Origin of the sequence: Bacillus sp. JJ1122, assembly GCF_036964885.1 — a bacterium.
GTDB lineage: Bacteria > Bacillota > Bacilli > Bacillales > Cytobacillaceae > Mesobacillus.
In genome coordinates this window covers 158,621-215,587 of sequence record NZ_JBALQL010000029.1, presented here as the reverse complement: position 1 = coordinate 215,587, position 56,967 = coordinate 158,621, and the positions used below count along the sequence as shown (strand labels likewise).

The 56,967-nt window shown below is 42.8% G+C and carries 58 protein-coding genes and 1 pseudogene (1 of these 59 running past the window's edge); 37 read left to right on the top strand and 22 right to left on the bottom strand.

Going from position 1 to position 56,967, the window contains the following annotated elements; genetic code table 11:
* Both V7201_RS18050 and V7201_RS18045 read left to right on the top strand, forming a co-directional pair.
* Positions 1-346: the 3' portion of a hypothetical protein gene (locus tag V7201_RS18050; RefSeq protein WP_335378145.1), read on the top strand. The gene continues 14 nt to the left of window position 1, outside the view; only the last 346 of its 360 coding nucleotides appear in the window; its start codon lies off the left edge, out of view; its stop codon occupies positions 344-346.
* A gap of 245 nt (positions 347-591) precedes the next feature.
* Positions 592-1,326, top strand: a complete 735-nt coding sequence (locus tag V7201_RS18045; RefSeq protein WP_335378144.1) for a sulfite exporter TauE/SafE family protein — start codon at positions 592-594, stop codon at positions 1,324-1,326.
* A 151-nt stretch (positions 1,327-1,477) separates the two neighbouring features.
* On the opposite strand, the gene V7201_RS18040 is transcribed toward V7201_RS18045, so the two are convergent.
* Entirely contained in the window at positions 1,478-2,698 is a 1,221-nt protein-coding gene (locus tag V7201_RS18040; RefSeq protein WP_335378143.1) for an MFS transporter, read from the bottom strand.
* A gap of 210 nt (positions 2,699-2,908) precedes the next feature.
* On the opposite strand from V7201_RS18040, the gene V7201_RS18035 reads away from it, so the two are divergent.
* Together V7201_RS18035 and V7201_RS18030 are read left to right on the top strand one after the other, a co-directional pair.
* On the top strand, positions 2,909-4,645 hold the full coding sequence (locus tag V7201_RS18035; RefSeq protein WP_335378142.1) for an ABC transporter substrate-binding protein: 1,737 nt from the start codon (positions 2,909-2,911) through the stop codon (positions 4,643-4,645).
* Positions 4,646-4,684: 39 nt separating this feature from the next.
* Positions 4,685-5,209: an HXXEE domain-containing protein gene (locus tag V7201_RS18030; RefSeq protein ID WP_335378141.1), complete on the top strand. Its 525-nt coding sequence runs from the start codon at positions 4,685-4,687 to the stop codon at positions 5,207-5,209.
* A gap of 52 nt (positions 5,210-5,261) precedes the next feature.
* Here the strand turns inward: V7201_RS18030 and V7201_RS18025 are convergent, their stop codons facing one another.
* Positions 5,262-5,630, bottom strand: a complete 369-nt coding sequence (locus V7201_RS18025; RefSeq protein WP_335378140.1) for a PH domain-containing protein — start codon at positions 5,628-5,630, stop codon at positions 5,262-5,264.
* Positions 5,631-5,913: 283 nt separating this feature from the next.
* On the opposite strand from V7201_RS18025, the gene V7201_RS18020 reads away from it, so the two are divergent.
* Positions 5,914-6,642, top strand: a complete 729-nt coding sequence (locus tag V7201_RS18020) for a YwaF family protein (protein WP_335378139.1) — start codon at positions 5,914-5,916, stop codon at positions 6,640-6,642.
* A 141-nt stretch (positions 6,643-6,783) separates the two neighbouring features.
* Positions 6,784-7,671, top strand: coding sequence for an NAD(P)-dependent oxidoreductase (locus V7201_RS18015; protein WP_335378138.1), 888 nt, complete (start codon positions 6,784-6,786; stop codon positions 7,669-7,671).
* A gap of 98 nt (positions 7,672-7,769) precedes the next feature.
* Here the strand turns inward: V7201_RS18015 and V7201_RS18010 are convergent, their stop codons facing one another.
* Both V7201_RS18010 and V7201_RS18005 read right to left on the bottom strand, forming a co-directional pair.
* Entirely contained in the window at positions 7,770-8,078 is a 309-nt protein-coding gene (locus tag V7201_RS18010; RefSeq protein ID WP_335378137.1) for a hypothetical protein, read from the bottom strand.
* A 504-nt stretch (positions 8,079-8,582) separates the two neighbouring features.
* On the bottom strand, positions 8,583-9,467 hold the full coding sequence (locus V7201_RS18005; RefSeq protein WP_335378136.1) for a hypothetical protein: 885 nt from the start codon (positions 9,465-9,467) through the stop codon (positions 8,583-8,585).
* Positions 9,468-9,690: 223 nt separating this feature from the next.
* Between V7201_RS18005 and V7201_RS18000 the strand changes: the two genes are divergently transcribed.
* The 4 genes from V7201_RS18000 (at position 9,691) to V7201_RS17985 (ending at position 13,637) form a co-directional block, all read left to right on the top strand.
* Positions 9,691-11,208: an ATP-binding protein gene (locus tag V7201_RS18000; RefSeq protein WP_335378135.1), complete on the top strand. Its 1,518-nt coding sequence runs from the start codon at positions 9,691-9,693 to the stop codon at positions 11,206-11,208.
* Between the two features lie 138 nt (positions 11,209-11,346).
* The gene (locus V7201_RS17995) at positions 11,347-11,946 is read left to right on the top strand and encodes a TetR/AcrR family transcriptional regulator (protein ID WP_335378134.1); all 600 of its coding nucleotides are present in this window, start codon (positions 11,347-11,349) and stop codon (positions 11,944-11,946) included.
* Positions 11,939-12,862: an ABC transporter ATP-binding protein gene (locus V7201_RS17990; protein WP_335378133.1), complete on the top strand. Its 924-nt coding sequence runs from the start codon at positions 11,939-11,941 to the stop codon at positions 12,860-12,862. Before V7201_RS17995 ends, V7201_RS17990 begins: the two co-directional genes overlap by 8 nt.
* The gene (locus V7201_RS17985; RefSeq protein ID WP_335378132.1) at positions 12,855-13,637 is read left to right on the top strand and encodes an ABC transporter permease; all 783 of its coding nucleotides are present in this window, start codon (positions 12,855-12,857) and stop codon (positions 13,635-13,637) included. Before V7201_RS17990 ends, V7201_RS17985 begins: the two co-directional genes overlap by 8 nt.
* A gap of 197 nt (positions 13,638-13,834) precedes the next feature.
* Here V7201_RS17985 and V7201_RS17980 read toward each other — a convergent pair whose 3' ends face one another.
* From V7201_RS17980 to V7201_RS17970, 3 genes are all read right to left on the bottom strand, one after another.
* Positions 13,835-13,978: a YvrJ family protein gene (locus tag V7201_RS17980; protein ID WP_335378131.1), complete on the bottom strand. Its 144-nt coding sequence runs from the start codon at positions 13,976-13,978 to the stop codon at positions 13,835-13,837.
* Positions 13,979-14,047: 69 nt separating this feature from the next.
* On the bottom strand, positions 14,048-14,266 hold the full coding sequence (locus tag V7201_RS17975) for a DUF2922 domain-containing protein (RefSeq protein WP_335378130.1): 219 nt from the start codon (positions 14,264-14,266) through the stop codon (positions 14,048-14,050).
* Positions 14,267-14,302: 36 nt separating this feature from the next.
* Positions 14,303-14,518 (bottom strand): DUF1659 domain-containing protein, encoded by a 216-nt coding sequence (locus V7201_RS17970; RefSeq protein ID WP_335378129.1) that lies wholly within the window; start codon positions 14,516-14,518, stop codon positions 14,303-14,305.
* Between the two features lie 182 nt (positions 14,519-14,700).
* On the opposite strand from V7201_RS17970, the gene V7201_RS17965 reads away from it, so the two are divergent.
* From V7201_RS17965 to V7201_RS17940, 6 genes are all read left to right on the top strand, one after another.
* Positions 14,701-15,321 (top strand): DUF3298 and DUF4163 domain-containing protein, encoded by a 621-nt coding sequence (locus V7201_RS17965; protein ID WP_335378128.1) that lies wholly within the window; start codon positions 14,701-14,703, stop codon positions 15,319-15,321.
* Positions 15,322-15,469: 148 nt separating this feature from the next.
* On the top strand, positions 15,470-15,664 hold the full coding sequence (locus V7201_RS17960; RefSeq protein WP_335378127.1) for a hypothetical protein: 195 nt from the start codon (positions 15,470-15,472) through the stop codon (positions 15,662-15,664).
* A 115-nt stretch (positions 15,665-15,779) separates the two neighbouring features.
* Positions 15,780-17,213 carry a PLP-dependent aminotransferase family protein gene (locus tag V7201_RS17955; RefSeq protein ID WP_335378126.1) on the top strand — a complete coding sequence of 478 codons (1,434 nt, stop codon included), beginning with the start codon at positions 15,780-15,782 and terminating at the stop codon, positions 17,211-17,213.
* A gap of 278 nt (positions 17,214-17,491) precedes the next feature.
* Entirely contained in the window at positions 17,492-17,932 is a 441-nt protein-coding gene (locus V7201_RS17950; protein ID WP_335378125.1) for a YfmQ family protein, read from the top strand.
* A gap of 296 nt (positions 17,933-18,228) precedes the next feature.
* Complete coding sequence (locus tag V7201_RS17945; protein WP_335378124.1) at positions 18,229-18,591, top strand: hypothetical protein; 363 nt, start codon at positions 18,229-18,231, stop codon at positions 18,589-18,591.
* Between the two features lie 240 nt (positions 18,592-18,831).
* Positions 18,832-19,359: a YhcN/YlaJ family sporulation lipoprotein gene (locus V7201_RS17940; protein ID WP_335378123.1), complete on the top strand. Its 528-nt coding sequence runs from the start codon at positions 18,832-18,834 to the stop codon at positions 19,357-19,359.
* Positions 19,360-19,659: 300 nt separating this feature from the next.
* Here V7201_RS17940 and V7201_RS17935 read toward each other — a convergent pair whose 3' ends face one another.
* Positions 19,660-21,399 carry an ABC transporter ATP-binding protein gene (locus tag V7201_RS17935; RefSeq protein ID WP_335378122.1) on the bottom strand — a complete coding sequence of 580 codons (1,740 nt, stop codon included), beginning with the start codon at positions 21,397-21,399 and terminating at the stop codon, positions 19,660-19,662.
* A gap of 275 nt (positions 21,400-21,674) precedes the next feature.
* Between V7201_RS17935 and V7201_RS17930 the strand changes: the two genes are divergently transcribed.
* The 7 genes from V7201_RS17930 to V7201_RS17900 all read left to right on the top strand — a co-directional run bounded on the left by V7201_RS17930 (position 21,675) and on the right by V7201_RS17900 (position 25,426).
* A complete protein-coding gene (locus V7201_RS17930; RefSeq protein ID WP_335378121.1) occupies positions 21,675-21,884 on the top strand; it encodes a hypothetical protein in 210 nt (69 codons plus the stop codon).
* Positions 21,885-22,027: 143 nt separating this feature from the next.
* Positions 22,028-22,543: a GreA/GreB family elongation factor gene (locus tag V7201_RS17925; RefSeq protein WP_335378120.1), complete on the top strand. Its 516-nt coding sequence runs from the start codon at positions 22,028-22,030 to the stop codon at positions 22,541-22,543.
* 326 nt (positions 22,544-22,869) lie between these two features.
* A complete protein-coding gene (locus V7201_RS17920) occupies positions 22,870-23,349 on the top strand; it encodes a DUF2975 domain-containing protein (RefSeq protein WP_335378119.1) in 480 nt (159 codons plus the stop codon).
* 10 nt (positions 23,350-23,359) lie between these two features.
* Positions 23,360-23,569, top strand: coding sequence for a helix-turn-helix domain-containing protein (locus V7201_RS17915; RefSeq protein WP_335378118.1), 210 nt, complete (start codon positions 23,360-23,362; stop codon positions 23,567-23,569).
* Between the two features lie 58 nt (positions 23,570-23,627).
* Positions 23,628-24,428, top strand: a complete 801-nt coding sequence (locus V7201_RS17910) for a DUF817 domain-containing protein (protein WP_335378173.1) — start codon at positions 23,628-23,630, stop codon at positions 24,426-24,428.
* A gap of 211 nt (positions 24,429-24,639) precedes the next feature.
* Positions 24,640-25,110, top strand: coding sequence for an inner membrane protein YiaA (yiaA, locus tag V7201_RS17905; protein ID WP_335378117.1), 471 nt, complete (start codon positions 24,640-24,642; stop codon positions 25,108-25,110).
* 136 nt (positions 25,111-25,246) lie between these two features.
* The gene (locus V7201_RS17900; protein WP_335378116.1) at positions 25,247-25,426 is read left to right on the top strand and encodes a hypothetical protein; all 180 of its coding nucleotides are present in this window, start codon (positions 25,247-25,249) and stop codon (positions 25,424-25,426) included.
* Positions 25,427-25,584: 158 nt separating this feature from the next.
* On the opposite strand, the gene V7201_RS17895 is transcribed toward V7201_RS17900, so the two are convergent.
* Positions 25,585-26,220: a LysE family translocator gene (locus tag V7201_RS17895; RefSeq protein WP_335378115.1), complete on the bottom strand. Its 636-nt coding sequence runs from the start codon at positions 26,218-26,220 to the stop codon at positions 25,585-25,587.
* Positions 26,221-26,359: 139 nt separating this feature from the next.
* Here V7201_RS17895 and V7201_RS17890 point away from each other — a divergent pair, with 139 nt between their 5' ends.
* Positions 26,360-26,893, top strand: a complete 534-nt coding sequence (locus V7201_RS17890; protein ID WP_438825074.1) for a helicase — start codon at positions 26,360-26,362, stop codon at positions 26,891-26,893.
* 117 nt (positions 26,894-27,010) lie between these two features.
* Here the strand turns inward: V7201_RS17890 and V7201_RS23265 are convergent, their stop codons facing one another.
* Positions 27,011-27,511 carry a CBO0543 family protein gene (locus V7201_RS23265; protein WP_438825079.1) on the bottom strand — a complete coding sequence of 167 codons (501 nt, stop codon included), beginning with the start codon at positions 27,509-27,511 and terminating at the stop codon, positions 27,011-27,013.
* 159 nt (positions 27,512-27,670) lie between these two features.
* Complete coding sequence (locus V7201_RS17885; RefSeq protein ID WP_335378113.1) at positions 27,671-28,678, bottom strand: DUF3231 family protein; 1,008 nt, start codon at positions 28,676-28,678, stop codon at positions 27,671-27,673.
* Between the two features lie 386 nt (positions 28,679-29,064).
* Here V7201_RS17885 and V7201_RS17880 point away from each other — a divergent pair, with 386 nt between their 5' ends.
* Positions 29,065-31,887: an ATP-binding protein gene (locus tag V7201_RS17880; RefSeq protein ID WP_335378112.1), complete on the top strand. Its 2,823-nt coding sequence runs from the start codon at positions 29,065-29,067 to the stop codon at positions 31,885-31,887.
* A gap of 24 nt (positions 31,888-31,911) precedes the next feature.
* Positions 31,912-32,742, top strand: coding sequence for a CheR family methyltransferase (locus tag V7201_RS17875; RefSeq protein WP_335378111.1), 831 nt, complete (start codon positions 31,912-31,914; stop codon positions 32,740-32,742).
* 48 nt (positions 32,743-32,790) lie between these two features.
* On the opposite strand, the gene V7201_RS17870 is transcribed toward V7201_RS17875, so the two are convergent.
* Positions 32,791-33,933: a PP2C family protein-serine/threonine phosphatase gene (locus tag V7201_RS17870; RefSeq protein ID WP_335378110.1), complete on the bottom strand. Its 1,143-nt coding sequence runs from the start codon at positions 33,931-33,933 to the stop codon at positions 32,791-32,793.
* 233 nt (positions 33,934-34,166) lie between these two features.
* Here V7201_RS17870 and V7201_RS17865 point away from each other — a divergent pair, with 233 nt between their 5' ends.
* The 3 genes and pseudogenes from V7201_RS17865 to V7201_RS17855 all read left to right on the top strand — a co-directional run bounded on the left by V7201_RS17865 (position 34,167) and on the right by V7201_RS17855 (position 40,286).
* Positions 34,167-36,338: an EAL domain-containing protein gene (locus V7201_RS17865; RefSeq protein WP_335378109.1), complete on the top strand. Its 2,172-nt coding sequence runs from the start codon at positions 34,167-34,169 to the stop codon at positions 36,336-36,338.
* 334 nt (positions 36,339-36,672) lie between these two features.
* Positions 36,673-37,923 (top strand): MFS transporter, encoded by a 1,251-nt coding sequence (locus V7201_RS17860; RefSeq protein WP_335378108.1) that lies wholly within the window; start codon positions 36,673-36,675, stop codon positions 37,921-37,923.
* A gap of 167 nt (positions 37,924-38,090) precedes the next feature.
* Positions 38,091-40,286: pseudogene (locus tag V7201_RS17855) on the top strand (beta-propeller domain-containing protein).
* A gap of 350 nt (positions 40,287-40,636) precedes the next feature.
* Here the strand turns inward: V7201_RS17855 and V7201_RS17850 are convergent.
* The 3 genes from V7201_RS17850 to V7201_RS17840 form a co-directional block, all read right to left on the bottom strand.
* Positions 40,637-41,983 carry a GntP family permease gene (locus V7201_RS17850; RefSeq protein WP_335378107.1) on the bottom strand — a complete coding sequence of 449 codons (1,347 nt, stop codon included), beginning with the start codon at positions 41,981-41,983 and terminating at the stop codon, positions 40,637-40,639.
* Between the two features lie 121 nt (positions 41,984-42,104).
* Complete coding sequence (gntK, locus tag V7201_RS17845) at positions 42,105-43,640, bottom strand: gluconokinase (protein WP_335378106.1); 1,536 nt, start codon at positions 43,638-43,640, stop codon at positions 42,105-42,107.
* The gene (locus V7201_RS17840; protein WP_335378105.1) at positions 43,633-44,361 is read right to left on the bottom strand and encodes a GntR family transcriptional regulator; all 729 of its coding nucleotides are present in this window, start codon (positions 44,359-44,361) and stop codon (positions 43,633-43,635) included. Before V7201_RS17840 ends, gntK begins: the two co-directional genes overlap by 8 nt.
* 202 nt (positions 44,362-44,563) lie before the next feature.
* On the opposite strand from V7201_RS17840, the gene V7201_RS17835 reads away from it, so the two are divergent.
* The 3 genes from V7201_RS17835 to V7201_RS17825 all read left to right on the top strand — a co-directional run bounded on the left by V7201_RS17835 (position 44,564) and on the right by V7201_RS17825 (position 46,980).
* Positions 44,564-45,349, top strand: coding sequence for an arylamine N-acetyltransferase family protein (locus V7201_RS17835; protein WP_335378104.1), 786 nt, complete (start codon positions 44,564-44,566; stop codon positions 45,347-45,349).
* Between the two features lie 97 nt (positions 45,350-45,446).
* Positions 45,447-46,217 (top strand): serine hydrolase, encoded by a 771-nt coding sequence (locus V7201_RS17830; protein ID WP_335378103.1) that lies wholly within the window; start codon positions 45,447-45,449, stop codon positions 46,215-46,217.
* Positions 46,218-46,248: 31 nt separating this feature from the next.
* Positions 46,249-46,980: a hypothetical protein gene (locus V7201_RS17825; protein ID WP_335378102.1), complete on the top strand. Its 732-nt coding sequence runs from the start codon at positions 46,249-46,251 to the stop codon at positions 46,978-46,980.
* Positions 46,981-47,069: 89 nt separating this feature from the next.
* On the opposite strand, the gene V7201_RS17820 is transcribed toward V7201_RS17825, so the two are convergent.
* Positions 47,070-47,819, bottom strand: a complete 750-nt coding sequence (locus tag V7201_RS17820) for a L,D-transpeptidase family protein (RefSeq protein WP_335378101.1) — start codon at positions 47,817-47,819, stop codon at positions 47,070-47,072.
* Between the two features lie 327 nt (positions 47,820-48,146).
* Between V7201_RS17820 and V7201_RS17815 the strand changes: the two genes are divergently transcribed.
* The gene (locus V7201_RS17815; RefSeq protein WP_335378100.1) at positions 48,147-48,953 is read left to right on the top strand and encodes an EcsC family protein; all 807 of its coding nucleotides are present in this window, start codon (positions 48,147-48,149) and stop codon (positions 48,951-48,953) included.
* Positions 48,953-49,120: a hypothetical protein gene (locus V7201_RS17810; protein WP_335378099.1), complete on the top strand. Its 168-nt coding sequence runs from the start codon at positions 48,953-48,955 to the stop codon at positions 49,118-49,120. Before V7201_RS17815 ends, V7201_RS17810 begins: the two co-directional genes overlap by 1 nt.
* 499 nt (positions 49,121-49,619) lie before the next feature.
* Here V7201_RS17810 and V7201_RS17805 read toward each other — a convergent pair whose 3' ends face one another.
* The 6 genes from V7201_RS17805 to V7201_RS17780 form a co-directional block, all read right to left on the bottom strand.
* Positions 49,620-50,036, bottom strand: coding sequence for a VOC family protein (locus V7201_RS17805; protein WP_335378098.1), 417 nt, complete (start codon positions 50,034-50,036; stop codon positions 49,620-49,622).
* Positions 50,037-50,247: 211 nt separating this feature from the next.
* Positions 50,248-50,544 carry a putative quinol monooxygenase gene (locus tag V7201_RS17800; RefSeq protein ID WP_335378097.1) on the bottom strand — a complete coding sequence of 99 codons (297 nt, stop codon included), beginning with the start codon at positions 50,542-50,544 and terminating at the stop codon, positions 50,248-50,250.
* 24 nt (positions 50,545-50,568) lie between these two features.
* Positions 50,569-51,204 (bottom strand): nitroreductase family protein, encoded by a 636-nt coding sequence (locus V7201_RS17795; RefSeq protein ID WP_335378096.1) that lies wholly within the window; start codon positions 51,202-51,204, stop codon positions 50,569-50,571.
* 35 nt (positions 51,205-51,239) lie between these two features.
* A complete protein-coding gene (locus V7201_RS17790; RefSeq protein WP_335378095.1) occupies positions 51,240-51,668 on the bottom strand; it encodes a MarR family winged helix-turn-helix transcriptional regulator in 429 nt (142 codons plus the stop codon).
* 212 nt (positions 51,669-51,880) lie between these two features.
* A complete protein-coding gene (locus V7201_RS17785; protein ID WP_335378094.1) occupies positions 51,881-52,522 on the bottom strand; it encodes a YcnI family copper-binding membrane protein in 642 nt (213 codons plus the stop codon).
* Positions 52,523-52,546: 24 nt separating this feature from the next.
* The gene (locus V7201_RS17780) at positions 52,547-54,148 is read right to left on the bottom strand and encodes a copper resistance CopC/CopD family protein (protein WP_335378093.1); all 1,602 of its coding nucleotides are present in this window, start codon (positions 54,146-54,148) and stop codon (positions 52,547-52,549) included.
* A gap of 262 nt (positions 54,149-54,410) precedes the next feature.
* On the opposite strand from V7201_RS17780, the gene V7201_RS17775 reads away from it, so the two are divergent.
* Genes V7201_RS17775 through V7201_RS17765 form a run of 3 tightly spaced genes read left to right on the top strand, consistent with a single transcriptional unit; the run spans position 54,411 to position 56,675 of the window.
* Entirely contained in the window at positions 54,411-55,193 is a 783-nt protein-coding gene (locus V7201_RS17775; RefSeq protein WP_335378092.1) for an amino acid ABC transporter substrate-binding protein, read from the top strand.
* A 60-nt stretch (positions 55,194-55,253) separates the two neighbouring features.
* A complete protein-coding gene (locus V7201_RS17770) occupies positions 55,254-55,913 on the top strand; it encodes an amino acid ABC transporter permease (protein WP_335378091.1) in 660 nt (219 codons plus the stop codon).
* Positions 55,914-55,928: 15 nt separating this feature from the next.
* Complete coding sequence (locus V7201_RS17765; RefSeq protein WP_335378090.1) at positions 55,929-56,675, top strand: amino acid ABC transporter ATP-binding protein; 747 nt, start codon at positions 55,929-55,931, stop codon at positions 56,673-56,675.
* The last annotated feature ends 292 nt before the right edge of the window (positions 56,676-56,967 follow it).

Here is a 56,967-nt window from a genome sequence, read left to right as displayed (position 1 = left end):
CTTTTTATTGGCAATGGCTATGATTGCCGGAATTTGGTTCGGCTGTCTTGTCCTTCAGATTAGGATATCGAAGTATTCTACAGAAAAAGCCGGCTGGAAAACATTCGGAAACTTTTTGTTGCTGACGTTGGGACCGATTGCGGTTGTCGCACTATCTCTCTTCCTCAGTATCCAGTTCAATAAGGAAGATGAATATACTGGCCAGGGAGTTGGCTGGTTTTATGTCATGTTTTTCATGTTCCAATTTATCGGCATTCCTGCAAAAGCGATATTATTGCCGGTCATGCATGCTGTAATCAGGAAAAAGGGGAGTTTGAAGAATAATGGACCAGGAAAACCGATGTAGAATTCTGAGGCGGTGAAGGCAATCCTGTAAAAAAGGTTGCCTCTTTTTATTTTGGAGAGGAATGAATGTTCAAAGGCCAAAAGGAAGCACAAGATACGTCCCCGTGCTTCTTTACAGGTCAATAGGAAGCACCAGAACCGTTCCTCTGCTTCAGTTTATAATTTTTTCTTATCACTTTTAATCAAAAACATTAAATTTTCTTATTCTTCTAACGAGAATATAATAATTCCAGGGGGTGTAAAAAAATGGATTATATTATTCTGTTTTTCATCGGAATTTGTGCAACGACGATTGGAACCCTGGCTGGTGGAGGGGGCTTGATCAATTTGCCAGCGATGCTTGTTTTGGGAATCCCGGTGCATTCAGCGATCGCAGCGAATAAAGTTTCGAATACGGTCAGTTCCTTCTCAAGCTTTTTCCATCTTTATAAAGAAAAGAAATTAACGTTTAAGGAATCGTTCTGGATTATTCCCGTCAGCATGATTGGCGGGGTGAGCGGCGGATTCATTGCTTCAAAAATTGCCAGTGATGACATGTATATCTTGGCACTCTTCCTTCTGGTCTTTGCATTTATTGCCTCGTTTATAGGAAAGGGGAATTTCTCGGAGGATGAGCGTTTAAAGGTTTCGGGAAAAAGTGTTACCGGGCTATACGGAATCGGGATTTATGACGGACTATTTGGACCAGGGCAAGGAACGCTAATGCTTTACTTGTTTGGGCATTTGAACATTGCCTACATTCGAGCGGTCGGCTATGTCCGGCTTGCCACGTTTTCGAGTTGCTTAGGTGCAGCAATTACCTATATTTCCACAGGTGCCGTTATCTGGCCTGTGACTATTGCATTGATGCTCGGGTCATTGACAGGAGCACAAATTGGCGTTCGGATTGCGGGCAAACTGAAGCCGAAATATGTAAAACCAATTTTAAGGGTGACCACATTGGCGCTGGCGGTGCAAATCTTTTTGGAGAATGTGTTATAGGGGACGTATCTTATGCTTCCATTTTTTTTTAGGGAAATTACAAGGATTTCGGTGCTGGGCGCATTAGACTGCTAATCCACAAAGAAGCAAAGGGAACGTCCCTCTGCTTCACCGTCCCCATGAAAAGAAGCAAAAGGAACGTCCCTCTGCTTCACTTTTCTGTCCACAGTTTTGTCTGCTTGAATATAAGAAATACAACTAGATTGAAAACGGCTGCGCTGGCGAAGACGGAGTCGGTTCCCCACCAGGTGACCATCCAGCCGGAGAAGAGCATGGCGGCGGGCATGCCGATCCGGAAGAAGGTTCCGGTTAGTCCGGCGATGCGGCCCATCAATTGGACTGGGGTTTGCTCGTGCCGGAATGTATAGGCGCAGACGAGATACACGGTGACGGCAAATCCATTTAGAAACAGGAACACAGCAAACAGAATTGGCTCGGTCGTGAAACGTAAGCCAAGGTAGGCCATCGCGTTTAGTAAAATCGAAAATCCAAACAGCGGCCCAAGGTTGAGTTTTTGCCGGAGTCTGCTAATCAACAGGCTTGCCAGCAGCCCGCCCATTCCTCCAAACGACAGCATGATGGATAATGTGGAAGTCGGCAGTTGTAAATCGGCGGTTCCAAAGATGAGGATCGTGTTGCCAACGACAATTCCCGAACAATTCACCATGATAATAAACAGCGTGATCATCCACAGTGCCCTGTTTCCCTTGAATGCGTGCCAGCCCTCTTTAAAATCGAGCCAGAAGGACTGACGTTTTTGCTGTTGGACCGGTTCATCCAGTACAAGGTTATGGATTAATAAGTAGGCGGCCAGATAAAGGAAGACGGTAATCAGCAATCCTTCCGTCTTATCGGCGGCCATGAGGACAATCCCCAGGAAGACTGGCCCCATGATGCCGACAAAGGTTTCGGCAAATGAGAACCTGGAGTTTGCTTCTGTAAGAAACGTCATCGGTACACTGGCTTTTACAAGACTAACCTGTACATTGAAGAAGCCGTAATTGAGCGTCATCAGGATGAACCCAAGCAGGTAGAACAGTACATGCGTCTCAATCTTTGCTCCAAACATGAAGTATACAACAGTTAAGCCCGCAGCCTGAAGCAAAATCATCGTAAGTGCCCATTTCTTTTTGTCTACCCGATCGACCACGACCCCCACAAAGATGCCGAAAAACAAATTCGGCAGCAATTCAGCCGTTCGCATCGACGTCATCACGATCGGCGACCCTCCTGATAAATCGTACATAATGAGCGGCAGCAGCAGCTCATATATTTTATTGCCGATACTCAAGAGCAGGCTGGCTGACAGCAAGAATGTAAAATTGCGGTATTTCCAGATGCTTGTTTTTGGTTGTGCGTACTCCATTGCCATAAAATGAACTCCTTTTTCTTAAAAATTTTTCCTGCGAGTTCATCTTAAATTGAAAAGAACTTAGTAAAAATCGTAAAGATCAGAAAAGTTTTTCGGGTTTTAGGATATTAGTGGCACAGATTAAAAGCTGAAATATTTTTTTCATCTTTACTCTTTTTTACGGCAAATTTATTTGAGATGATGGAAAAAACATGAAATGGGAGTTGTATTATGAATCCATCCCAATTTTATTATTTTTTCGTTTTAAGAAAGGCCTTTCAGCAATATGGTGAGGGCATTGAAATAAAAGTGACAATGAAGACACTGGCAGAGCTGTTTTTTTGCACTGAACGGAATGCGAAGCTAATTATTTCAAAGCTGGAGGAGTATGGACTTTTGCATTTCCAACCGGGCAGGGGGAGAGGGAATGCCTCGATGCTGGTGTTCAAAACATCCCTTGAAAGCTGCTTGCTCAGTCAGGTTCAGTTCTTGTTGAGCTCCAATGAAACAGGAAAAGCATTTGAAATTGTAAAAGAGTTTGGGGAAGGAACCTGCGCCGAGGAATACATCCTGAATTGGACATCGAATTATTTCGGCTATAAACAGGCAAATGAGGAGGGGAAAGAGCTGGAAATCCTGCGATTCCCTATTTATCGGCCGATTACCACTCATGATCCAACGCGGGTCGTCTTCGATTTAGATGCGCATTTGATCCTGCAGGTTTATCAGCCTCTTGTTCAATATGATGTTCAAAAAGGGATATTCACTGGTTGTCTTGCACGTGCCTGGGAAGCGAATCATGAAAAAACGGAGTGGTTGTTTTTTTTACACAAAGGAGTGAAATTTCATAATGGGGCAGAGCTGACAGCGGAAATCGTCGCCGACTCGGTGTCCCGACTCTTTGATTCGCCTCACAGATGGCTGGTTGCCGATGTCGTTGAAGCTGAAGTGATTTCCAGATACACGATTCGGTTCAGGCTGGAAAAACCGAACCATCTTTTTCTCCACTTTGTTTCCAGTACACCGATGGTGATTGTCGAACCGGACCATTTTACCGGCACAGGCGCTTTCAAGCTTGAAAAGTATCATCAGGACCTTTGTGTACTCTCAGCATTCGAAGCCCATTTCCAGCCTCGACCTTATTTTGACAGAGTGGAAATCATCCGAATCAGCGATGAGATGAAGGAGTGGCAATTGCAGCAAAAACTTTCCCTTGAAACGGGCGAAACAGAGGCTGCTGTTGAGAAAAAGTGGGACACACAGAGCAGCATCTTTTCTGGAACGAACGTGTTAACCGTAAATACGGCTAAAAAAGGTCCGCTGCAAAATGTCAGCCTTCGTAGGTATCTTAGCAGTGTGATTGACCGGGATAAGCTGGTCACGCTTGGCAGTCCACGGCTATCGCCTGCTTCAGGCTTTCAGCAAGACGATATGGCTCCTTTGGAAATCGAAATCCCTTCGCAATCTGATGTCATTTTTTCAGAGGAAAAACTAACCCTTATGACTTATAAACGGCATGCAGACGATGCCGCACTGCTTCAATCGATGCTGCAGGAACATGGAATCAATCTCGCAGTAGAGATTGTCGATTGGAATGAAATTCTCACGGACAGCATGGTTGCCAGAGCGGACCTGCTCCTTTTTGAAGCTACACCGAATGAAGGGATAATCTCCATTCTGGATTTAATCTTGTTTGAAAAAGGTTTTATCTATCCTTTCCTTGAAACAAGTATTAAACAGGAGTTAAGGAACATGATTGACCGAATCAAGTCCGAGACTTCCGAGGATGTTAGGAAAGAGCTGTTGAAAAAGCTGGAGATGTATTTAGCATCTGAGGGCGTGATCATTTTTCTTGTGCATAAGATGGTAGAGGCATCCTATGACAAAGAGCTCGAGGGGGTCACGTTCACTTCAAAAATGTGGGTTGATTTTAAAAATCTCTGGTTTAAGAGAATCGAACAGTCATAGATTCTGAGCAAATTAGGAGGAAGGTAGGGTGCGCAGCTCATGGATATCCAAACGTTGATTTGGTTATTTCCAATCGTCTTCATTTTTCATGACTTTGAAGAAATTATAATGCTAGAAAGATGGGTTGATAAACATTCAAACACCGTCGCAAAGGTATTGCCGGCAAGAATGGCGCAAAGAGTAGTGAAACAATTTTCAATGACGACTGCCCAGATGTCTGTAGCCGTGTTGATCGTTTTTCTATTCGTCAGCAGTTCAACTTTCATGGCAAACCAGTATCTGAACGGCGGAACAGCCGCGAGCATTCATTTCTTCACAGCCGTGATTCTAGTTTTCTTTATTCACGTCTTTACCCATATTGGCCAATCGATTTTATTCAGGTCGATCACTCCAGGGGTTGTAACTTCCGTTTTTCTCGTCCTGCCTTATACTTTGATTATGTTAAACTCTTTATTGGAGAGGCGGATCATTGACTGCGATACGATTGTGACCTGTTTGCCTTTTGTTTTACTGGCAATCCCTATTGTTTTAATCGCTCATTTTATTGGAAAAAGAGTTATATAGAATAAAAGAAAGCATTCCATGTTACCTGACAAGGAATGCTTTTTTATTAGGGTTATAGGAGTGCCTCTGCAATCAATTTATCAAACTTGCGAACATCAATGCCTTTTTTTAGATTTACTTTGATATGGCCCGCTCTTGTCCATAATTCAACCTCGGCGTTAAAATCAAACAAACTCCCCGCGTTTTCCGATGACCACATATTGATTGAGGAATATGGCAGAGAGTAGATCTCAACCTTTTTACCTGTCAGGCCTTGTGCATCCCTTACGATTAATCGCTTATTTGTGAAAACCGCGCTGTCACGTATTGTTTTATAAGCGGCAACCGCCTTTTCTCCCTCCACCAATAAGTCATTCACATCATTAGGAATTGGGCATTCCGAAATAAAAGTCCATGCCAAAATCGCTTGTGTTGCAACCATTATAACAACCTCCAGTTCAGTTTCATTCCCTATTTGTATTCTGTATATAAATCGGAATTCCTGCTACACAGAAGCAAGGGGACGCTTCTTGTGCTTCCATTCTCGGAAAATGAGTGATGTCCACTTGCTTGGATGGATCGAGCATGGTAGACATAATTCCTTAACTGCTTTCACTCCCCAGAATTTTTGAAAACGAAAGAAGCAAAGGGTACGTCCCTTTGCTTCTCTGCATAGTAATATAGGTAACAGCATTTTTATTTTTTCAGCGAGGGGTGATGACATCATGTTTTCTGTTACTGGTATGCAGGGTTTTGAGTTGTTTTCGGCGCAGCACTTGATTACGCTTGGGTTTTTCTTTGCTGTCTGTCTCGCCATGGTGCTTTTTCGGAAAAAGCTGAAACCTCATCAGAATGTAGTAAAGTGGACGATTTTTTGGACTTTGCCTGCTTGTGAGGTATCTGCGCATATATGGCTCATTCTGACTGGGCAATGGGATGTCGGTGATCTTCCATTACATCTGTGTTCGATGAGCTCGTTCTTGGCAATGTACTTATTTTTGAAGAAGAGTGTAAAAGGGTTTTATGTCTTATATTTTATCGGCACACTGCCTGCGATTTTAGCCATGGTTACACCTGAAATGACCTACGTTTTTCCTCATTTTCACTTTATCGAATATTTCCTTCACCATTCTGCCATTCCAATTGCCGCTTTGTATTTTATCCTTTTTGAAGGATATCGCGTTCCTCGAAAAGCCATCCTATTCTCTTATCTCGTTGTCAATATCATAGCCGTTCCTATTTTTATCCTGAATATCCTGCTCGATACAAATTTCTTCTATTTAGCGAGTCCAACAGAATCAAAGACGATCCTGAGCTTTTTTGGCAGTGGGATTATGTATTATATTAATCTAGAAGTAGCTGCACTCATTGTTTTTTGCATTACGTATATACCGATGTGGCAGCTTTTGAAAAGGGAAAATAAGCAGCTTATAAATGAGCATAAAAGTATATGATCCAAGAGAACCTAATCTAATGGTGGATTAGGTTCTTTTGTATTTTTACATTATTCAACCGAGACTCCAAATGAACAAAATTGTTCATAATGTATTAAAATCAAAGGAACAAAATTGCGTGATTTGGAGGTAAGCGAGGATATGGAAAAAGTCATTAGTTTTATTGGTCTCGGCAATATGGGTGCACCAATGGTGAAGAGTTTGTTAAAGGCAGGATATCACGTTAAGGTATATAACCGTACCCCGGAAAAAGCTAGTGATGTTGTCACGGCAGGGGCGGAACTGGTTGAAGATCTGGCAGATGTGGCCGTTCCTGGCGGCATTGTCATTACGATGGTATCTAACGATCAAGCGTTGGAAGAAGTGACAATGGGTGATGAAGGTTTCGGGCACAAGCTTGGTGAGGGAGGCGTCCATTTGTCGATGAGTACCGTTTCACCGGATACTTCACGAAAGCTTGCTGAATTTCATAAAAAGCACAATAGCCATTATGTCGCATCTCCTGTCTTTGGCCGACCGGATGCAGCCACGGCACAGAAATTGTTTATTTTATCATCAGGTCCGAATGAGGCAAAAGAGCGAGTAAAGCCGGTTCAGGAGGCAATGGGCCAGCGTGTGTTCGATCTAGGTGAGGAACCGGGGAACGCGAATGTGATCAAGCTTGGCGGCAACTTCATGATTATGGCGGCGATGGAAGCGATGGCTGAATCGTTTAATCTGGCTGAGAAGAATGGAATCGACCGGCAAGTGGCGGCAGAGGTATATGCGTCCACATTATTTAATTGCACCGTCTACAATGGATACGGTTCAATGATCGCCAACCGGAAATTTGAACCCGCAGGCTTTCAGCTGGAACTTGGCCTGAAGGATTGCAATTTGGTGCTCGAGGAAGCGAACGCTAAACAAGCACCAATGCCATTCGCAAGCCTGCTGCACGATTCCCTGCTCGCTTCAGTAGCAAAGGGAAGAGGAAAGCACGATTGGTCAGCACTCACAAGAATAGCATCCGAGAACGCTGGATTAGAGTAACACGGGTGAACATGGGGACGGTTCTTGTGTTCCAATTTTTCCATTTCACTTTTTGATGACAGGGTCCACCTCACTGATTGTGAGGTGGATTTTTTGAATCAACCTGCATACTGAGTGATTCTCTTTTTTAAATCCTCGAATTTTAAAAGGTAAAGGTAAATTTCTTTGGCAAACACTCCGTCATCTCCCTCGGAAATAAAGTAATCCCGGTATTCCTCAAAAACTTCATCAATCGTTTCCAGCATTGCCGCCTTTTTTAACGCCAGTTTTGCTCCCTTATAGTGGGCCAAATCCGATTCCCAGCGTTCAAGCCAGTCTAAATAATTGCTGCGCATTAACTCATAGTCATCAATATATGGATGTGAAAAATCATCGGGTGGCTGTTCTGTGTGTTCAATATTCGTCATAGCAGTCGTCGTTGCAAAAATAGTCTCCCCGCTGGTTAACCCGATAATGTTCTTTAACCTTAGAGTGACAGTATTTACAGTTCATTTTTTTCTCCCCCTTCAGAATCTTGTTCATTATCGATTTACATACATAGGCATTGTGAATTCTTTTACGGGAAAGCGTGTACTGGTTTTTGGCAGTACATGTAACCTTTGCAGGTGAGGCTTCTTTTACTATTTTCGAATGATGTGCTGATCGGCATGATAGACACCCATTTTTTCCGGATTGAAGTGAATATAGGAATCCAATAGGCAGTTTAGGGACCCATTTTTTCCGGTTGATATGAATATAGGTATCCAATCGGCAGTAGAGACGCACATTTTTTTCGGTTGAAGTGATTATAGGAATCCAATCGGCAGTATAGGCGTCGCCCACTAATTCCGATTTTTTCTAAAACCTAGATGCCGATCGGCCATCACGGCGCCTGCCGGCCTATCCAATGTTTCCGGCACCCAAAACTCCTTTTAACGCGCATTTCCCTGCACCAAATCCTCAGAAAATCCCATTTCAAAAAGGTCCGCAAAATACATCTCCTGAAGTTTCTTGTTGAGAATCCCGGTGTAATAGGCAACTGGATTTTTAACAGTTACCTTCGATTTTAGCTTGCGGACGAGCTGCTTAAAGGAATCCAGGGAAACAGTGAGCATTCTGTCCTTATCGTTCTCAGAGTTGTTGCGGTAAGCGGAGATCGTGCTCATTCGCCAGAACTCTTCGATCGTTTTAGCCTTAGGGAAGAAATATTTTACCAATCCCACAAATGCTGCTGGTACTCGATCGCTGACAAACAAGTGGTATTCAGGTTCTTTTTTAGATGCTGCGGTTTCATGCATGCCAGCAGTCTCGGTTGTTCTTAGCGAATCTTCAGCTGATTCATTTTGAACAGGCGTTGTTTCACGTTTATTATTCTTTTTAATGTTAGTTTTAGAAGGAATGATTGTTTTATTATGGTGGCTCAATTTTTCCTCGGTTAGTGGTTCATTCATAGGAAAGCGACAGAATACATAAAGGTTGCTAGATTGTGACCCGTTCTTGCGCTCGGTTTCATAGACGGTGAAAATCCCGATTTTGCTTGCTTTAATGATCATTCTTTTAAAAGTGGATCGCGAAATCATTCCTATTTCTCCATACTCCTCGTATATCGCCTTCAGCACGGTTCCAATTTTCGCATTGGCTACACCTGGAACCTTAGCCGCAAAACGAGCCAGCCTCTTCAGCCCGATTAGCTCGCCTTTCGTGAAGTAATGTTTCTTATCCGCCATCCACATTTCAAAATGGTTATTGAATTCCCGAAGTGAATCGAATTGTGAATACTCTGCAAAACTCTCAATATTAGTAGATTTAATATGCATGTAAATGCACCACCCTTTCACCGTCTATATACAAGCCGGCGGTTGAAAAGGACATGGCAGGGAAGTGGTGGGTGTGTCATTTTTGTGACAATTGGAACGTTGGGACGGTTCTTGCGTTCCAACATGGAACACAAGAACCGTCCCCATGTTCACGAAAAAGAAGGATAATCAGTTGGATTTGTCTAAATATAGTATAAAAATACTAGATAATATGAGGGTCGAAATGAATGGACAAATAAAAGTTATTGGCGGGAAGATTAAGGAATTAGGTGGACATTTTACGGCTCAAATCGTGGATAATCGAATGGATCAAAAGGAGCAGTATACCTATTTGTTAAGCCAGTTAGGATCTTTACAGTATTCGGAAAAAAGTCTCTATTTTTTATTGGGGGAGTTTTTGATCACTTCAAGCGATAAGGACAAAAATACTTTACTCACTTTCGCGGATGTCTTCGGGGTAAAGTCAGTTAATTCAATGGTACCACTGGACCAGGCCATCAATTTCATTTATCGCACGCGAGGAACGATCATGAATTTACTTGAAAGTGAATTCATGGGCAAAAGGATCTCGGCTGAAACCCTTTTTGATGTCATAAAAATACTAGAACCTCTCTATCAGCTCATTTCTCGTACACTTTTTACCCACTATAATGAAGCCTTATCCTTCACTAAATTTGCTCTTAATGAATCGAATCAAGATTTACAGATTACCCATAGGGAGCTTGCTGATCTTAAGAGAGCCTTAAATGAAGCTACTATTTTTTCAATTAGCGATAAAGAAGATCGAATTACCTATGTGAACGATAAATTTTGCAATATCTATCAATATACTGAAGAAGAATTAATAGGAAAAAAACATACTATATTTTGTTCTGGTTTCCATCCTCCTGCCTTTTTCAAAAAACTGTTAGAGACAATTGGAAGAGGAGAGGTTTGGAAGGGGGAAATAGTCAACCAGGCAAAAGATGGTTCCCAATATTGGCTAGATACGACAATCATTCCCTTTCTTGATTCAAATGGAGAAAGATATCAACATATTTCCATCCAATATGACATAACAGAAAAGAAGAAAACGGAAGAAAGCCTGCGTAAAGCGGAAAAGCTTGCCATGATTGGGGAATTGGCAGCTGGGATTGCTCATGAAATACGCAACCCGCTAACATCGATCCGTGGATTTGTACAATTGCTTAACGAAAGCAGTGCTGGACAAAATTATACAGATATTATTATTGAAGAAATTGAGAGAATCAACTTGATTGTTAGTGAATTCATGGTTTTCGCCAAGCCTCATCAGGTTTATTTTAGTGAGTGTGATTTGACGGCCATTTTAAGTGGTGTCATTAAGTTTCTTGCACCCGAAGCAATCTTGAAGAACGTCCTAATGGAATTCGAATTTCCTAAAGAGGAAGTTAAGATATTAGGGGAAAAATCTCAATTAAAACAGGTGTTTTTAAATTTAATCAAAAATTCCATTGAAGCGATGCCGAACGGCGGGAAAATTCATATTACCCTAGAAAAGTCTTACGATAATATTCTGATCACCATTAAAGATAATGGGGTTGGGATGGATGAAGAACAGGCGAAAAAATTAGGAGAGCCTTTTTTCACGACAAAACAGGATGGAAATGGCTTAGGCCTTATGGTTAGCTATAAAATCATCCAAAATCACAATGGAACCATTGAAGTTAGCAGTCAAAAAAATATTGGGACATCCTTTACGATATCTTTTGATAAAAACTGACATGGTACATGGGGACGCTTCACATGCTTCGGAATGAGGCATGAGAAGCGTCCCCGTGTTTATATTGCGTTTTGGTGGTTAATTATGTTACTCTGTGACTATAAAAACAATTATGGTCATACAGTGCGGAGGTTTGGGATGGCGACTGCTTTTACTGAAAGTGAAAAAGAACTGATTCGAAATAGGTTAATGGGGGCAGCGGAGGATTGTCTCGGGAAGTATGGTGTGAAGAAGACGACGGTGGATCAGCTTGTGCAAATGGCTGGCATCTCGAAGGGAGCTTTTTATCAATTCTTCCCCTCTAAGGAAATCTTGTTTTTTAAAGTACTGGAGGAGTTTCAGGTCTCGCTGATGGCCGAGGGTATGAGTGTGCAGCAGGGGTCCGGTGAACGGACTGCTGAAGCTTTTAGTGAATTTCTTTACAGTCTTTATCAGCGGGTAAGACATTCGTTTTTAATGAATATCATCCAGAATGGAGAAATGGATTTGCTGATGAGGAAAATTCCTGTAGAGGAGATTGCTCGTCATCATTCGTTTGATGATCTGATTGCCCAAAATTTATTTAGTGATTTTAACATTGGAAGTAATCCTCATGTCGCAGCGGCTTCTTTAAGGGCGATTTTTCTGAGTATGCTCCATGTGAAGGAAATTGGCGAGGAGCATTTTGACGGGGCTTTGAAAATGTTGATTCATGGAATTGCGCTGCAATTAATGGGGGAGGATGCTGGGGATGAGTGAAGTCATCGATGCTTCTGGTTTAACGAAGGCGTATGGAGAAACGATTGCGGTCAACTCGGTTAACTTGCAGGTGAAAAAAGGGGAGATTTTCGGTTTCCTTGGTTTGAATGGAGCTGGAAAAACGACCACGATTCGCATGCTCCTTGGCATGATCGCTCCCACGAAGGGTGAATGTTTTATACGGGGAGAGAAAGTGACGGCGGGGAATGTGCGGATGTGGAATCTTGTTGGCTACATCGTGGAAACGCCGTACTCCTACCCTGAACTGACGGTGAAGGAAAACCTCGAGATTGTCTGGAAGCTCAGGGGCATGAAGGATCGCAGCCGGATTTCGTGGATTATGGGGTTATTGAAATTAGAACAGTATGCCTCGGTAAAAGCAAAGCATCTTTCGCTTGGGAACGCGCAGCGTCTTGGGATTGCGAAAGCGCTCATCCACAAACCGGAAATCCTGATTCTTGATGAACCGACGAATGGGCTGGATCCAGCAGGGATTGTGGAAGTGCGGGAGCTGCTGAAAGACCTGGCAGAAAATGAAGGTGTGACGATTTTGGTTTCAAGCCATAATCTTGATGAGGTGTCGCGAATGGCGACTAATATTGCGATTATCCACAATGGCAGAATGGTCAGGGAAATGGATGCTGCCAGTCTGGAAAACGAGCTGAAAAAGACGCTGGTGGTCGATGGAAGACAGAAAGAAATAATGAAAGAAATATTAAGAAAAAAGGGGTACGATTTTTCCGTGACCTCAGATTACTTAGAAGTGAACGGGGATCATGCAGTCAAACATCCTGACCAGGTCGCTTCCATGCTCGTTGAGGCAGGCTGTCCGCCCACTCTTTTACAAGTGAACAAAGAGAATTTGGAGAATTACTTTTTACGGATGATCGAGAATGGGGAGAAAATCCATGCGTGAATTAGCGATTGCTGTATCAGTCGAGGGCAAAAAGTTCTTTCGTTCTAAGGTTCCCTTCATCACGATGCTCGCCATGCTGATGATTCCGTTTGTCGGCGGGCTGTTCATGTATATTTTAAAGGATCCCCAAAACGCGCAGAACATGGGGATTATTTCAGCGAAGGCGCAGCTGGCAGGGTCTGCGGATTGGCCATCCTATTTTGGGCTGATTGCCCAGGCGATATCGATTGGCGGCTTAATGGCATTTGGGTTTGTGATGAGCTGGATTTTCGGCAGGGAGTTTTCTGATCGAACGATGAAAGATTTGCTTGCTTTGCCCATCCTGCGCGAGTATATTGTTATTTCAAAATTTATCGTTGTGTTTGTTTGGTGTTTGATGCTTTCGATGATCGTGTTTGTTTTAGCGCTTGTAGTTGGACATCAGGTTGACATTCCTGGCTACTCATCCGAGCTGCTGAAGCAGGGAACACTAGTATTCTTTGTTTGTTCCGTCCTGACACTGTTGATATCCGCACCGGTCGGGTTTTTTGCTACCATTGGCAAGGGGTATTTATCACCATTAGGTTATGTCATTTTCACCATGATCATCGCTCAAATCATTGCGGCTACTGGCTACGGACAATACGTGCCATGGTCGATTCCGGCATTGGCCAGTGGAATGGACGGCAGTGGTGAAATGGCGATTGAACCTATTAGCTATGTCATTGTTTTTATAACAGGCCTGGCAGGATTGATGGCCACAGCTTTTTGGTGGAGGTATGCAGATCAGAATTAGGAGTTTAATAGAAAATATGGAGTCCCAAGGTTCCACTTGTCTTTTCCATTAAAAATGGTTGAGGGATTAGTGCATCGGAAAATTACAAGAGCTGCTGGGATGATCCCGGCAGCTTTCTTTTGGGCATAAATTTTTAGATAAGAAAAAGGTTTTTTTAGCATCCCGCTTTTATAAAGAGAGATGGTCGCAGGGTCAAGTTATGCCTTCTCCTGCATTCTGGCGGGCAGGCTTTGAATCGATTGGACGACTGTATCGAGCTTGGCTTCGATTCGATGAAGCAGATACAGGGTCACAATGATCGGGAATCCTACGTCACTAATGAAGGGAATCAACTGTTCCATTTGCGCTTCCTCCTTTTGGGGTTATTTTACAAAAAAAGCCGGTCCCTGAAGAAGACCGGCTGACGTTCATTAGACAAGTTCATATTCTGCTACATTACGTTCGATGACGCGGGCACTGCCAACGGCAACAAGGGTACCGCTTGGAGTCTGGAATGCGTTGGAAGCGATGATTTGCTCCATCGCAAGCTTGACTGCTGCTGGATCGATCGGTTCCTTCGGGTTATCTACCGTAAGCTTGGTGTTTTTGCCAAGATCGGTGACAAATTGCAATTCTAGTGTTTTAGCCATGTTATTCACCTCCTATTCTATTATTTAGTTGTAGAATTAGATGATTTCAAAGCTGTCGTTCCGCTCAACAGAGTTAAGCAAGTTCGCGCTAAGACCACCTAGTGCCTTCGCAGCCTGGTCTACCTGGTCTGCAGTAGCTTCTTTTCTCACATTAGAGTAAGTCTTGCCTTTGTAGATCGGTTCGCCCTTCTCATTCATTCCCGTTTCGAATGAAAGCCTGATTGATGAATCCTTCAACATCGCTAATGCCATCTTGTCTCACCTCCTTTCACCTTCTATATACAAAGTTAGAGGAGAAAAGGACAGGGTAGTTTGAAAAAAACATGGGGAAGGTTCTCGCGTTCCAAAGTGGAACATGAGAACCTTCCCCATGTTCCAGGCAATCACCCAAAGTAGTGCCTGCGAATAGGGTAATGAAAAAGAGGGTGTTGGCCATGGCATGTACGCTGCCACTAGGTATCCATACGCTTCGAATCGGGAATGGCCCTGATCGTGAGGTTTGTTATCCGCATGTTTACCAGGTGAAAAATCGCCAATTTGAGCGGTTCATGAATCGAAGCATTGTGAAAGAAACGCAGAATTTGATTAATACGCAAGCGGGGGATTCTCCATCGACAGTTGAGTGGATGAACGGTTCCTATGAAATCAAGAACAACCAACGGGAGGTACTGAGCCTGTCGCTGGTGAACAATACGTACCATTTTCATGCTGCCCATCCGATGACCTATATTAAGGCGTTGACGTTCGATCTTAAGGGTGAGAAAAAGTGCAGTCTGAAGGACTTTTTCAAACCAGGAAGCGACTATATCGGCCGGATTTCTGAGCTGGTCAAACTGCAAATCAAAGAGCGTGACATCTTCCTGATCAGCGATTTTACTGCGATAAGGCCTGACCAGGATTTCTATGTGGCCGACAAATCACTCGTCATCTATTTCCAGCTGTATGATATCACCCCGTACGCATTCGGATTCCCAATGTTCCCAATCTCCGTTTATTCACTTCAGGACATAATCAAAGAAGACGGCCCGCTTGGAAGGCTAGCCATTCATAATTAGGGCAAAGCATGTGGAAACATGGAAACCGTCCCCGTGTTCCCCCATTTTCCAAATTGGATGAGGAATTTTTATGTGAAGTGGATGGTCTGTGTTTCTGATATAATGGTTATAATGATAAAAAAACATGTTTCTTTGCAAGAGGTGCATTATGAAGCTAGGGATATTTCTAGTTATTCTTATTGTCGTTGCCTCCTTTGTTTTTACCTTGTTATTAGCAGGTAAAAGTGATGAAGGGTATAGGAACGCGACGGTGAAAAATACGACTAATCTTTCTGTTATTTATATTGTTGTGATTGTATTATCTTTTGTTGCTGTCGGCGTTTACATTAAATGGTTTGCTTAGGTTAAAATAACAAATACCTATCGTCAATTTGGCGATAGGTTATTTTTTTACAGACATGAAGTCTTCATAGTTTAAAAGGATTGACTTTGAGTATCAATTTTTAAAGGGGATCATCATGGATTGGAAACCGAATCGAGAAGCTAAAAAGGCAGTATTTAAGCAGCTTGCTGAGTATATTGAAAATGGGATATCAGACGGAACGTTTCCGCTTGATAAACCTTTACCGTCTGAACGAACATTAGCCAAGGAACTTAGTATAAATAGAAGTACTGTGGTTGCTGCATATGATGAACTTGAATCAAATGGATTGATTGAAAGGAAAAGAGGGAGCGGGACGTTAATAAGCAAGGACATATGGGGAGTAACGAAGAGAAGAGTTCCCAGCTGGAATCGTTATATTGAGGCGGGTTCGTTCCTGCCCAATTTGCCCGTTACCCAAAGAATACGAAGAGAAATGGAAGACGACAAACTTATCAACCTGGCAAGCGGGGAATTATCGGAGGATTTATTTCCTTTGAAGTCCTTTAGTCAGATCACCTCTACAAGGACATTCAATGGTAGCCTGGGATATGATCATCCTCAGGGAAATCAAATTTTAAGGACAACCATTGCTGAGCATGTAAAAAGGTATAGGGGAATCACAGCGGACCCCTCCTCTATTCTGATTACTTCCGGTGCCCAGCAAGCCCTTCATCTGGTGGTTCAATGTCTGTTAAAACCAGGGGATGCCATTGCGTTAGAAGAGCCTTCCTATCATTACGGGCTGCCGGTCTTTCAGTCAGCGGGATTAAGACCTTTTTTCCTTCCTGTCGACAAGGATGGGATGAACCCGGACGATTTAATCGCACTGCACAAAAAGCATCGAATTCGAATGATCTTTCTGAACCCTGCTTACCAAAATCCCACCGGAGCATTTCTTGATCGGAATCGTCGTAAAAAAATACTGGAACTATCGTCTGAGCATGGTATACCTATAGTGGAAGACGATCCCTATAGTTTAACTTCCTTTACGGGAGAAGACGCTTCTCCGTTAAAGTCGATGGATGTGGATGGAAACATCCTCTATATAAGCTCTCTGTCTAAAATCGTCGCTTCAGGATTGCGAATTGGCTGGATAATCGGGCCAAAGTTGGTCATAGAAAGGTTAGCAGATGCCAAGCAGCAAGTTGATTTCGGACATGCAAGCTTCACGCAATGGATTGCAAATGATTTTTTGGACTCTGATTATTTCGAGGATCATCTTAACAAATTAGTGAAGGAGCTAAAACTGAGGAGAGACCAGATTGTTGCCAGTCTACGTTCAACTTTGAAAGACCAGGTGGAGTTTGACGTTCCACAAGGTGGAATCCATCTATGGTGCAAGCTGAAAAAGGATTATCATGAATCGCAATTGCTGGAGGAATCCATTAAAAGAGGAGTTATTTATGCACCAGGCTCCACATTGGGTACTGACAAAGGGTTTGTACGATTTACTTTTGCCCGGGAAAATGTGAAAACTATAGAAGAAGGAATTAGGAGGTTTTCAGAAGCGTTTTTCTCTTTGGAATAGTAGAAGCAAGGGGACGTTTCTTATGCTTCTTTTTTTTGAAGCGTAGGGACGTATCTAATGCTTCCCTTTTTTTTAGAAGCCTTCACTGGCTCCTATCATACTTAGAGGCTGATTCCCACTGGAAAGAAGCAAAGGGTACGTCCCCGAAAAATGAAATTTTTGTGAACAAGGATAAAGAATGTCTAAATTATATAGGCTTGATTTGTTGATATTTCGTCCAAAAGGATTATAATTTCAAAGGTAAATAATATAGACTAAACCATACGGAGATGATGAAAATGACCTGGGCTGTTATCCTTCCGATAATTCTCTTTAGTTTATTTAAAATAGCGATTACTTCTCTTCCAACCGGGGCGATTGAATGGATGTTCGGTAAATTTGGCGTGCATTCAAAGCTTAATGATGCGGACGTCACCGTAACCTTCGATGGAATCACATTGGAAGGTGAAGACAAGGTGGAAGTCGTTAAATCATTCAACGAAGCTACGTTTTTAGAAAAGCAATATATTTGGCCAGGAACCGAGCACATGTTTCTAAATCCTGAGGACAGCGGGACACCGTTAATCATTCATACTAAAAGAGGAAAAATGGATGTGAAGATTCTCTTGTTCAGATATCCCGATCACGTGGATGTTGTAAAACAGTACAAGAAAAAAGTAGTTGCGTACAGCCTGCTTGCCAACGATCTACAAAAACAAACTGTGTCAGCAGCATTATAGAATTCACTTATAAATGGTACGTAAGCTGAATAGAGCAAAAAGGACTCCATGAACTGCACCTTAGTTATCAAAAATGACTATGGGCAGTTTGCTGGGAGTCCTTTTTCATTTGAAAACAAGTCAATTGCTAACGGAGAGTCTGAACATTAAGTCTTGTTAGCAATGGATTATTGGATGGCGAGAATAGGATTATTTAAAGATGCGAAATCTAACTGAAAAAATGAGGGAAGTGTGCACCTTTGAAGAAACTGATTTTCCTTTTTACTCTTTCTTTAATGTTTATCGCAGGAAACTTAGTGAACGCGAAACCTCCAGAGCCTAAGGAAATTAAACCAATCGCAGAAGACTGGTACGTCACCCCTGAGGACATCATTAGAGATATTATATTTCCATCTATCGATAAAAGAGTGATGGAAGAATACCCAGGTAATGATGCGGCTACTTTTGGCTGGCAGTCACAGAGAATTGTCGGTATTGTTTATAACAACAATCATTCCTACGATATTACCTTGAAGCTGCAAGTTCCTAATAAACGCAATAGCCCCTTGGAATATACAGATGACCTGGTTAAAGTAAGAGTCTCTCCATCATGCGACAGCCCCAAAATTGGATGCAGTCACGGTTTTAAAGTAGAGGTAATTGATTATGAACATAAGTAATGGGAAAAGAAAGCATGGAGACGTACCGGCTAAGTTCCTTTTTTATAGAAGCTTTAATCAGTTTCTTTATTACTTTGAGACTTAACACCACTATAAAAGACGGAGTCTTCCTAATTATCCATTGTTTCATAGAAAATGCTCACATATCTCAAAAAGGACGTTGTTTCAGTAATTAGTTTTTACATAATAACCGATTGTCTGGCTACTCTAAAATTGAAATGAACATTAGGAGGGACAAACATGAAGTTAATTCGAAGCTTATCTTTTATCTTATTAACAATTGCTGTAAGCACGGGGTGTGCGATGAACAATGGAGCGAGAGAGGATGTTAGGGATAACAATGATACAAGAGTTCAAAATTACGATTTGACCTCCCCTGGTGAAAAGAAGGGAGCAAGGATTCTTAATGATAATTTAGATTACAATGATGAAGTACAAATGCGAGTTCATGACGAAGTTAAAAACAACGTTGAGGGTATAAATGAAGTAACAAGAGCAAATGTAATTGTCACAGACAGTACTGCTTATGTAGCAGTTGTTTTAAACGATAACCAAACAGGTACGATCAGAAAAGATATCGAAGATAAAATTTCTGATCGGGTAAAAACCACAGATAATAGTATCAATAATGTCTATGTTTCAAGTAACCCTGATTTTGTTGACCGCATGAGTGATTACGTTAATAAAATCGAAAATGGTAAACCGGTTAGTGGCTTGTACGATGAATTTAGTGAAATGGTTAAAAGAGTTTTTCCAACAGCTAGATAATAACTTTTTTGATTTACAGGGAAAATCGGTCGGGGGCTGAGCTGCTTTTTTATAGCGGAGGCGTTGATCCAAAAAGGATTCACGCCTTTTTTTACTTATTAAGCGGCTTTTTTCTATATAAAATCTTTGTGAAAGTTTCTAGTTAAACTGATGGATGCTTATGCCTCAATAAGAAATTTTAAAGACAACCGCAGCAGGCAATATTCAAAAAAGGACTCCATCAAGTGAACTGTCAATTGTTCGTTGCCTTAACAATTGAGGTTCAAACACATGGAGTCCTTTTTCAATCTTAGTAGTAAGTTAAGCCAGCTGCTGCTCGGCAAATTCCCGGTACAATGCGTGTGTTTGAGTCAATTCACGATGTGTGCCGATGCCGGTAACCCTTCCTTTTTCTATAAAAACGATTTGATCTGCGTTTACAATGGTGGATAGCCTGTGGGCAATGACAAATGTTGTCCTGCCTTCCATCAATCGAGACAATGCCTCCTGAACGATCCCTTCTGACTGGCTGTCGAGGCTTGCGGTTGCTTCGTCCATCATGAGGATTTTGGGATCCCTTAAAAATGCTCGTGCTATCGCGATGCGCTGTCTTTGACCGCCCGAAAGCTTGACGCCTCGTTCGCCAACCTCCGTATCAAGCCCATTTGGGAATGATTCGATAAATTGATCTGCATAAGCCATTTTTGCGACTGCCCAAAGGCGTTCATCGGGGATGGTTTCGGCATCTTCCAACCCGTAGTATAAATTCTCACGGATCGTTCCCGCCATCATCGCGCTCTCCTGTGAGACATAGCCGATCTGGCTGCGCCACGATGTGAGAGACAGCTGCTGGATGGGTGTGTCTCCTACCCGGATTTCCCCTGAGGTCGGTTCGTAAAAGCGTTCAATAAGCCCAAACATCGTAGTTTTTCCGCCGCCGCTCGGGCCTACCAACGCCACCATTTGTCCTGGCTGGGCCTCTAAAGAGACTCCGTCTATGACATGCTCCTCTTCACTGTAGGAAAAAGAAACGTTGTCGACCGTGATCGGAAGGTTGCTGATATCCAATTCGATTCCTTTCTGGCCTTCCTCCAGCGGCTGATCCAGAATCTCGATGATTCTCTCTGTTGCGCCTTTCGCTTTTTGCAGCTGGGTAAAGAACATCGCAAATGAGGTAATCGGCATGATGATTTGGAACAAGTAGAGAAGGAAGGCGATCAGGGAGCCTGTCGTCATCGTTCCATTGACGACGCGCATGCCGCCATACGCGATGATGAGCACGATGACGGCCATGATCATCAGCTGCATGATTGGCCCAATCATTGCAAAAATCCGTGCTTCCTTAAGCCCAAAGCTGAACAGCTTGTCAATCCCGTTATAGCCGTTTTCCTCTTCGATTCTTTCCGCGGTGGACGCCTTCATTAAGCGGATCTCGCCAAGAGTCTGGGTGATATGTCCGGTAAAAACAGCGGTCTCATCCTGGAGTCCGCGTGAAATTTTCGCCATTCTTCTGCCAAGCGGCATCATGATTGCGAGCGTAAGGGGAAGGGAAATGAGCATTAACAGCGTCATTTTCCAATCCATTAAAAATAAAATGATGATTGCGCCAATAATCGAGATGATGCCAGTCGCAAAGTTCGGGAAATGGCTGGTGATCAGTTCTTTGACGATACTCGTGTCATTCACGATCCGGCTGACCGTTTCGCCGCTCGACTGCTTGTCAAAATAGCGGACAGGCAGGCGAATCAGCTTTGCCCACATCCGTTCGCGCAATCTCGCGACGACCTTTTGCCCGACAAAACTGAGCAGGTAGATGGAGGCACCGCTGATGATGGCCTGAAGGATGAACGCTGCTGCAATCCCAATGACGAGCGGCATGCTGATTGTTTCGACCGAAAAGCCATCGACCAGATTTTTCGTCAGGATTGGCACCGTCAGACCGGTGAGCGTTGTGAACAGACTGGCTGCGAGTCCTGTAAAAAGAGCCCCCTTAGGGATTTTCGTTGATAAAATAAGCTTTATGAACGGTTTTAAACTCGTTTGCTGTTGCCCTTTTTCCATTTAGAAACTCCTATTCGCTATTCTTGGTTATAGTCTATCTTAATGAGGAAGATTTTTGAAATGTGGAGGGCAGCTGTGGTCAACTTTTATAGAAGGAATATAGGAACAGTAATTCAAACTTGAAATGACCCGGCACTCGTAAACTGATCGGCTTGTTTAATTGTTTGCCAGCTCATGATATAATAAGGAACTTAGGATGATTACGGCTGTTGCTAATAATTGAACGGATGCCTAAAAAGCCTCCGCCTAGCGATTAACTATAGAGGTGTTAGAGAATGAATAAACGATGGACAATCGAAAAAATTAATGAATTTGTTGAGAAAAATTCGGAAAGCAAGCTGCTGTCGACGGAGTATCACGGTTTTTCTCAAAAGTTATTGTTTAAATGTGCATGTGGCAGCAACTTTGAAAAAACGTTTACGAAGTTTAAAAATAATAACCAGCGTAAATGTGACGTCTGCCAACCGCCAAAAGCGTCACGCTAGTTTTAAATTCAATAAACGAAGTGCTGATTTCTGTTAAATAGAAGTTGGCGCTTTTTTTGTAGAGTCAGTGTTAAAGGTGCTAGATCATTTTTAGTACCTGTTGATTGAGTGGAAATCAGCAGATCACATTTAAGGGGAATACTATGACAGTTAAAATCACACCTAATGGAGAGCAATTGATCCGTCAACACATAGCAGATTTAGAACAAGAATTGAAGCAAGTGCGTTTGGATAAAAATATTGCTTTTCATGCTTGCGGGGAAGATAAGTTAGCCAATCCGAATTTTCATAAATTAGAGCAGGATGAACAAATATTAGAAGAGCGCATTCGCGAAATTCAACATGTGTATAAAACGGCTGAAGTGATTCAGTTCGATGAGCGAAACACGGAAATAGTCGAGATCGGATCAATCGTCAAGTGTTCATGTGAATATCCAGATTTTACGGAAGAAGAAGTATACGAAATTGTCGGCTACGGTGAATCCAATATCGACGAAAACAAACTATACTATGGCACACCCATTGCGATGAAGCTACTCGGTTTAAAAGTAGGCGAGGAAACGACATTGTCCGTTCCTTCAGGCAAAGTCAAATGCAAGGTTTTACAGATGTACAGTTCATGGGAGCAAGGGGACGCTTCTTCTGCTTCTGTTTATTAAAATGGTTTTTAATGAAGTTCAATATTATTGCGCTGTCTACCATAGGAGCAAGGGGACGCTTCTTCTGCTTCTGTTTATTAAAATGGTTTTTCACCGAAGTTTAATGTTATTGCTCTGGCCACCAGTAATAATTAAAAGAAGCAAAGGGTACGTCCCTTTGATCACGACCCTTTGATCAAGCATTTTCTCATCAGGAGAATGCTTTTTATTTTGGTGAAATTTTATGCATTCAATAAAAACATCATTATATTCATTAATTATTTATTGATAATCGATAAATAACATGATAAATTTTAACTGAACAATAAATTAGTGAGGTGCTTTTTATGATACGAGAAACACTCTTTTTAAAGGTTGTTGTTTTTCTTATGGGACTTCCTGTCCTTGCATTGAGCATATTTGTGTTACCTGAGATCGCTGAATTTTTTGCGGAATTAAATCCGAAGTTAGATTTTTTGCAATATCCTTTTTTGATCGGTTTGTATGTCACCGTGATTGCATTTTTCGCTGCATTGTACCAGACTTTAAGGCTTTTAAGCTATATTGACAAGAACGAGGCGTTTTCCGACCTATCCGTAATGGCGTTAAAGAATATCAAATACTGTGCCATCACCATCAGTGCCTTATTTGTGGTATTTATGCCACTTATCTATCTTATGGCTGAGGTAGACGATGCCCCAGGGATGATTCTGATCGGAATGGTGATTATTTTTGGCAGCTGCGTGATTGCCGTCTTTGCAGCTGTTCTTCAAAAGTTATTGAAAAATGCCATCGATATAAAATCTGAAAATGACTTAACGGTCTGAGGTGATAACAATGGCAATTATTATCAACATTGATGTGATGCTGGCTAAAAGGAAGATGAGCGTAACCGAACTTTCGGAAAGAGTCGGAATCACGATGGCTAACCTTTCTATATTGAAAAATGGAAAGGCAAAAGCGATTCGGTTTTCGACTTTGGAGGCCATTTGCAATGCATTGGAGTGTCAGCCCGGAGATATTTTGGAATATCGAAGTGATGACTAAATAAAGCTTTTTTCAAAAAGGGGAGTTACTCATGAATTTTTCCAGAGAGGCACAAAACATGAGAGCACTGCAACAACTCGTTCGGTTTGGCTGGGAGCAGGCCCTGTCCTGTTTGTTTCCTGTCGTTATTTTTGCCTCTTTGGCTCTTACGCGATTCATGCCTCTACCCTTCCTGCCTCGTTATGACTGGCTGCTCATCATCTGCCTGCTGATGCAGTGGGGGATGGTGCGTTCTGGGCTTGAAACACGGGATGAACTGAAGGTCATCACGCTGTTCCACCTTATTGGCCTTGCGCTTGAACTTTTTAAGGTCCATATGGGCTCCTGGTCTTATCCGGAGGAAGGATATTCAAAATTTTTTGGAGTGCCACTGTATAGCGGGTTCATGTACGCAAGTGTAGCGAGCTATCTTTGCCAAGCGTGGAGGCGGTTAAAGGTTGAACTGATCAAGTGGCCGCCGTTTTGGGTAGTGGTACTACTGGCAGCTGCGATATATTTGAACTTTTTCACCCACCATTACTGGGTGGATGTCCGCTGGTGGTTATCTGGACTTGTCGTGGTCGTCTTTATGGGTTCATGGGCGTCATACGAAATTGATGGAACTCGTTACCGAATGCCGCTCGCCCTTTCCTTTGTGCTCATCGGATTTTTTATATGGATAGCCGAAAACATCGCAACGTTCTTTGGAGCTTGGCAGTACCCAAACCAGACCGAAGCCTGGAGCCTCGTACATCTCGGAAAAGTGAGCTCATGGCTCTTATTAGTAATCGTCAGCTTTCTGATCGTCGCCACGTTAAAACAGGTGAAGGGGCGGGAGAAGCAAGGGGACGTTTCAGAGGAAGCATGGGGACGTATCTAATGCTTCTGTAAATTAAGAGAAGCTTTCACCCCATATCAATGTTTTTGTGCTTCACTCCAGTCATCAAAAGAAGCAAAGGGTCCGTCCCTTTGATCCCAGGAATAAAAATTGGAAATTATGAATAAATTATCTATTATTTGTAAGTGATTTCTATATAATAGATTGTAGTGTGGGGTCTTTTTTTAATGAGAAAAGTGGAGGAGAAACATTCATGTCTAATGAAAATGAAGTCCAGTTAGATAAAGGAAAACAAAGTAATCCAAAGGTGAGAGTGGAACGGAAAGAGGGGGAGCCAACTTCTGCTTTCAAAGGGGCTTCCTGGGCAGCGTTGACAGTGGGTGTTGCGGCTTATTTGATTGGCTTATTTAACGCAGCGATGGAGCTGAACGAAAAAGGCTATTACTTTGCCGTTTTAATATTCGGACTGTATTCAGCCGTATCTCTTCAAAAGGCAGTCAGAGATAAGGAAGAGGGAATCCCGGTTACGAGCATTTATTATGGGATTAGCTGGTTTGCGCTTATTGTATCGATTTCATTAATGGCTATCGGGTTATATAATGCTGGAAGTATTGTTTTAAGCGAAAAAGGATTTTATGGGATGTCATTTGTCCTTAGTTTATTCGCAGCGATAACGGTCCAGAAGAATATTCGAGATACACAGAGAGCAAAAGAAAGAGATTAATACTGAAATTACACTGCCGGGTGCGTTGATCCATAAAGGATTAACGCACTTTTTGTTGAACTGATATTGTAAGAATGGGATAGTGGATTGTATACATCAGATTAAATTATCAGTATTGGAGCAGCTAGATTCGATCATGAAGAGATATAAGCTTAGGAAAAACTTTAAAGGATTGAAAAAGGGAACCCAATTTTATTTGATTGCCGAATCTGAATTCATCGGTGTCAAAGATTTTGTTTTACGAACGATCGACATGTCGATTAGGATTTCGATTAATGAAGAGGAACTGCGTAAATATTTCATTTTATTGAAATAGAAGCATGGGGACGGGTCTTGTGCTTCTGTTTATTAAAATTAAAGATTGTTAGCGCTGAAACACAGTCGCGTTAATCCAAGAAGGATTTACGCTTTTTTTGTGGAACTATCCTGTTAAACAAACGGAATATAAAAAAAGAGCATTTGATTCCAATGCTCTCAGGATGCTTGTTTTGTCTGGAGTAATTTTATTCCCATTGCGATAAACACGATTCCTGTTAATCTATTTAAAACAGTCGAAACCTTGGAATTACCCCTTAACCTGCTAGTTGCCATTGAAGAGAAATAAGCAGTGATAAAACACCATATCCCTCCTGTTAAGGTGAAGGTAAGTCCTAAAATGATAAAAGGTGTGGGAGTAGAAACACCTGATTGTGTATGAATGAATTGCGGAAGAAAGGCTAAGAAAAACAAAGCAACCTTTGGATTCGTTACATTCGTGATCATGCCTTGTAAGAAAATCTTTTTATTGCTTTGCTTTGGCAATGATTGTTGTTCTTTTGCTTCATTTTTTGTAAGGATCATCTTTATGCCTAAGTAAGCTAGATAGATGGCACCTGCAATCTTGATTAAATTAAATAAAAACGCCGATTGCATCAAAATGACCGATAGTCCAAATGCGGCCAGAAACGTGTGAACCACGATTCCTGCTGAAATGCCAAGGGCGGAATAAATTCCTGCCGTCCTGCCTTGAGAAATACTTCTGCTCACGATGTACATCGTATCTGTACCAGGAGTTAAATTCAGCAGGATTGCAGCAATTAAAAACACTTCAAAGTTAATGATCCCAAACATTTTATCTCCCCTCTCTTTAATTATTTATCTTAATGTATTGAGTATTCAGAAATCAATATGATGGGGACGTATCTTTTGCTTCTTTTTGATTAGGCTCTTTTCTAAACGATTTATGAAAAACCTTTGGGAGGGAATTCGATTGCTTGATCCAGATTGTCCTGTTGTTCTCAGAACAGTAGAGGTTGGCGGACTTACGAAATCGCAGCTTATCCAGAAATTGCAACAATGCTCTATCTTGATAAACGAGTATGGAGAGAGGCTATTAGCTGATGATAAATTTACGTCTTCTGAAACAAAGTACAGCCTTCTGACGGTTGAACTAACCGTTGAAGCACTGGGATTTCCAGATGGAGCTGCTTTGGCTCAAATCTTTAAAAAAGCGAGCGAACTTGGCTTGGAATTGTGTCCTCTTGAGCTGGGACCCCACCTAAGAATGCAATACCTGGATCAGCCTGAAGGCTATTCGGGGCATCCTTTACAGCGACAGAAAGCTCCGTCAGGCTCCATCACAATAGCATCAGAAATCCTAACGGAAGACGATGATTTTCCAAAAGGATTTTATCTGAGACGAATAAACGGAGAGTTGTGGCTGCGAGGATACCGTGCTGATCATCTGCACATTTGGAATCCTGGTGATCATTTTATTTTTTGTAAAACAAGGAGACCTGAATAGTAGGGGACGTACCTGATGCTTCTATTTATTAAAAAGAATCTTTCACCGGATCTCACTATTTTAGTGCTGAACACCAGTCATCAAAAGAAGCAAAGGGTACGTCCCCTTGCCTCCCTGTCAATCCAATGGGACTTTAAACATATAAACGTAAAAGAACACAAAAAATAGAGAGAGTATCCAGGTTAGTAATGGACGTTTATAGTGGAGGATGAGCATGAAGAAGGTGTTTATATTAAAGATGATGCTCCATCCGAAATTCCACCCATTATGATAGGTTATTTTACCGGATTTAAAAATGATGAATTCGGATAGAGAAAATAAAAAAACAAATAGGATTTGCCAGGCTAGCTTTTTTTTCCAAGAGCCATTTGGGTATCTTCCAAGGAAAATTAATATAATGGATGGATAGAGAATTAAACTTATAGCAATGGAAGTCAGTGGATGGCTGACCAGAAAGGGAACCGATCGGTCGTATTCAAATCTCCATATAGGAAAGTTGTAACATAATATTTCGTAAACCGCACTAAAGTACATCATATACAGAATGGTGGCCTGGTATTTCTTCCAATTTCTCCAGTCGCCCCATTTCCAAGCTGCTAATCCCCATATCAACCACATGATAAGTCGCATGTAACACCTCGATGTTCACCCAGTTATATCGTTATTATTCCAAATGAAATTTCACTTATGAAACTTTCGATGCATCCTACCAAGCAATTGATATCCAGATCATCCTTTTTCCGCAGAACGAATATTCGAGATTGAGAGGGAGGCCGATTAATCTCCCTTAATTAATTGATTTCGATCGTCGGTTTGAGGAGGTTCCTCCATCCAGGAGTTTTTGATCATGAGGTTGGCACCGTCTTCCGCGTATAATGCGACTTCAGGGATTAATGAAGCATAAAGAAGAGCAAGGTCTCTTCTTGGGCTCCCAGCCATCGACGTACCATAGTTTCCAAGTCCAGCAGCGTTCATTGAGGCAACATGAAACATCATTAACTTATCTGAAAAAACAGCTTTAGTTGAGTCAGATAGAGCTGAATCCCAAATCATTGGGGCTGGGAGATCTTCTTTTTTTAATTTATCGCTGAATAAATCAATATGTTTTTGAGCGATTTGTTTGCCTCGCATCAGATATTGTTTGACTTCTTTCTTTTGCGCGGTTTGAGCAAATCCAATGATGATTGTCTTCCCAATTGCGTTTGTTTGGATATTGTTGAACAGCATGGTAATCTCATGAACGGTTAAGGGTCTTACATCTCCTAACAATCCAGCTAAAAATTTCTGTCTTTGAACAAAATCCACTTTATCCGGAAGCGTTACATAGGGAGACTTTATATATGTACCTTGCTTTAACATCAAACTTCTTGTTAAGTCCTGTAAACCAATTGCTGTTTGACTGACGTTTTTAAAAAAGTCCACAACATCTGGTCTCGTTACAAAACCTAAAGAAACACTGCCAGCTGCCATACCAAGGACCGACATGTTTCTTAAGTACATTAAAACAAAAGTGTCTGAGAATAATTTTGGAGCATCTGAATGAACATCCTGTTCAGTAAACCCAACTGGTACAGGGAATTTTTCCATTTTGAAAAATTCCGTTAAGAAACTAATATTTTTTTTGGAAGCATTCAGTGCAAATTCGAGAATCGGACGAACTTCCTCATCCTCTACCTTTTCTAAAAAATGCTGAATCATGCATATTGAAGCAGTATCGTTTATGAATTGAGTCCATAACATCGAAATTTCAGCGGAAGTGAGGCGAATCTTTGATTTATTTTCCATGCAATACACCTACTTATTCTAATCTGTATATTAGCTTTCCACATTTTTATATTTTTATTATGGGGAAGTTTCTTATGCTTCTGTTTACTAAAAGGATGTAATGTCATTGTTCTGAACACCAATCTTCAAAGGAGCAAAAGGTACGTCCCTTTATTCCGTCGTCCTGAACCACAGTCATCAAAAGGAAAAAACGGCCAATTCCTTCGTACTATCCTTACCCGGCCGAATGAACTACCCGCCGAAATTAGAAGCAATGGGTACGTCCCCCTGCTTCAAAGAAGCGTCCCTTTGCTTCTGGAGATAGCTGAAAATAGCTTATGGGAGGGGTTTTTGGTATATTTGATTGATAGATTGCTAGTTATTTATTTGGCAGGAAAGCGGGAGAGATGATGGGTTTTAAAAGGAAGCAGTATGTCGGTTTGGGGCTGACGGTGTTCTTTTTGTTCCTCTTGTTGTTTACAATTCTTGTGATGATGAATTCGATCCGGGAGAATATGCTTGAGATTGTACAGGACCGGTATGTTAAGGTGAACGAGGTCACGGATATTCGACAGCAACTTTACCAGAAGGATCGGGATCTTGTTCGTATCATCACGAATGATCAGGAAGAGGCTGAGTTCAAGAAGGATGCTTCAAGTGGGAAAGATATCGGCCAGCGTTTAATCGAGGTGGAGGCCCTTCTGAACAAGGATAAATCCAAAATCCTGATTTCTGAAGTGAAGGAAACGTATAAAGAATACACTGCCATGGAGCGCGAGATTTATAACAGGCTGGAGAATGGCGCGAGTCCAGATGAATTGCAGGCGATTTATCGAGATGAAATGGCTAACAGGGATTTATTGTTCAGCAAGATTGATGAATTTAAGGATTTCCAGGAATCGCTTATGCAAGATGCATTGGCTGAATCAACTGGCACATATAACAATTTAGTAAAAGCGCTGATTGGCTTAATTGTATTGGCGATTATCCTGATTGCAGGCGTCATGCTTTGGGTGATCAGGAGTACGGTTGGGACAATCAATTCCTTTACGGATGCGATAAAAAATGTAGATTATGATGATTTATCCGTGATTCCTAGAATGGACGACGGAGTCAAGGGGGACTTCGGAGAGATTGCCAGAGTCTATAATGCGATGGCAGCTTCGATCGAGGATCTTACGATTAAGGAACAGAAATACAATGAGGAGATCATGGAGCAGAACTGGATTGAATCTAATTCGGCTGATATCGTGAAGCTCTATAGCAGGCATGTGAATGTTTCCTCTCTTGCCGAAAATTTTATCAAGAAGCTGACCCCGCTCATGGGCGGTAATTTGGGAGCCTTTTACCTAAAGGATGAATCGGAAGGCAAGCCTCTTTTTAAAAAAGCAGCGGTTTATGCGGATTATCAAGGAGGAGCAGGAAGAGATCATTTTGCAGTGGGTGAAGGTCTGGCAGGCCAGTGTGCTGCGGAAAAAAGGACCATCCTTCTTAATGAAGTACCCGCTGATTTCAGAGTGATTTCCACCGGACTTGGAGAGGCTGCACCGAAAAGCATCATCATGGCGCCGGTCATGATGAAGGATGAAGTTATTGCAGTTGTGGAAATCGGAAGCTTTAACATGTTCAGCACAGGCAGCCAAAAGCTGCTTGAGAATGTCCTTGAAACATTAGGAATCGGAATTACGAATATTATTGGCCGGATGGAAGTCGAACGTCTGCTGCTTGAATCCCAGGCTCAGACAGAAGAACTTCAGGCCCAGTCAGAAGAGCTTCAGTCACAATCTGAGGAACTTCAGGCGCAATCAGAGGAATTGCAAATGCAGACAGAAGAGCTGCGGATGATGAACGAGCAGCTCGAGGAACGTTCGCGTGATGCAGAGCTGAAGTCAGAAGAGCTTCAGGCTGCCAAGGAAGATCTCGAACAGAAGGCGATGGAGCTTCAACAAAGTTCAACGTACAAATCAGAGTTCCTCGCCAACATGTCCCATGAACTCCGGACGCCGCTGAACAGTATTTTGCTGCTTTCAGAGATGATGCTTGACGACCAGGAGCATGCGCTGTCGGAAGAACAGAAGGAGTTCTCGAGAGTTATCCATTCGTCAGGACAGGATTTGTTGAACCTGATCAATGACATCCTCGACCTATCCAAGGTGGAGGCAGGGAAGCTTGAAGTCAATTTTGAAGAAGTATTCCTGACTGAATTCGCTGACCGTCTGGAACGTCAATTCACGCAGATGGCAAAGAATAAGAATATTGATTTTACCGTCAGCGTGTCTGACAATATAACGCCGATCATTTATACAGATGAACAGCGTCTGCAGCAGGTAGTGAAGAATCTGCTGTCCAACGCGTTCAAATTCACGGACAAAGGTTCAGTGTCGATTAAAATCGAGAAGGCGGATGAACGTGAAACAATGGGCTGTCCGCTAGCCGGCCATTCCGATACATGGGTGAAGTTTTCTGTGACGGATTCAGGCATCGGCATTCCAAGAGAAAAACAGCAGATGATCTTCGAAGCCTTCCAGCAGGTGGATGGCGCGATCATGAGGAAGTACGGCGGCACTGGCTTAGGCCTGTCTATCTCCAGGGAATTCTCCCAGCTGCTGGGTGGGTTGTGCAAGGTGGAAAGCCAGGAAGGTAAGGGAAGTACATTTACTGTCATCATCCCGAACCTGCCGCAGGGCTATCCTTCGATGAACGAGTTCGAGGTGCACAACCAGGTGGCTGCAGCTATGGAACAATCCCAAGTAGCAGCTGGGCATGAACAAGTTTTACCAGAAGTGCCGTTGGCTGAAGAACAAGGATTGAATGCAGCAGAAGCTGCGGATCCTGTTCCGTCTGGCAAGACCACCGTTCTGACTGGTAAAACGGTCATCGTAACAGACGACGATCACCGCAACATTTTTACCCTGAAAAATGCCCTTCAAAAGGAAGGCATGAACGTTATCACTGCAGAAAATGGAGTCCAATGCCTTGAAAAAATGACGGAATTGGAACAGGTCGACATCATTTTAATGGACATTATGATGCCAATCATGGATGGCTATGAAACGATCAGGAAGATCAGGACGATGGAAGAAAATAGCGAGACACCGATCATCGCGCTGACAGCGAAGGCGATGAAAGGTGACCGTGATAAATGCCTCGACGCTGGCGCCAATGATTATATCAGCAAGCCAATGAAGCTCGACCAGCTGCTTTCGGCGATGCGGGTTTGGCTGTCATAAAGCATGATTGAGGATGGAAGAGGGATGAAGTTGAATAAGGAAGACTTAGAGCTCGAGTTGCTATTGCTCGCCATCTACCGTCTGTCAGGCTATGATTTCCGGAATTATATGCGTTCTTCGATCATGAGAAGAGCGCAATCCCGGATGAACGCGGAAAAACTGACAAGCATTACAATCCTTACGGAAAAAATTATCCATGATGAAAGGGTCCTGTCCGATATCCTGAAGGATTTTTCCATCAATGTAACGGAGATGTTCAGGGACCCAGACTTTTTTAAAGCGCTTCGTGAGGAAGTGATCCCGCTGTTAAAGGACCTTCCTGAAATCCGCATCTGGCATGCGGGCTGCTCGACTGGCGAGGAAGTGTACTCGATGGCGATTTTAATCGAGGAAGAGGGACTGGCGGACAGGACGAAGATTTATGCGACGGATATGAATGAAACCGTCCTGAAAAAAGCACAGACAGGAACGATGCCGCTCAACAAAATGCAGTCATATACGAAAAACTATATTTCTGCTGGCGGGAAGAAGTCATTCTCCGAGTATTACGCTGCGGATTGTGAAGCTGCCTATTTGAATGATTCGCTGAAGAAAAATATGGTGTTTGCGCAGCATAATTTAGTGACCGATGGTTCTCTCAATGAGTTCCATCTCATCATTTGCCGCAATGTCCTGATTTACTTTAATCAGCAGTTGCAGCAGCAGGTGTTTCGCCTGTTCGATGCAAGTCTCAGCCATGGCGGTTTCCTTGGCCTCGGCACAAAGGAATCGGCCCGCACAGACCAGGGCTTCCTGGAAGCATTCAATATAAAAGAAAAGATTTACCGGAAAAAAAGCAGAAATCCTGTTGTCTAGGATTTCTGTTTTTTATTTCATATGTTTAAGTCGCTTGAATCTTCACAATTAAGTCGCCTGGATCAACACAATGCACATATCGTCTGTTCCAGCCTCTTTTTGCTCCGGTGTCAGGATTAAGTCGAGCGGTTCGACTTCTTTTCCACATTCTAATAGCTTATGGGAAATGCTTTTTAAAAATTCTGTGCCGGTCTGTTCGTATTTATCAATCGCTTCATGGACACCGTCCGTACAGATGAGCAGCTGAAGCGATTGCGAATAAGTGACCGTTTTCTTATTCGTCTGGATGTCCGGGAAAAAGCCGACTGCGCATGTGTTGCTTTTCAGTTCGACGACATGGCTGCCATCGATTAAGGCATGTCCGGTAGGGTGCCCGGCGTTTATGTACTCGATTTTTCGCTGGGATGTGTCCAGCATGATATAAATCGCAGTGAAATAATATGGTATTTTTTGATTGTGCTGATTCAGGGAGTTCATCCATCTGTTCAGTTCCCCAATTACATATTCCGGATCCGGATTCGAACGGATCGCGTCACGAAGTACTGAGGAGATGAACATGCAGACAAGTGAAGAAGATATCCCGTGTCCCATCATGTCCAGCTGGATCGCCGCGTAACGATTTTCATCGATTTTATGCCAATAATAGAGATCCCCTGCAAGCTTGAAGGCCGGAAGATAGGATGCTTTGATCAGGAGATTGTCCTTATACACCGGTTCACTAAGCAAGCTCGTCTGCACCTGCATGGAAAGCTCAAGCTCATTAACGATTTTCTCTTCCTGCTTCTTATGCCAGTCTTTTTCATATTTCAGCCTTAGAGCCACCCTGATTCGCGCCAGCAGCTCGGTCTTATTGATCGGCTTCATCAAATAATCCATCCCGCCAGCATCAAGCGCTTCAACGACCTTTGCTGAGTCCTCCAAAGCCGTAACAAAAATGACAGGGATGTCCTTTATATGGGGGATTTGCTGGAGCCGCCTGCATGCGTCGATCCCGTCCACCTCAGGCATCATAATATCCATCAGAATACAATCAACCTGCTCAGCGACGATATAGGGATTGTCCGACTCCAGGTACCCAAACAGATCATGTGCTGAAGTAAATGAAAGAAGGTCTGTGTAGCCAGCCCTATTCAAAAGTTTTTCAATCACAAATAAATTTGCTTCATTGTCATCAACAATCAAAATCCCCATTATGTAATACCCCTCTACTCTCATTCAACTACTCACCTTAAATTAAATAACATATTTATATACCCAACAAGAAATTGGCTTAAACATTTTTTTACATCATGCAACGTGTTCTGAACGACCGCTCATTTTGTAAGGATATTCCATTGAAAACCGGGTCTTTTTACCCGATATATATGGATATAAGTGTAAAATTGAACCTGTGAAATGGTTTTGGATGGATTGGTGGTTTCTAAATGCATGCTGATTTAACTGGCAGTTTTAATATAGGTGTATATAAATCGTTGTTTGAATACAATCATGATGCTTGTTATGCGGTGGATCTGGATGGGAATTTTATTTTATTCAATGAAGAGGCTGTGGCTATTACGGGTTATTCGCCACAAGAAGCTTTTGGGATGAATTTTGTTTCGATCATTCATGAGGATTATCTGGAGGATACGATTGAGCACTTTCGGCGGGTAACAGGTGGGGTTCGCGAGCGGTTCGAAACGGTGATTGTAAAAAAGAACAGCGGCGAGCGGGCCGATATACTCCTGACTGTTGTTCCGATTACGGCTAAAGGTAAAATCATTGGAGCGGTAGGATGTGCACAGGATGTCACGAAACAGAAGGAGCTTGAGGCGCTGTTAAGCGGGCAGAATCAGATTTTGGAGATGATCGCGAAGGGGGCTTCATTTCGGGAGGTTCTGAACAATATCATTCTATGGATCGAGAGGTTCATGAATGGGGCACGCAGCTCGATAATGATTGCCGATCAAGATGGGAACAGGCTGGTGCATGGTTCGTCGCCAAGCCTGCCGGATAAGTATAATGCAGCTGTAAATGGCATCCCGATTGGACCATCAGTAGGCTCCTGTGGGACGGCTGCGTATTTAAGGCGTTCCGTCACCGTTACAGATATTGGGACAGATCCTCTATGGGCAGATTATCGTGATTTAGCGTTATCCTGCGGTTTAAAGGCCTGCTGGTCCTCTCCACTTTTTGATGATGATCAACGAGTAATCGGGACGTTTGGTCTGTATTATGACCATTCAAGCTCTCCGCGTGAAAAAGATATGCAAACAATCCAAAAAGCAACGGACCTTACAAGTCTGGCGATCCAGCATTACCGGGCAAAAGAGAAAATCAACTTCATGGCCTACCATGATGCATTAACCGGTCTGCCAAATCGAAGGCTATTTGACCAGAGAGTCCAGGAGGCGCTAGGTGAAACCATGGTTCGTGCAGGGGAAAAGCTTTGCTTAATGTTCCTCGATCTGGATCGTTTTAAAATCGTCAACGATTCTTTCGGCCATATGATGGGAGATAAGCTTTTAAAATATGTTTCTCAAAAACTGAAAAAATGTATTGGGCAGGAAGTGCTCATTTCGAGACAGGGAGGGGATGAGTTTGCTATCCTCCTGGAGCATACATCGCGGGAAGAAGCGGAAGTGATTGCGCAGCAGATTCTTAAATCCATGTCTGAAGTCTTTTTAGTTGATGGAACAGAAATTTACATGACAACCAGTGTAGGAATGAGTTTTTTTCCAGATGACGGGGAAGAGCTGGGTATTTTGTTAAGCAAAGCAGATGTAGCAATGTATCAAGCGAAGAAGCAAGGCAGAAACAATTATCAAACCTATGATATTATGCTTGATAAGAAGTCGCTTGAAAAACTGCAGATAGAAAATGAATTGAGAAAAGCACTGTGGCGCAATGAATTTGAGCTGCACTACCAGCCGATCTTCAATTTGTGTAAGAACAAAATAATTGGAGCAGAGGCATTGCTGCGCTGGAAGAATGAAAAGTGCGGGAATGTGCCACCTCAAAAATTCATTCCGATTGCCGAAGAAACTGGTTTGATCGTGCCAATTGGAGAATGGGTATTAAAGACGGCGCTGCTCCAGCTCAAGCGCTGGCATTCAAGTGGGCTGAAGCCATTAACGATTTCGGTGAATTTATCGATCCGCCAATTTTACCAGCCGAATCTCATTCAAATGATTCGTGAGGCGCTGGATGAAACGGGAGTCAATCCCCAGTGCTTGACGATTGAAGTTACGGAAAGTATGACCATGGATGTCGAATCCGCCAGCTTCATTCTTCATGAGTTGAAAAAGCTTGGAGTAAATATCTCGATCGATGATTTTGGAACAGGCTACAGCTCACTGAACTACCTGAAGAGATTACCAATTGATTATTTAAAAATCGACCGCTCCTTCATTCAGGATATCGCTGAAAACAAAAGTGATGAAAACATCGCGACAACCATCATCCTGATGGCCCATAACCTGGGACTATCCGTCATCGCCGAAGGAGTCGAGACAGAAGAACAATTAGCGCTCTTGAAACAGCACCGCTGCAATGAAGCACAAGGATACCTATTCAGCAAACCAGTCCCTGCCGAACAATTCCCGAAACATCGGTGAACATAGGGACGGTTCTCATGTTCCTTTTGGACACAAGAACCGTCCCCATGTTCCGACCCATGTTCCGATACCCCGTATGTTATTGATTTACATTTTGTTATCAGGTAGTATTAGGATACTAATTGACGGAAGGGTGACCAAGGGGCGATGATCAAATAATCCTTATTGAGAAAATTTTTCGTAATGGGAATTTGATACGAGCATTTTCTGGATAGGATTAGTCTTGCCTTTTGGGAACAAATTTTTGTAATAGAACTTCCTTTTACAGGTGTGTTCTGTTCTTTTGTTATCAAAATGAAGCTTCCTGTCCAGAAATGGAATAGGAGGTTTTTTAATGTCAGAAGTAGTAAGTGAACAAAAATTAGGCATGGGTGCATTGTTTCAAAATCAGGTAATCAGGACGATTTTAATATCCGTGTTATTTCTTCAGATCGGGATTTGGGTACGAAACTATTCAATCCTTTTATATGTAATTGAAAAAACAAATGAAAATCCGGTTGCGGTTTCGATGATTTCGGTAGCTGAGTTCGCGCCAATCTTTCTGTTTTCTTTTATCGGCGGGACGTTTGCTGACAGATGGCGGCCAAAGCGGACGATGATCTGGTGTGATTTGTTAAGTGCGGTATCCGTGTTTGTCGTATTGCTCACCTTATTTTTTGGGAGCTGGAAAGTGATTTTCTTTGCGACGCTCGTGTCGTCCATCCTTTCACAGTTTTCACAGCCGGCGGGGATGAAGCTATTTAAACTTTATGTACCGGCTGAGCTTGTTCAAATGGGTATGTCTATGTACCAGACGGTTTTTGCCTTATTTATGATCCTGGGTCCGGTGCTCGGAACGTTTGTATACGAGCAATTTGGCATTATGGCAGCAGTCGCTGTCATGGGTGTCGCGTTCCTATGCTCGGCAGCTGTCCTGCTGATGCTGCCGGCAGACCCAAAAACGGTGGAAGAAAAGCGGGAAACATCCTTGATGGAGGAAATGAAGGATGGCTTCCGTTACGTATTGAACAGCAAGCACTTATCCTTGCTGGGTGGAACGTTTATGGCGGCAGGCCTCGCGATTGGTTTGACGCAGCCGCTTGGCGTATTTTTAATAACGGAAAGACTGGATCTGCCCAAGGAAAATCTTCAGTGGCTGATGGCGGCATTTGGAATCGGGATGATTCTCGGAGGCGGTATTACCGTGGGGATCTCAAGAAAGGTATCACCGCAAATCCTGCTGGCGATCGGCTTGACAGCTAGCGCAATCGGTTTTGTCGGAATGGGAATGTCAACGGCTTTCTGGCTGACCTTGACCGCACAGTTTTTCTCTGGCTTGTTCATGCCGTGCATTCATATTGGAATCAACACCATGATATTGCAAAATACCGAAGAGGCCTTCATCGGAAGGGTCAATGGCATTTTGAACCCGGTCTTCATGGGAGCCATGATCATCACCATGTCAGCGTCTGGATGGATTAAATCACATTTATCTATCGTGTATATGTATGAAGCTTCAGCAGTGCTGCTGCTGGTTGGGATATTGATACTGTTACCATTGATGAAAAAAGAAACCCCAGCCGCTCAGTTAAAGAGTGAAATATAATTTTGAGGCGTACGGATATTGATCTGTACGTTTTTTTTTGTTCTCTTGCTGGATATTTTACATGATCTGTACACCTTTTTTGTACCACCGCTGAATAATCTACTTGTTTTTTAAAATTGTGCTGAAACGCTTGCAAGGAAAGTTCGTCTAATCTTGCAGGAGGGATTATGATGAAAAAATGGTGGATTTTAGGAAGTGTCTTGATTTTAACACTCGCGGGATTGGCTTTCGTTTCTTTTTCTAAATTGAAGGTTGTAAATGCCTGGGAGGGAGACGAGAAGCCGATTGTATTGACGAATAAGGTGTGGAAGGTTCAATTTTCCGAGAAAATCTCAGAAAAGAGCCTTAAATCCAGCCTCATTTATGTCACGAATGACCAAGGCGAGAAGCTGGAGAATACCTTATCCCTTAGTGACGATCAAAAATCCATCTATATCAATCCCCCGGAAAACGGGTACAATCCTCGTTCCGAACTTTACACGCTTCATTTTAATAAAGGAATTGAATCTGCGTTGGGGAGAAATTTGCTCACTTCCCGCTCTATGCAATTTATTGTAAAGGAAAGTCTGCCTGTTGTTGGCTCACAGGAAAAGCTGGCAGGTTATTTTGAAGAAATTTTGAAGGAACAAAAGAAGGCCCGGCGCTGGTTTGAGGAAACAGCTACGAAAGATGGGGCTAAGAGTGATTCTTCTGCCGAAGCAGATAAATCTTCCTCTGCGAATGATGTATCGGAAACAAACGTCCAGGTTCAGGGAGTGGATGAGGCCGATATCGTAAAAACAGACGGAAAGCACATTTTCCAGGCTGAACAAAATAAGGTCAGGATTATCAAAGCAGGCGCTGGCGGGCAGATGGGACTGCTCGCTACGATTGCATACAAGGAATCCTTTTCGCCAAACCAGCTTTTTCTAGAGGGAGGTCAGTTGGTGGTAATCGGCTATCAATACCACAATTTTCAAAGATCCTATGAGGAGATTGCGAAAGATACAAAGATTGCCCCGATGATGCAGTCGACAAAAGTCATTATTTACAATGTGGAAAATCCTGCAAAACCTGCGCAGATAAGAGAGATTGAGCTGGAAGGCTCCTATGTCTCCTCGAGAAAGGTGGACGATGTCGTTTATTTGATCTCCAATCACTATCCAGATTTTTGGCTATTGGAGAAAAACAGGAAGATCGATATCCGGCCAAAGTATTCGGACTCAGCAGTTGGGGGAAAGGAAAAAAAGGTCAGCTATGATGATATTCGCTATTTTCCAGATTCAGGGGAACCTAATTATACGATGATTGCCGCGTTCGATCTTGCCCAGCCTGAAAAAGAAGCCGCGATCACTACGTATTTGGGTAGTGGAAATCAAATCTATATGTCAAAGGAAAATCTTTATCTCGCCGTCCAGAAACAAACCGAACAGCCGATGGATGAAAGGGGCGTCATCGCACCCGATACGGATATCCACAAATTCACGATCAACGGCATGAAGGTGAGTCATCATAGTTCAACGACGGTTCCAGGAATGGTGCTAAATCAGTTTTCAATGGATGAGCATAACGATTATTTCCGGCTTGTGACGACCAAAGGGTACGCATGGGATGAATCCAAGCCGTCTTCCAACCAACTCTATATTTTAGATAAAAGTCTTAAGCTTGCCGGTAAAATTGAAGGACTTGCGCGAGGGGAGAGGATTTACTCCGCAAGGTTCATGGGCGACCGCATCTATATGGTCACCTTCAAGGAAACAGACCCGCTGTTTGTGATCGAAGCAAGCGACCCTAGAAACCCGAAGGTCCTTGGCGAATTAAAGATTCCGGGCTTCAGCAATTACCTCCATCCATATGATGAAAACCATATTATCGGGTTTGGGCAGGATACGATGATCGTTGCCGATAAGGGGACCAATTCAGGCACGCGCATTCTCACCAATGGAGTCAAGATTTCGCTTTTTGATGTCAGCGACATGTCCAACCCAAAGGAGAAATTCACGGAAACCATCGGTGGAAGAGGAACTTACTCCCCGCTGAATTATGACCATAAGGCACTGCTTTTTAATAAAAAGAAGAACCTGTTCGCCTTCCCAATCACCGTCTATCAAAATAGTGACAAAAATTAATACGAACAAATCTTTGAATATCAGGGTGCCTATATCTACAACATTGACCCTGCAACCGGATTTAAGCTGAAGTCAAAAATCACCCATATCAACGGACAAATGCCGGTCTATGAGGAATACGACAGCAGCATCCAGCGCCTACTCTATATCGGTGACACCCTGTACGCATTGTCGCCAGCTAAAATCACAAGCTATGATTTGAAAACGAATGTGAAGCTTGGGGAGCTGGGGTTCGGTGTGGGGATAAACAAATAATGCTTAGATAGAGAGGATTCTTTGGGCAGGATCTTCTCTTTTTCTATTTATTAGGGATTCCTTCTTGAGGTAGTGCATCGTGGAGCAAGAACAGAGGTAAAGCTTGCTGCGAATTTATGTTTATTTCAATAAATCTTGTTCCTATTGGAACACCAGTCAGCTAGATTTCCCGATCTGAATTGTTCCAATGCTCCATTATTGGAACAACTAGCTATTTGATCCCCCGGCCAATTCTTCAAAATTAATTTAATCAAACGTTTGATTAAATTGTAAAAATGCTTTAGGAACACGAGAACCGTCCCCATGTTCCAAAAAAAGGTCAGTCCCGAATGAAGGGACTGACCTTTTTTTTATACGAACAAGCTTAGCAATAGGATGAATCCTAATCCTGCTACGGAGATGATTGTCTCGAGCAATGTCCATGTTGCGAATGTTTCTTTCATGCTTAGGCCGAAGTATTCTTTGAACATCCAGAAGCCTGCGTCGTTTACGTGGGAAGCGATCAAGCTTCCTGCGCCTGTTGCCAGTACGACTAGTGCAAGGTTAACGTCTGTCTGGCCAAGCATTGGAATGACTAATCCAGCAGTTGTTAATGCCGCAACTGTGGCAGATCCAAGCGAGATACGCAGGATGGCTGCGATGATCCAGGCGAGCAGGATTGGTGATAATGAAGTTCCTTTGAATAGTTCAGCTACATAGTCACCTACGCCGCCGTCGATCAAGACTTGCTTGAAGGCACCGCCGCCGCCGATGATCAGAAGCATCATGCCGATGTGTGAGATGGCTGTAGTACAAGAGTCCATAACCGTTTTGATCGGAATTTTACGAGCAAGGCCCATTGTGTAGATGGCTACCAGCAATGAGATCAGCATCGCTGTTCCTGCTTCTCCGATGAAGCGGATTCCCATAAGTAAACTATTATCTTCAAAACCTAGTGTTTTTTGAAGCAAAGTGATGATTGTTGCGATAGACATTAAAATTACAGGTAAAAGTGCTGTGAAAACGCTGATTCCGAAACCAGGTGTTTCTTCAAGCTTGAATGTTTTTTGCTCACCTAGAGAAGCGATGTTTCCTGTTTTGTTGAAAGATTCTGGTACAAGTTTTTTCGCAAGTTTCGTGAAAACTGGTCCAGCCAGGAATACAGTTGGAATGGCAATGATGAAACCATAAAGCAATACTTCACCAATGTTTGCACCATACTCACCAGCGATAACTGTTGGTCCTGGGTGAGGAGGCAGGAAGCCGTGTGTTACGGATAACGCGGCAGTCATTGGAATACCAAGGTATAAAATAGAAATCTTCAATTCTTTTGAAATTGCGAATACGATTGGAATTAATAGAACTAAACCTACTTCGAAGAATAGAGCAACACCGATAATGAATGAAGCAGCAACGACTGCCCATTGAATGTTCTTTTCACCAAATTTGTTTACGAGTGTCATAGCGATCCGCTGGGCACCGCCTGAATCTGCGATCAATTTACCAAGCATCGCGCCAAGTCCGAAGATTAACGCCAGGTGGCCGAGCGTTCCGCCCAAACCAGCTTCAATTGTTTTAACGATGACATCTAAAGGCATTCCAAGTGCTAAAGCTACACCGAATGAAACGATAATTAATGAAACGAATGTGTTAAGCTTTAAGCCCATAATGAGTAAAAGTAAAGCTAAGATACCAACTGCAACAATTACCAATGGCATTGTCATTTCCCCCTAATTGTATTTATTATATTTTTCCCGCAAGAAGCGGGGCATTCCCCTTGTAAAATAAAGCGCTAACATTTCTTAGTAAGGGGATAAAAAATTATCCCCAGAGGGAAGCTTATTTGATCAAGCTTCTCTGATAGTTTGCGATTCTTGAATAATCTTTTTCCAAAGCTCTGGATAAGCTGATGAAGATTGGAACCAGCTGTCTGTATTCTTTAGCAGCATCTTCATTAGGTGTGTGTTTGTGAGTGCTGCCGATCATGTCGGAAACGACTTCAAATGAATCGATTTTCCCTGTTGCATATAGGCCCAAAATACAAGCGCCCAAGCATGAGCTTTCATAGCTTTCAGGTACGACTACATCTGTGTCGAATATATCGGACATCATTTGGCGCCACACTTCTGATCGTGCGAAACCGCCTGTTGCCTGGATTCGCGTCACTGGCTCTTTCATCGCTTCCGTTAGTGCTAAAAATACTGTATATAAGTTGAAAATAACTCCCTCAAGTGCTGCGCGAATCATATGCTCTTTTTTATGAGACATCGTCAGTCCGAAGAATGATCCGCGAACATCAGGGTTCCATAATGGTGCACGCTCGCCGGCAAGGTAAGGGTGGAATAGCAATCCCTCAGCTCCAGGTCTGACGCGTTCAGCAATTCTCGTTAATACATCGTATGGATCGATGCCAAGCCGTTTGGCTGTCTCCACCTCGGAAGCGGCAAATTCATCACGGATCCAGCGAAGGACCATTCCGCCATTATTGACAGGGCCGCCGATGACCCAGTGCTTTTCCGTCAAGGCGTAGCAGAAGATACGTCCCTTTGCATCAGTTTGCGGCTCGTCGATGATTGTGCGGATCGCGCCGCTTGTTCCGATGGTGACGGCAATTTCGCCTTTGCCGATCGCATTGACACCAAGGTTTGAAAGGACCCCATCACTTGCGCCGATGACGAAAGGTGTTTGCGGGTCGATGCCGATCTGCTTCGCTACTTCTGGATTGCAGTTTGTGAAGATTTCTGTTGTTGGGACAAGCTTCGATAATTGATCGCTGCTGACTCCTGCAATTTTTAAGGCCTCTTCATCCCAATCCAGATTCTTGAGATTCATCATGCCCATCGCAGAGGCGAGAGAGTGATCGACGACATATTGATCAAAGAACTTTTTGAAGATGTATTCTTTGATTCCGATATATTTTTTCGCTTTAGAGGCGATTTCAGGAAGTTCATTCACGATCCAGGCAATTTTGCTCAAAGGTGCCATCGGATGAATCGGCGTTCCTGTTCTTTTATAGATTTCATGCCCATTCAGTTCATCTTTGATTTTATGGGCCCATGCTTCACTGCGGTTATCCGCCCAGGTGATGCATGGAGTCAGCGGCTGGTCATTTTCATCAATGGCGATGACACTGTGCATCGCACTGCTGAAGGAAATGAAACTCAGCTTTTTTTGAGAGTGATGCTTCGTGATTTTTGTGATGGCGGTTAATACTGCCATGTAAATCTCGTCAGGGTCTTGTTCTGCAGTTGAAATGTCCGGCGTGTAAAGCGGGTAGCCGATATTCTCCTGCTGGATGACTTCACCTTTTTCGCTGAATAAAACAGCTTTCGTACTCGTTGTACCGATGTCGATCCCTAACATATAGCTAGTCATTTTTTTCAACTCCCCTGGAAAGCGTTTGCTGCGATATCCAAAGGTCTTCAACTTTACCTTGAACATCATCAAAATTTTGGTGTAAGGATTTAATCATCAGGTCACGATTCTTCGTTTTGATGGCTTCAATGTATAGTTCATGATTATCGATAATGCGCTGGAAGTCTTCGTATTTTTCCTCGATCCGTGTGCGCATCGATAAAAGAATGAAAGCTTCCATTACAGGCTTCGTGTTATCCCAGATCATCCTGATGTAGGAATGGCTGATGGCACGGATGATCGTTTCGTGGAATAAAATATCCTGCAAACTGAACTCGTCCGCATCCTTGTATTTGATGGCGATTTTCATCATCTCAAGGATTTTGCTAAGCTCCATTACCAGTTCAGTTGTATCTATTTTTATCAGTCGTTCAAAAACAAAAGATTCAATCAGCAAGCGGACATCATAAATCTCTTCGATATCCTTTTCCGTCAGGCCGATGACGACAGCACCCATTCGTTCCAGACGAATCAGATTTTCAGTCGAGAGAATTTTCAGCGCCTCACGGATCGGTGAGCGGCTAACATTAAATTCAGCAGCAAGCTTATTTTCTGACAGGATGGCACCGCTTTCAATCATGCCTGAAATAATCTGCATTCTCAGCTCGCTCGCAACACGGTCACCAGTCGAAGCCTTCGAAAGCCATTTTTGAGGATAAAGAAAATCCTTCTTTTCACTCATTTATTACACCTTCTTATTAATCAAGTATACTTGTATACAAGTATATTAAATCGGATTCAATAAAATTGCAAGCGTTTTCTCGAAAAACATAGGGGACGGTTCTCGTGTTCTAATTTGGAACACGAGAACCGTCCCCATGTACTTATTTTGTTCCACGTGTGGGGATATTATTTTAAAATGGTAGTGGATAGGGGGCTTTTATATGAAGGATTTAAATTATTTATTCCGTCAGCGGATTGGGTTTTCTGAGGATGAGCAGATCACTTTGGATAACCTGGATAAAGTTCTTGAGCGGACTGCGGCGGCGATTCCGTTTGAAAACCTTTGTGTGATTGCTGGGGATGACAGTGTCTTAAGTGAAGACACTCTAATGGATAAAATTTTTAAGCGGAATGAAGGCGGGCTTTGCTATGAATTAAATGGCATCCTTTATCTCTTTTTAAAGGAAAATGGTTTTGATGTTCAATTAATTCGTGGGGCGGTGTATGTTTCGGAAAAAGCAACCTTCAGTCCAACAGGAAGTACACATGCGGCCATTATACTGACTCATGAAGGTGAGAGGTACATAGTGGATACCGGTTTCGGCGGGAATCTGCCTTTAAAGCCAGTTCCAATGGATGGAACGGATATCAGCACTCCAGCCGGGGAGTTCCGGGTGGTAAAAGAGGATAGCCCGTATGGAGATTATTTTCTCGAAATGAAGCTGAAGCACAAAGACACGGAATGGAGAAAAGGGTATGCGCTGGATTCTTTGCATCCAGTAAAAGAGGTTGGCAGTTTAACGGGGGTGAAGAAAATCATTACGGAACACCCTCAGTCGCCTTTCAACAAGAAGCCGTTGCTCACAAGGGTGACTGCTGATGGAAACATGATCTTGACCGACACCAGTTTTACCTATTGGAAGGATGGGCAGATGGTGAAAGAAGAAATTAGTGCTGAGACATTTAAGACACTGGCAATGGAACATTTTAAGATAAAAACAGATTAGCTGCCTGCACCGGGCAGTTTTTTTGTTCGTTTAAAAAGGTTTATTTTACCAAATGGGAGAATAGGTATGTATATAAAAATTCATGCGGGGTTGTTAAATGGAAAGTGTAATTGAAAAGCTGAAAGAGATCCAAACTGGCGAAGTGGGAATCTCTATTTATTCCGAATCAACCAGGGAAATGATCTGTTCATGGAACAGTGGACTAATCGTACCGCTTGCTTCGGCTGCGAAAGTGGGGATTGGCTTCTGTATAGCGAAGTGGGTTGAAGAGGAAGAAATTAACTGGAATGACCTTGTTGAACCTATTCGGTTTAATCCTAATGAAGATTCTGACGAAATTTATCCGCACTTACAGAATAGAAACAGTTTGATGCTGCGCGATGCTGTTGAAGTGATGATCGCCTGTCACGATCGTTTTGTTGCGAATGCAGTTGTTCGATTTTGCGGTGGATGGGAGAAGGTTAACGAGAGTATCCAATCTTATTTTATCCATATGAATATTACCGAAGAACCAAGGGACCCGGATAATCTCGGGAAGCTGAGTGAAATGCTGGAACTGATGCGTCTGATCTTTCATGGTTATAGAAATGACCCTGAGTTATGGAAACCAATCATCAATGGTTTGGTGAGGCAGCGTGATGAGATAGAAGGGATTCCTGCCCGCCACCTGAATCATATGACTGGTGGATTAGAAAATGTCGCTGTTGATATCGGGATTTTAGGAGATTTTTCAAAAGAACCGATTCTGTATGTGCTGGGGGCCCGGAATCTACTTAACCGGTATAAGGAAAAAGCAGCTGATGAAAAAATGCATGAGGCTATGAGATTGCTATACGAGGAATATAAGTATTTTTCCTGTGAAAAATAGCAGCCTGCATGAAAGGGCGGATGGGATATAGATGCTAGAAGTCACTGATCGCTTTTATAAATGGATAAAAGAAGGAACAGATCGGATTGATTCTTCAGCAGATTGGAAGGGGAATTTAGTTTCTCACTGTATTCCCAAAAGGTACAGTGCATATTGTAAAATCATGCATCCAATGCGGCGGTACAGGAAAATTAAAGATGAACGCCTATTGTGGAGTGAAGCAGGTGAGAGTGAACCACATGAATTTGATATGGGTGAAAAAATCACCTATATGGCGCTGGCTCAAAAATATCATTTGAACTACACAAAAGAGATGAGCACTCACACATTTCTTCGCTATTTTGGCGGGAGTATGCCGAGATACCTAATCGCCCCAGATGAAGGTGAAATGGAAAGCAGCATGGTTAAGGAAATGGTAGAGATTCTGAAGCCTTTTACTGAAGAAAATAAAGTCTACTTCTGTTATTCACTGTTAAAAATTATTCAATGGAAACAGGACCAGCTGGTATATCGAGGGAATCTGGAGGACGTTTTAACTTTGTGTACCAAAGAAGAACTAAATGGTTCCCCAACTTATTGGTGGCCAGAGGATAAAAGCTGGTGTGTCTGCACAGATTATGATCTGGATTTCACCATAGTTGGCGGAAGCGATGAGCTCATTAAGCGGATTCTTTTAAATAAAGAACTAGAATCCATTGAAGTGGAATCTCATACAAGAATTGATTACCGAGCGGATGAAAATAATCTGCCGCAAAAAAAATAAGCTCGAATTATTTCGGTCAGATCAAACACAGAAGCCTGGAAAAAGAAAAGGCAGCCATCAATGCGATGGTTGCCTTATTTTAAGCTACTTTATTTCATTCCCAGTGCCTTTTTGGTGGCCGGTCCGACTACTCCGTCGGCCTTAAGTTTTTTGGATTTTTGGAATTGCTTGACGGCTGCTTCTGTAGCTGATCCGAATATTCCGTCGATCCCCTTGGTGCTATAACCTTTGTTTGTGAGGGTCTGCTGTAATTTCCTGACTTCATCACCCTTCATGCCCTTTTTCAGGACAGAACTTGAAGGAACGGTGGATACTGGAACAGATGCCTCGCCTGTAACCTTATAGCCATTAGCGGCTGCAATGGAAGTGAAGGACTTATTCGTAGTAGTGATGATCACAGGAGTATTTACTTTTACTTGCTTAAAAAGCCATTCCACTTCCTCATCGTACATTCTGATGCAGCCGGCACTCACATATCCGCCGATTGATTTAGGATTATTGTTGCCGTGAATCGCATAAGTTGTTCCCCATGTCCCTTTCGCGTTCAGCCCAAGCCACCGGTTGCCAAGAGGATTCCTTGGGTCGCCGCCGGGTATATTCCCGCTGTAATATGGGCGGTTCACAATTTTGTTCACGATTTTGAACTTGCCCTCCGGTGTATAAGAAGGTTTCCGGCCAGTACCTACTTTGAACGTTTTGATCAGTTTGTTATTTTGATAAAAAGCCAGTTGATTGTTTGACTTATTGATAATAATAATATCCCCGCCTGCAGCCATTGCTGGTGCCTCAAAGAACACCATGGATACAAGTAGCATCATACAGATCATAATTTTTTTCATTTTCCATCCCCCTTGAGCTAAAAACTGTTTAACTTTTACAGGCACGACCCCTGGTGGCGTGCATGATTAAAAAGTTTTTACACTCTTATAAACGTAGTTCTTTCATAATAGTTACATAATTTACCCTTATTTGGTAAAAATTTATTTCTTGTTTTTATGACAAAAGAATTGTGTTTTTGTCGATATTTGGAATAAGTATGGATACTTTTTTACTAGCAGGACCTAATAAAAGATGAACATCATTTAAGAGGTATGAATGTGAAATGAAACCTTCCAGTCTAGTTAAACGTTAATATAAGTATCAATTTTGACAGGTGGAGGAAATGCATGGAGACTAGAGAGCAGTTGTTAAGTGAGCTGAGTGTGATTGAAAAGTGGGAGAAGGATCAGAAGGGGTTATGGTTTTGGGAGAAGCTGACCCGACTGCCTTTTAAAATGCTGGACCGGTTTACGCCAAAGTTCATTCAGGAGAAGGTAGGCAGTTTGCTTGATGAGCTTGGGAGCTTTATTCAGAATGGCGGACAGTATTTGTCGAGTGAACAGTCGGTGTTCCAATTTATCGAAAAAAAGACCGGCCGGGAAATCAAAGAGCTGGCGGATCTTCAGGGTGTTCCTGTGGAGGAAATGAAGAAGGTGAGCTTCGAGTTGGGGGAACAGCGGAAGAAGGCAGCTACGATTCAGGGTGCAAGCACAGGCATCGGCGGCATTTTTACGCTGGCGATTGATATACCAGCAGTGCTGGCCATTTCCTTAAAAACACTCCAGGAAATCGCGATGATTCATGGCTACGACCCGAAGGATAAGAAAGAAAGGGTATTTATCATCAAATGCCTGCAATACTCTTCGGCTGATGTCGTCGGGAAACAGGCGATATTAAATGAACTTTCCGATTTTAACAATGAAAACCGGTCCCGTGAAGTGATCTCACAGCTTCAAGGCTGGCGCGAGGTGACGTTAGCCTACACAGAATCCTTTGGCTGGAAAAAGCTTCTCCAGATGGTACCCGTAGCCGGGATTGTGTTTGGGGCATTTGCCAACCGATCGATGGTGAGTGATTTAGCAGAAACAGGGACGATGCTTTATCAGAAGAGAAGGATTTTGGAGCGGCTGGATAGTGATTCTGGGGAGAGATAATGAGTGTTACGAAAATGACCAGGCTTGAATGGTTCGCCTGGTCATTTTTCTATTTTTATTATGCACAATATTTCTCACTTCAATCTGTTCGAGTGTTGATGAGAAGCGCTGCGAGAACAACTCACCTCGATTTTTCACTCGCGAGTGGTGATTATGAGACTTATTAGAACCGTACAACACGTTTATTCACTCGCGAAAGGTCATAAGGAGCCTTGTTATGACTGTTCAACTCGCTTATTCTCCCGCGAGTGGGCATAAGGAGGTTTATAATGACTGTTCAACTCGCTTATTCTCCCGCGAGTGGTCATAAGGAGCCTTGTCATGACCGTTCAACTCATTTATTCACTCGCGAAAGGTCATAAGGAGCCTTGTTATGACTGTTCAACTCGTTTATTTTCCCGCGAGTGGTCATAAGGAGCCTTATCATGACCGTTCAACTCATTTATTTTCCCGCGAGTGGTCATAAGGAGGCATATAATGACCGTTCAACTCATTTATTTTCTCGCGAAAGGTCATAAGGAGGCATATAATGACCGTTCAACTCTTTTAGACTTTCGTGAATGGTCATGAGCAGCCTTACGACAACAAGTCTTATTTTTTTCTCGCGCGAGTGGTGATGAGAACCCCTCCGAGAAAAATCCTCACTCCTTTTTCACCCGCCAATGGTCATCCAATCCCATTTGTATTTTGCAGAACAATTCTCCAGCCATCCGGGTCCGCAATTGTTACACCGGCTTTTTTCCAATAAGGGTTTTCTGGTTCAACTTCTGGATATCCCAAATGATTTAGCCGTTTTACGATGGCATCGCGCGCATCTTTTTCTGGTATATAGAAAACGAGTAAGTTATCTTCCGTTGGCGCAGGGCAGGGACTGCCGTTTTCATGCTGAGTGAATTCCAAGTGATATCCTACTTCCGGAAGCCCCAGCATCACTCCGTCATAGCCATCATGCTTTTCAAACCTGCCAACTACTTTCAGCCCAACACCATAACTGTAAAATTCAACTACCTTATCCAGTTGATCCGTCGGACGAGCAATTCTGAACTGGACAACAGGAAGCTTCTCAGACCATTTCTCTTTCATAACAGCAACTCCATCTCCTTCAAATCGTATGTTAGTTCCATTATATAGTTTGAAGGACACCGCATAATCAATAATAGGAATGAAAGAATCTCATACTTTTGATGTAGCAGAGTGGGGACATGGGAGATTCTCCAAGGCAATATGAAAAATCTGCGTTCACATAGAAAATGCCTGTCCTCAGGATGATGAAAATGGGGACAGGCACTTTTGTTTATTTTACGATAGGCTCGGCATTAAATAGTTTCACATCAGCCGGGGCTGCCATGAATTGAGGAGCTTTTGTCATGAAGTTAGTGAAGTGTTCGGCTTGATTATGTTTCTGGACGGCATCCATGTCCTTCCATAATTCCATCATTGTATATGAGCCGGCTTTTTCGCTGTCCTTTAAAAGGTCATAGGAAATGTTGCCTTCTTCTGCTCTTGAAGCTTCAACCAATGATTGGACTTCTTTGAGGAACTCGTTTTCTTGATCTGCTTTTACCTGAAAACCTGCATGTATAATAATCATGATTCATTTCTCCTCGTCTCTAGTTTATTTCCACTCTGTTATTACATCTAAAGGCAAGCGGACAGATGGATAGCCCTGGTCAGCGGCTTTGCCGATGGAGATCAGCATGACAGGGTAAAAACGATGCTTGTCCAGATCAAATGCTTCGGCAATACGGTCTTTTTCATATCCGCCAATCGGGTTCGTATCATAGCCGTGTGCGCGGGCCGCGAGCATCAGCTGCATAGAAACGAGACCTGCATCAATAAGGAACATTTCTTTTTTCTGCTCATCTGTCATCGTTTTGACAAGGCCGCTGATTGCCGGAACCTGCTGGTCTCTTACCTCCGCTGGCATAAATCCTTTTTCCACGGCAGTATTATAAATGGTTTCCAAATACTCCTCGCTCTTCATGTCAACGAATACGGCAATGACAGCAGCAGAGGATGCGACTTGTCTTTGATTGAATTTTGCCAATGGAGCCAGCGTTTCTTTACCCTCATTAGAATCAATCACGACAAAACGCCATGGCTGCAAATTAACAGATGAAGGAGCTAAAGTGGCTTCCTCGAGGATTTCAGCCATTTCATCTTTGCTGATTTTTACAGTCGGGTCATAATTCCTGATGGAACGTCGTCCTGTGAGGATTTCTTTAAAGTCGTTAAGTTTTAGTTTATTCATGGTGTACACTCCTTTTTGATTCTCATGATGTGTGGTTAAATCTCTTCTATATTCTCCTGAATGCGGGTTAGTATATCGAGAAGTTTGGAACTTTCCTCTTCTGAAAAACCCTTTAGGACATTGGTTATGAACCGTTGTTTCTCCTCGCAGTAGGCCGCCACTTTCCGTTTTCCCTCATCGGTAAGCTGCACATAGGTGAAACGGTTATCCTCAGGGTATTTCCTGCGGATGACCATCCCGTTTTCTTCAAGCTGCTTGAGATGCCTCGTTACGGCAGCATGATCGATATTCACCTTTTTCTGAAGGGCCCTCTGGGTGATTTCCTCTGCCAAAAAAAGTTCCCTTAGGATCTCAAGCCGGGATTGGCTGATGCCAGTACAGCGTTCAAACTTAGACGTTAACTTTTTATTTAACTCAAACATCCGTTGAAAGATTAATTCTTCGTCCTTGCTGCATTCATACAAATACAACCGCCGCCTTTAAATGATTGATAGGTCAATTGTTGATACATCAACTAATATAATACGCTTTTAATGGGATGTCAAATGGTAGAACTTAGGGACGGTTCTCCTGTTTCACTTTCAGCTAGTACACGAGAACAGTCCCCATGTTTTACCCCTTTTTTAGTTAAGTAAAAAGGCAAGAGAATCAAATTCCCTTGCCTGAATGGTTTTATTTACCCTCTTTTTCTCAAAGAAATTACCAATGACAACAATCCTGCGAACAAAGCTACAATGGAAAGGTAAAGTGGGACATTGCTTACTTCTGCGTCATCTGCATGGTCATCAGCTGCATCGTGATCCTTTGGAGTATCAGTTGTAGTACCTCCATGTCCATGATCTGAAGATCCATCAGCTGGATTCACTACAGTCACAGAAGCTGGCTTATCTGCATCAGGTGCACCAACCCATTCAACTACACTGCCATCGCTGTAGGTTTGATAAGCTTTCCAGACAATTTCCTTCGCGTCATCCCCAACTTTTCCTTGCATGTTAAATTGGCCAAATTCAGTTGATGATTGACCTTTTCCTTCGGTTGTCCACGTAACACTCGTGATTTTTCCAGTATCGTCTTTTTGAACTTCGTATGTCCAGCCTGGTTTAGGCTCAAAGCGAGTAACATTCACATCTTCGGAAAATTTAACTTGGACTTTCGTTGTTTGAACCTCTTCATTTTCGGATGGAACACGGACAGTGAATACTTCATATTTCCCTTGTGATGTTTCCTGTGGCTGAACGTTTACATGCGCGCTTGCCGCACCAACAAAAAGAGTAATCGCACCAATCATTGAAATGGTGAATGTTAAAAGTTTTTTCATTTTAAAATCTCCTATATTTTCATTTTAATAAACAATGAAATCCTTATGGAATACCTTCTCATTGTCGTCTGAATCTACAATTCTAAGCTCGGCAGTCCAATTTCCTTCCAGCGGCAGATAGGTACCATTGATCTTGTATTGAACATTATTGGACTGATCGATTTCGGAAAAAGGCACTTGAATCGGTTCGATTTCCGTGTTGTCTTTATAGATCAGGAATAGCTCGATCCGTTTAATCTCAATTTCTTCTTGATGCGAATTTGCTGTGACTTTGAAATGATTGTACCCAGGTGTCTTTGGTGAGATCGACGTTGTAAAATCAATGTAACGATCTTGATTTTTCCATTCCAATGGTTCGTTTTCCGGAAGTGGATTCAAGTGCGTCAATACCCCAACAATTCCTAAAATGAGGATCATCACACTAAAATCGATTTTTACCAAGCTTGAGATCGGGTCTTCCTTTTTCTTTTTCATCGTATGGCGTAAAAGTGCACCAATGACGAATACAAGCAGAACGAAGGCGATTTTAACCAAAAGCAATTTTCCCCATAGTGCATGGAGCAGATAATTCAGCTGCGGCAAGAAGATTAATGTGTAAGCTATTCCCGTTACAATCAGGATCAGGATGCTGATTAAGGCAACCTGCGAAAAGAATGGAAGGAATTGTCTAACGTGTTCCCTCTGCTTTTTCCAGTAGGTTAGAATATACAGCAGGCCTCCTGCCCAAATGGCGGCTCCAAGTAAATGGACGACATCCAATTGAAGCGACATCGAGCGAATTTCCGGTTCAAAGGCTGCAGCATGTCCGTTAAAACTCTTTGCCGCCAGTATCATCAATACCCACACTAAATCAACCGCTTTGAAACGAAGCAGGAGCGGAAACCCTGCTAGAGACAATAGCACAGTAGCGACCAGGGAAATCCCGACTGTTGTGCCTGTTAAAGTCGACCCGATTTCGGTCAGTGTCCAGCGATCAAGTAATTCTGACAATTGTACGAATCCCAATCCAACTGTGGTTATGAAGAGCGCAATTTGTAAATGAATGGCTCTCTGTCTAAAAGTGGACTTGATTTCTTCCTTTTCTAAATTATGTATGGTCCCCCATACAATCCAGCCAGTCGTCAGGATTAAGGCCATGTAAAAAAGAATTCTCACCAGCGATGTAAAAATAGTAAAACCAGCTGAACTCTCTTGTTTTTCTAACACAAGTTGGTTTATATCCCTTTTAAAGACCGTTTCTTCCCCTATGGAGACGACATAAGAACTCTTTACCGGATGGCCATCCGCTGATATTACACTATAGGATATAACATAATTTCCGTCAGGCAGGTCAGGCAAAGATTGGTGCATGGATTTTTGATTTTTACTCATCTTTGTTTTTCCATTGCCGACTTTTTCCCCATTTTCGTTAAAAACCTTAATCGAATACAGTTCGTTTTCAAGTCTTTCATCGAATGACAGAACGATTTCCTTCGGCGGGGTTTTTAATTCACTATCCGGGGCAGGCTCAGCCATTTTTAGCGACGCGTGGGCAAAAACTTCTTGCGGCACCATGAAAATGAAAAATAGAGAACATATAATGAAAAGATTTCGTATGGCAGTTCGCTTGCTAACGATAAATATCACCTACCTCTTAAAAATCCACATACCCTATAGTGTATCATTTATAGCTTTAAAGAATCAATTAAACATTTATGGAAAAATCACGTCCGCGCTTATTTTACTGGTCAAGTAGGGGAATAAACTTCCATAGCACCGTCAATTATTTTATTAAAATATCATATTGAAATAAGCAATATTCTGGTGTTATAATGTGATAGCGTGATAACATGCTAATATGGTAACGTACTAAAGTGTTTATAATTTTAATAAAAGGTGGTCATCATAGATGAAACGTTTTGCAACTATGCTTATTTTAGTAGCATCAGTATTGGCGATTTTTACAGGCTGCTCGAATTCTTCTGAAAAAGAGAACAGCGACGACAAAGCACTTGTGATCGGAATCGATGATAAATTTGCTCCAATGGGATTCCGCGATAAAGATAATGAGATTGTCGGTTTTGATATTGACTACGCTCGCGCTGCGGCAGAAAAAATGGGGAAAGAAGTGAAATTCCAGCCAATCGACTGGCAGACAAAAGAAGCTGAGCTTAGCAGCGGCAGGATTGATTTGATCTGGAACGGGTACACGATCACAGATGAGCGTAAGAAAAAGGTGCTTTTCACAAAGCCTTACTTGAAAAATGCACAGGTAGTTGTCACACTTGCTGATTCAAAGCTTGCTAAACTTGATGATTTAGAAGGCAAGGTTGTCGGCTTGCAATCTCTTTCTTCCGCTTCAGACGCGCTTGACGCTTCTCCTGTAAAAGAAAAGGTCAAAACCGTTACGGAGTTCTCTGACAATGTACAAGCTCTATCAGACTTGAAGAGCGGCCGAATTGATGCCGTGATTATCGATGAAATCGTCATCGACTATTACATGACGAAAGAGAAGGAATCATTCAAGGTTCTGGATGAATCTCTTGCTCCTGAAGAATACGGTATTGGTGTTAAAAAAGGAAACGAAGAATTACTTGAAAAGCTGCAAAAAGCGCTTGATGAAATGAATGAAGATGGAACAGCCGCTAAAATCTCTGAAAAATGGTTCGGTGAAGATAAAGTATTGAAGTAAATATAAGGAAAAGCAGGGTTTCCACCAGGAAGCCTGTTTTGCTTTTGGAGGAATCTTTCTATGTCTTTTGATTACATTACATCCATACTTGGGCCAATGCTTGAAGGAGCGCAGATGACCATTCTGCTTTTCGTGATCGCGATTGTGTTATCGATTCCGCTCGGATTCCTGCTGACGCTCGCTGTTAAAAGCGACTTCAAGCTTTTATCATGGCTGGCTCAAGCCTATATATACGTGATGAGGGGAACCCCTCTGTTATTGCAATTATTATTTATTACCTTCGGGCTTCCGATGATTCCGGTCATTGGTGAATATTTTGTTCTCGACCGATTTGTCGCTGCCAGCTTAGGTTTTGTCCTGAACTATGCTGCTTACTTCGCAGAAATTTTTCGAGGCGGCCTTCTTGCCATTGATAAAGGGCAATACGAAGCATCTAAAGTGCTTGGATTGAGTAAATGGCAGACAACAACGAAAATCATTTTGCCGCAAATGTTCCGTGTCGCACTGCCGGCAGTGGCGAATGAATCTGTGACCCTCGTTAAAGACACAGCCTTGCTTTACGCAGTCGCAGTACCGGAATTGCTGCACTTTGCGCAGACTGCCGTAAACCGCGATTTTACGATCGTGCCGTTTTTCGTTGCGGGCTTGATTTATCTGATTATGACGCTTGTTTTAACATTGGTATTTAGATGGATTGAACGACGTTTCAAATTTGAATAAGAAGGATTGGTTAAGATGGCAATCATAGAAGTATCCAACCTTAAGAAGTCATTTGGGACGCTCGAAGTCCTGAAAAATATAACGTTTAATGTGGAAAAAAATGAAGTGGTAGCAGTCATCGGGCCATCCGGTTCAGGGAAGAGCACGATGCTCCGCAGCCTGGTGCACCTTGAGGAAATAAACGGTGGAAGCATCAAGGTATCGGATGAGTACTTGGTTAACGATGGCGTGTACGCGAAGCCGCAGGATTTGAAGAGAATCACCTCGAAAATGGGGATGGTCTTCCAGCACTTCAATCTGTTCCCGCATTTGACCGTCAAGGAAAATCTGGAGCTGCCGCCGCGCCTCGTCAAGAAAGAACCAGCAGCCGTCATCCAGGAGCGCAGTGCTGATTTATTAAATAAAATCGGGCTGACGAATTGGGCAGGTGCCTTTCCTGCCAACCTGTCAGGCGGACAAAAACAAAGGGTAGCCATTGCAAGGGCACTGATGATGAATCCCGAAATCCTCTTGTTCGACGAGCCAACGTCCGCATTGGATCCTGAACTGACAGGCGAAGTGCTGCAGGTCATGAAAGACTTGGCAGAAGAGCAAATGACCATGGTCGTCGTCACCCACGAGATGGGCTTCGCCAGAGAAGTCGCCGACCGAGTCGTCTTCATGGACAACGGCGAAATCATCGAATCCGGCCACCCATTAGAACTGTTCACAAATCCAAAGAACGAACGCACAAAAGCCTTTTTAAATAAAAGTTACAAATAGAACGAAGAGCTTAATCCATATGTGGATTAGGCTCTTTTTTGGTACATGGGGACGTTTCTTGTGCTTCCTTTTTTAAGTGAGCCTGTGTGTGCATGGGGACGGTTCTTATGCTTCCATTTATAGGTGGGCCGGAAAACTTTATTTTGTAAATGGGTGTGGTAATGGAGTTGGCGACTCATGACAATTCAGAGAGGTGAAAAGCCCGTGAGTATATATGATAGAGGTGTTCATGACCATTCAGAGTGGAAAAAATCGAGTGAGTGGTTATGAGAGGGGCGCTCATGACCATTCA

What these genes read in the sequence shown, in the direction of transcription:
- V7201_RS17860 (WP_335378108.1), top strand. Translation starts at nt 36,673, where the DNA reads ATGTCAGAAGTAGTAAGTGAACAAAAATTAGGCATGGGTGCATTGTTT.
- V7201_RS17930 (WP_335378121.1), top strand. Translation starts at nt 21,675, where the DNA reads ATGAATAAACGATGGACAATCGAAAAAATTAATGAATTTGTTGAGAAA.
- V7201_RS17955 (WP_335378126.1), top strand. Translation starts at nt 15,780, where the DNA reads ATGGATTGGAAACCGAATCGAGAAGCTAAAAAGGCAGTATTTAAGCAG.
- yiaA (WP_335378117.1), top strand. Translation starts at nt 24,640, where the DNA reads ATGTCTAATGAAAATGAAGTCCAGTTAGATAAAGGAAAACAAAGTAAT.
- V7201_RS17825 (WP_335378102.1), top strand. Translation starts at nt 46,249, where the DNA reads ATGCTAGAAGTCACTGATCGCTTTTATAAATGGATAAAAGAAGGAACA.
- V7201_RS17820 (WP_335378101.1), bottom strand. Translation starts at nt 47,819, where the DNA reads ATGAAAAAAATTATGATCTGTATGATGCTACTTGTATCCATGGTGTTC.
- V7201_RS17880 (WP_335378112.1), top strand. Translation starts at nt 29,065, where the DNA reads ATGATGGGTTTTAAAAGGAAGCAGTATGTCGGTTTGGGGCTGACGGTG.
- V7201_RS17810 (WP_335378099.1), top strand. Translation starts at nt 48,953, where the DNA reads ATGAGTGTTACGAAAATGACCAGGCTTGAATGGTTCGCCTGGTCATTT.
- V7201_RS17800 (WP_335378097.1), bottom strand. Translation starts at nt 50,544, where the DNA reads ATGATTATTATACATGCAGGTTTTCAGGTAAAAGCAGATCAAGAAAAC.
- V7201_RS18045 (WP_335378144.1), top strand. Translation starts at nt 592, where the DNA reads ATGGATTATATTATTCTGTTTTTCATCGGAATTTGTGCAACGACGATT.
- V7201_RS17900 (WP_335378116.1), top strand. Translation starts at nt 25,247, where the DNA reads ATGAAGAGATATAAGCTTAGGAAAAACTTTAAAGGATTGAAAAAGGGA.
- V7201_RS18020 (WP_335378139.1), top strand. Translation starts at nt 5,914, where the DNA reads ATGTTTTCTGTTACTGGTATGCAGGGTTTTGAGTTGTTTTCGGCGCAG.
- V7201_RS17835 (WP_335378104.1), top strand. Translation starts at nt 44,564, where the DNA reads ATGAAGGATTTAAATTATTTATTCCGTCAGCGGATTGGGTTTTCTGAG.
- V7201_RS18010 (WP_335378137.1), bottom strand. Translation starts at nt 8,078, where the DNA reads ATGACGAATATTGAACACACAGAACAGCCACCCGATGATTTTTCACAT.
- V7201_RS17950 (WP_335378125.1), top strand. Translation starts at nt 17,492, where the DNA reads ATGACCTGGGCTGTTATCCTTCCGATAATTCTCTTTAGTTTATTTAAA.
- V7201_RS18035 (WP_335378142.1), top strand. Translation starts at nt 2,909, where the DNA reads ATGAATCCATCCCAATTTTATTATTTTTTCGTTTTAAGAAAGGCCTTT.
- V7201_RS18005 (WP_335378136.1), bottom strand. Translation starts at nt 9,467, where the DNA reads ATGCATATTAAATCTACTAATATTGAGAGTTTTGCAGAGTATTCACAA.
- V7201_RS17785 (WP_335378094.1), bottom strand. Translation starts at nt 52,522, where the DNA reads ATGAAAAAACTTTTAACATTCACCATTTCAATGATTGGTGCGATTACT.
- V7201_RS23265 (WP_438825079.1), bottom strand. Translation starts at nt 27,511, where the DNA reads ATGTGGTTGATATGGGGATTAGCAGCTTGGAAATGGGGCGACTGGAGA.
- V7201_RS17910 (WP_335378173.1), top strand. Translation starts at nt 23,628, where the DNA reads ATGAGAGCACTGCAACAACTCGTTCGGTTTGGCTGGGAGCAGGCCCTG.
- V7201_RS17995 (WP_335378134.1), top strand. Translation starts at nt 11,347, where the DNA reads ATGGCGACTGCTTTTACTGAAAGTGAAAAAGAACTGATTCGAAATAGG.
- V7201_RS17965 (WP_335378128.1), top strand. Translation starts at nt 14,701, where the DNA reads ATGGCATGTACGCTGCCACTAGGTATCCATACGCTTCGAATCGGGAAT.
- V7201_RS17985 (WP_335378132.1), top strand. Translation starts at nt 12,855, where the DNA reads ATGCGTGAATTAGCGATTGCTGTATCAGTCGAGGGCAAAAAGTTCTTT.
- V7201_RS17920 (WP_335378119.1), top strand. Translation starts at nt 22,870, where the DNA reads ATGATACGAGAAACACTCTTTTTAAAGGTTGTTGTTTTTCTTATGGGA.
- V7201_RS17970 (WP_335378129.1), bottom strand. Translation starts at nt 14,518, where the DNA reads ATGGCATTAGCGATGTTGAAGGATTCATCAATCAGGCTTTCATTCGAA.
- V7201_RS17775 (WP_335378092.1), top strand. Translation starts at nt 54,411, where the DNA reads ATGAAACGTTTTGCAACTATGCTTATTTTAGTAGCATCAGTATTGGCG.
- V7201_RS18015 (WP_335378138.1), top strand. Translation starts at nt 6,784, where the DNA reads ATGGAAAAAGTCATTAGTTTTATTGGTCTCGGCAATATGGGTGCACCA.
- V7201_RS17980 (WP_335378131.1), bottom strand. Translation starts at nt 13,978, where the DNA reads ATGGAACAGTTGATTCCCTTCATTAGTGACGTAGGATTCCCGATCATT.
- V7201_RS18025 (WP_335378140.1), bottom strand. Translation starts at nt 5,630, where the DNA reads ATGGTTGCAACACAAGCGATTTTGGCATGGACTTTTATTTCGGAATGC.
- V7201_RS17885 (WP_335378113.1), bottom strand. Translation starts at nt 28,678, where the DNA reads ATGGAAAATAAATCAAAGATTCGCCTCACTTCCGCTGAAATTTCGATG.
- V7201_RS17915 (WP_335378118.1), top strand. Translation starts at nt 23,360, where the DNA reads ATGGCAATTATTATCAACATTGATGTGATGCTGGCTAAAAGGAAGATG.
- V7201_RS17840 (WP_335378105.1), bottom strand. Translation starts at nt 44,361, where the DNA reads ATGAGTGAAAAGAAGGATTTTCTTTATCCTCAAAAATGGCTTTCGAAG.
- V7201_RS17975 (WP_335378130.1), bottom strand. Translation starts at nt 14,266, where the DNA reads ATGGCTAAAACACTAGAATTGCAATTTGTCACCGATCTTGGCAAAAAC.
- V7201_RS17990 (WP_335378133.1), top strand. Translation starts at nt 11,939, where the DNA reads ATGAGTGAAGTCATCGATGCTTCTGGTTTAACGAAGGCGTATGGAGAA.
- gntK (WP_335378106.1), bottom strand. Translation starts at nt 43,640, where the DNA reads ATGACTAGCTATATGTTAGGGATCGACATCGGTACAACGAGTACGAAA.
- V7201_RS17765 (WP_335378090.1), top strand. Translation starts at nt 55,929, where the DNA reads ATGGCAATCATAGAAGTATCCAACCTTAAGAAGTCATTTGGGACGCTC.
- V7201_RS17925 (WP_335378120.1), top strand. Translation starts at nt 22,028, where the DNA reads ATGACAGTTAAAATCACACCTAATGGAGAGCAATTGATCCGTCAACAC.
- V7201_RS18000 (WP_335378135.1), top strand. Translation starts at nt 9,691, where the DNA reads ATGAATGGACAAATAAAAGTTATTGGCGGGAAGATTAAGGAATTAGGT.
- V7201_RS17850 (WP_335378107.1), bottom strand. Translation starts at nt 41,983, where the DNA reads ATGCCATTGGTAATTGTTGCAGTTGGTATCTTAGCTTTACTTTTACTC.
- V7201_RS17960 (WP_335378127.1), top strand. Translation starts at nt 15,470, where the DNA reads ATGAAGCTAGGGATATTTCTAGTTATTCTTATTGTCGTTGCCTCCTTT.
- V7201_RS18030 (WP_335378141.1), top strand. Translation starts at nt 4,685, where the DNA reads ATGGATATCCAAACGTTGATTTGGTTATTTCCAATCGTCTTCATTTTT.
- V7201_RS17875 (WP_335378111.1), top strand. Translation starts at nt 31,912, where the DNA reads ATGAAGTTGAATAAGGAAGACTTAGAGCTCGAGTTGCTATTGCTCGCC.
- V7201_RS17795 (WP_335378096.1), bottom strand. Translation starts at nt 51,204, where the DNA reads ATGAATAAACTAAAACTTAACGACTTTAAAGAAATCCTCACAGGACGA.
- V7201_RS17805 (WP_335378098.1), bottom strand. Translation starts at nt 50,036, where the DNA reads ATGAAAGAGAAATGGTCTGAGAAGCTTCCTGTTGTCCAGTTCAGAATT.
- V7201_RS17940 (WP_335378123.1), top strand. Translation starts at nt 18,832, where the DNA reads ATGAAGTTAATTCGAAGCTTATCTTTTATCTTATTAACAATTGCTGTA.
- V7201_RS17870 (WP_335378110.1), bottom strand. Translation starts at nt 33,933, where the DNA reads ATGGGGATTTTGATTGTTGATGACAATGAAGCAAATTTATTTGTGATT.
- V7201_RS17815 (WP_335378100.1), top strand. Translation starts at nt 48,147, where the DNA reads ATGGAGACTAGAGAGCAGTTGTTAAGTGAGCTGAGTGTGATTGAAAAG.
- V7201_RS17865 (WP_335378109.1), top strand. Translation starts at nt 34,167, where the DNA reads ATGCATGCTGATTTAACTGGCAGTTTTAATATAGGTGTATATAAATCG.
- V7201_RS17770 (WP_335378091.1), top strand. Translation starts at nt 55,254, where the DNA reads ATGTCTTTTGATTACATTACATCCATACTTGGGCCAATGCTTGAAGGA.
- V7201_RS17895 (WP_335378115.1), bottom strand. Translation starts at nt 26,220, where the DNA reads ATGTTTGGGATCATTAACTTTGAAGTGTTTTTAATTGCTGCAATCCTG.
- V7201_RS17830 (WP_335378103.1), top strand. Translation starts at nt 45,447, where the DNA reads ATGGAAAGTGTAATTGAAAAGCTGAAAGAGATCCAAACTGGCGAAGTG.
- V7201_RS17935 (WP_335378122.1), bottom strand. Translation starts at nt 21,399, where the DNA reads ATGGAAAAAGGGCAACAGCAAACGAGTTTAAAACCGTTCATAAAGCTT.
- V7201_RS18040 (WP_335378143.1), bottom strand. Translation starts at nt 2,698, where the DNA reads ATGGCAATGGAGTACGCACAACCAAAAACAAGCATCTGGAAATACCGC.